The organism is Corallococcus exiguus, from assembly GCF_009909105.1.
GTDB lineage: Bacteria > Myxococcota > Myxococcia > Myxococcales > Myxococcaceae > Corallococcus > Corallococcus exiguus.
The window spans coordinates 1,024,029-1,081,699 of record NZ_JAAAPK010000001.1 but is presented as its reverse complement, the minus strand read 5'-3'; the positions used below and the strand labels follow the sequence as shown (position 1 = coordinate 1,081,699).

Sequence of the window (57,671 nt, the reverse complement as noted above, 5' to 3'; positions counted from 1 at the left end):
CGCGTACCAGACCAGGTGGGGCAGCTCCGTGCGCCGCGCGCGCGTCACCACGCGGTCCCAGTCGAGCCGGGGGTTCGCCCGCGCCAGCAGCTTCAGGTCGAACAGCCAGGCCAGCCGCTGCAGCAGGTGGTTGCTCGCGTGCAGGGCCAGGTAGACGGCCTCGTCCTCCGGGCACAGGTAGCGCACGGGGTGGCCGTCCAGCGTCGCGTCCAGCGCCCGCGACACCATGGCGTCGCCCTCCAGCGACAGGCCGTAGCCCGTGAGCGCGCGGTAGTGCAGCTCCACCAAGCCATCCGGCCCGGTGAGCTCCACGTGGTGCGCGTCGTCCCGGTCCACGTCTCCGGCCTGGGTGGTGAGCCCCATCCCCTCCAGCGCGTGCACGGCGCACAGCACCCGGGCGCGCGGCACCAGCAGGTCCACGTCGTTCGTCGCGCGCTGGAGCGGCTCCGGGTAGAGCCTGCGCGCCAGCCCGTAGCCCTTGAGCAGCACCGGCGTCAGGCCCAGCGCCGCCAGCGCCGTCAGGCTCCGCGATAAGAGCGACCGCACGCGCATGCCCCGCGCCGCGCTCAGCCGGGCCTCGCGGGTGAGCAGCGCGGCGGAGTCCGGGGTCAGCGTCCAGTCCGCCTTCGCGAGCGCGTGCTCGACGAAGCCCGCCAGTCCGTGGCGCACGGCGGCCTTCACCAGCGCGTCACCGTCGCCTTCGTTCGAAGGCCCGGGAGCGTCCGGCACTTCCGGCCACGCATGGAGCAGGGTCAGCAGGGCCGGAGAGGAGCTCATGGGCTCACCGCCGCAGCGCGATGATGCGCTCGGGCTCCGCGGCCTCCAGCGCCACCAGCTGCCCCACGCGTTCGGCCACCGCGTCCGCGACCACCTCCAGCGCCAGCTCCTCGTCCCGGTCGATGGCGGCCCGGCCATCGCGCCAGACCAGGCGCAGCGCGCCGAGCAGGGACTCCTCCTCCTTCACGTCCAGGCGGACCTCCAGCGCGGCCTCGGCGCCAGCGTCCGGGTGCTGGGACTCAAAGACGACGCCCGCGTTCACGCCCTCGTGCGGGCGGCGCAGGCGCAGCTCCAGCGAGGACAGGCTCAGCCCCTGGGACAGCGGACGGACGGCGTTCCACACCGCCTGGAACGAACCGGCCGCGCGCACCGCGGCGGTGACGGAGCGCACCAGCGAGCGCAGCTCCAGGTTGCGCTGGCGCGTCTGCTGGACGGCGTCCATGTGGCGCACGTCCAGGTAACCCAGCTTGCGCATCAGCACCATGATGACCACGCCGATGCCGCTGAGCAGCAGCGCGCTCTGGATGCTGTTGGCGAAGCTGAGCCCCAGCGCGGTGAGCATGAACAGCGTGCACAGCGCGTAGAGCACCAGCACGGTGGTGCGGTGGGACAACAGCAGGCGGCTCATCAGCCGGTGGTGGATGTGCTCCTTGTCCGCGCTGAACATGGGTCTGCCCAGCAGCGAGCGGCGCACCATGGCCAGCAGCGTGTCCATGATGGGCAGGCCCAGCGCCATCACCGGCACGAGCAGCGCCACCGCGGTGCCGCTCTTCGACGACGTCTTGATGGACACGGCCGCGAGCACGAAGCCCAGGAACATGCTGCCCGTGTCCCCCATGAAGATGGAGGCCGGGTTGAAGTTGAACACCAGGAACCCGAGGATGGCGCCCGCGAGCGCCACCATCAGCAGGCACAGCAGCACGTCCCCGCGCACCAGCGCGAGCAGGAAGTGGGTGCCCACGCCGAAGAACGCGACGCCGCCCGCCAGCCCGTCCAACCCGTCGATGAGGTTGAGCGCGTTGATGACGCCCACCACCCACAGCACCGTCAGCGGCAGGCTCAAGAGCCCCAGCGTCAGCTCCGCGCCAAAGGGGTTGGCCAGCACCTCGATGCGGAAGCCCAACGCGTACAGGCCCAGCGCCACCGCGAACTGCACGGAGAACTTCAGCTTCGCGCCCGCGCCCTTGAGGTCGTCGTAGAAGCCCAGCGCCGCGATGATGGCGCCGCCCACGAAGAGGCCGACGATGAGCGACGTCTGCGCGAGGAACTGGTCCCCCACGCCCGAGTCCACGATGAACAGCGCGCACAGCGGCGCGAAGAAGCCCCCCACGATGCCAATGCCGCCCAGCCGGGGGACGGGCCGCACGTGCACCTTGCGGCTGGAGTTCGCCTGATCCAACCAGCCCCACGCCAGCGCACGCTCACGCACGCGCCACGTGAGCACCAGCGCCACGAGGAGCGACACGAGGAAGGCGACGAAGAAGGTGACCATGCGAGAGGAGCGTCCACCCGCATCGTGACGGTCACCGAAGCAGCGCGTCAACGTCCTGACGTCGCAGGTGCGTCACGACTCGCCTGCCTACCTACTGTCAGCCCTGATTCGCGGGACTTCTGCGTCAAACGCATCGGGAGAGGACGGGTGGCGATGTCGGGCCAGGTGAGTCCTCACATCCGCGGGCCCGCGAGCAGCGCCGCGCCGATGGCGCCGGACAGGTCCCCCAGTTCGGCGATGCGCATCACGGGCTTGCGCTCCGTGATGAACAGGTGCGGGTGCATGGCGTCCTGGATGTGGCCCATGTACATGGGGCCCAGCCGGGACCCCAGCCCGCCTCCGATGACGACGGCCTCCAGGTCCAGCAGGTTGATGACGGAGGCGATGGCCACGCCCAGCATGTCGATGGCCCGCTCGATGAGCCGCGTCGCCAGCGGATCCTTCTGCTTCAGCGCGCTCGCCCAGACGCTGCTGGACAGGCGCGTGCGATTCTTGTCGCGCATGATGTCGAAGAGGATGGTTTTTTCCCCCTTCCTCGCCGCCGAGCGCGCCTTGCTCTCCATGCACGCGCGCCCCGCGTAGGCCTCCAGGCAGCCACGCCGGCCGCAGCCACAGCGCGCGCCGTTGGGCTTCACCACCATGTGGCCAATCTCGCCGGCGGAGCCCTGCCCGCGCCACGGCACGCCGTTGAGCACCAGGCCCCCGCCCACGCCCGTGCCCCACCACACGCCCAGCACGGAGCGGTGGCCGCGGCCCGCGCCCAGCTTGTACTCGGCCGCGACCGCCACCTGGACGTCGTTGCCCAGCATCACCTTGCCGCCGCCCACCAGGTCGCCCAGGTCCGACGCCAGCGGATAGGGCGCATCCCAGCCGCCCGCGACGTTGGCCGTGTGCGAGAGCGTGCCGTTGTTCGCATCCACCGAGCCCGGCACGCCCACACCCACGCCCACGAGCTTCGCGGGCTCGATGCCCACGGCATGCGCGGCCTCGCCCAGCGTGCCGTAGAGCTCCTTCACCACCTCGCCCGGGCCGCCCGTCGCGGGGGTCACGTGGCGGGCCCGGCCCAGCACGTCGCCGCGCGCATCCACGATGACGGCCTCGATTTTCGTGCCGCCCAGGTCGATGCCTCCCCAGACGCGGCCCTTGCCGTTGCGCGCTCCGTTCCCCGCGCGGTGCCCGTTCTTCGCTGACGCGTCGGCCATGTGATGCCCCCGTGACTCGCGGCACCGGCGGCCGCTCGCGGCACAATCTGCGCAGCGCGGTCGCGGCCAGGGCCGCCGTGCCGGGCACGCCCGTGTCCGCCCGCCCGCCCCACGGGGCTGCATGCGGGCCCTCCTTCCGGGGCACGGGGACGCCCTGCCTCCTCGTGCCCCTGTTCGCCGGAGGCGGGGGCGCATATAGGCTCCGTCGGAGTTCCTTTCGTGGAGCGCCCCGTTTCCCCCATGAGCAGCCGTTCCCCTCCCGCGCCGGACGCCGCTGACGCTCCGCCCCTGGGCGTGTCGGACGTGAAGGTCCGCGCGCAGCGCTCCATCATCGCACTGCTCCTGCGGACGGTCGGCTCGCTGGGGCTGCGCGTGGTGAGCTCGCTCACCCTGTCGCATCTGCTGTTCCCCGGGGACTATGGCGTGTTCGCCATCGTCGCCTTCACCTCCGCGATGGGCGCGTTCCTGGGGGACCTGGGGCTCAGCGCCTCGCTGGTGCGCCAGCAGCACGAACCCACGCAGGACGAAATCACCTCCGCCTTCTGGAGCCACCAGGCGTTCACCGTCTTCATCGTGGGCGCCATCGTGCTGCTCGCGCCGTGGCTGTCGAGCACCTACGAGTTGGGGCCTTCGGGCGCGGCCATGGTGGGCACGATGGCGATCGGCCTGTTCTTCCACTCGCTGCGCGTCATCCCCGTCATGATGCTGGAGCGGCAGCTGCGCTTCCCGACGCTCGCGCGCATCGAGCTCATCGAGAGCGTGGCGCAGACGGCGGGCAGCATCCTGCTGGCCTCGATGCACTTCGGGGCGTGGTCGCTCATTGGCGGCGGGCTGGTGCGGGGCGCGGTGGGCATGGTGCTGTTCTGGGCGGCGGCGGGCTGGAAGCCCCAGGGCACGTTCCGCTGGGACATCGTCAAGCGGCTCTTGTCCTTCGGCATCTGGTTCCAGCTCACGGGCATCATCCCCGCGGCGCTCCAGGGATGGATTCCGCTCGTGGTGGGGCGCATGGAGGGCAAGGACGGGGTGGGCCTGGTGAACTGGGCGACCGCGCTGGCCTCCGTGCCGCTGGCGGTGAGTAGCGTCCTCACCCGCGTCGCATATCCGGCGTACAGCCGCATGCAGGAGGACTCGGCCGCGCTGGCGGACTACCTGCGCACGTCCATCCGGCGAGTGAGCGCGGTCCTGTGTCTGGCCATCCCGTTCGGCGTCATCGCGCTGCCGCCCTTCATCCCGGTGGTCTTCGGTGAGCGCTGGAGCCTCGCGTCCACGCTGGTGCAGTGGTTCACCATCGAGGCATCGATGCTGGCGGTGCAGGGCCTGCTGGCCTCGCAGCAGAACGCCAGCGGTCACGCACGGGAGCGGATGTACGTGGCCATTACCGGGAGCCTGCTGCGCTTCGGCCTGGGAGTGCTGGCGGTGATGCACTGGGGCATCGTGGGCGTCGGCGTGAGCGCGACGGCCGTGACGCTCACGGAGCTGTGGTTCACGGCGAGGCTGGTGTCCCGCCGAAACCCGCACCTGTCGCGGCTCGAGTTCGAGGTCATGGAGCCGTTCCTCACGGTGGGCGCGCTGCTCGCGCTCGCGGTGGGCTGTTCGCGGCTCGCGATGGGACAGGATGGGCTGCTGGTACAGGCGCTGGTGGCGGCGGGGCTGTTGACCGCGCTGGTGCTCGCGCGTGAGGCCACGCGGCGAGGCCTGTCGTTGCTGGGAGAGCTGCGCGCCCTGGTCCAGCACCTGCGCGCGAGGCGGGCGCCTCCGTGAGCCGCGCGTGGCATCTGTTGACGGGGGAGTATCCGCCGGCCCCCGGTGGCGTCTCCGACCATTCGCGGAGCATCGCCCACGCGCTCTTGAAGGCAGGGGAGACGGTGCACGTCTGGACGCCTGGGGCCGACGGGCTCACGGATGATCAGGGCGTGACCGTGCACCGGTGGCCCGGCCTCTTCACGCCGCCGGGTCTGGTGCGCCTGACGCGCGAGCTGGATGCGATGCCAGGTCCCCGGAGGCTGTTCCTCCAGTACGTGCCGCACGCATTCGGATTGAAGGCGATGAACGTGCCGTTCTGCGCCTGGTTCGCGGCGAGGCGGCGGGACGAACGCGAGCTGTTCCTCCATGAGGCAGTGTACCCGTGGAGTCCGGGCGCGCCTTGGAAGCACCAGGTGCTCGCGGGAGTCACCCGGGTGATGCTGCGCACGCTGGCGCTTGGCGTGGAGCGCGCCTACGTGTCCATCCCCACCTGGGCGGAGCACCTGCCGGAGCCACTGCGGTCCCAGGCCCGGTGGTGTCCCATTCCCAGTCCCCTGCCCCTGGACGTGCCAGGGGACGAAGTGTGCGCGGTGCGGGATGCGCTTGGCGGCCCCACGGTGGCGCATTTCGGGACGTATGGCGGGGCCATCGCGGGACCGCTGGAGGCCGTGCTCGTGCCGTTGTTGCAGCGGGATGAACGGCGGCAAGCACTACTGCTGGGCCGGGGCAGTCAGGGCTGGTGTGAGGCCCTGGGACGGAAGCATCCCGCGCTGGCCCGCAGACTTCATGCGAGGGACGGACTGGCACCAGAGGCCGTGGCCGTGCACCTGCGCGCGGCGGAGCTGCTGGTGCAGCCGTATCCCGACGGCGTCAGCGCCCGGCGAAGCAGCGCGATGGGCGGATTGGGACTGGGCCTGCCCATCGTCACCAACACCGGGCACCTGAGCGAAACGCTGTGGCGCGAACTGCGGCCAGTGGCGCTCGCGGATGATGCTTCACCCACCGCGCTGCTTGCGCTCGCGGAGCACCTGTTGGAGCACGAGGAAGAGCGCCGGACCCTGGGTGAGCGCGCGGCGCGCGTGTACCGTGAGCACTTCGCGCTGGAGCACACGGTGGCGCACCTGCTGCGCCGCGGAGTCACCGCGTGAGCACCTTGAAGTTGAAGGTCCTGATGGATCCGCGCGAGGAGGGCTGGCCCAGCATGGACCTGGTGGGCGAAGCGCTCGTCGAGGGACTGGCTGCGTTTCCCGCCGAGGTCGGCGTCACTCCCGTGCGTCCATCCATTCCCCACGCCGTGCGCGCCCTACCCCGCGTGGGCAGCCGCAAGGCCGCCTTCAACGCGGACCGTCTGCTCACCCGCTTCGGCCTCTATCCCGCGCGATTGCTGCGTGAGCGAGTCGGCCACGATGCGTTCCACGTCGTGGACCACACCTACGCGCAGCTCATTCACGCGCTGCCCGCGGAGCGCACCGGCGTCTTCTGCCATGACCTGGATGCCTTCCGTTCCGTCCTGGAGCCCCACCGCGAACCACGCCCCACGTGGTTCCGCCTGATGGCGAGAGCCACGCTCAAGGGCCTGGAGCGCGCGGCCATCGTCTTCCACAGCACTCAGCAGGTCCGCGACGAACTGCTCGCGCACGGCGTGGTGCCTCCCGAGCGATTGGTGTGGGCGCCCTACGGAGTCTCGCCGGAGTACCGGCTCGACCCCGTTCCCGGAGACGCCAGCGAAGCCGTGCTCGCACCGCTGAAGGGCCGGCCGTACCTGCTGCACGTGGGCAGTGCCATCCGTCGCAAGCGGCTGGACGTGCTCTTCGACGTCTTCGCCGCGCTGCGCGCCCGGCATCCGGACCTCATGCTGGTGCAGCAGGGCGGCGAACTGGACGCGACCCAACAGGCACAGGTGGCGCGGCTCGGCTTGAAGGACGCGCTGCTGCAACCTCCCCGGCAGGAGCGGGCCACGCTCGCGGGCCTGTACCGGCGTGCCCGCGCTGTGCTGGTGCCCAGCGACGCGGAGGGCTTCGGCCTGCCCGTCATCGAAGCGCTGGCATGTGGTGTCCCCGTGGTGGCCAGCGACCTGCCGGTGCTGCGCGAAGTGGGCGCCGACGCCTGCACGTACTGCCCGGTGGGCGACGTGGCCGCATGGTCGGAGACGGTAGACGCCCTGCTCACGGGTCGCGTGCCCGCGCCATCCGCGGAGACGCGGCATGCACGGGCCGCACGCTTCACGTGGAGCGCCCATGCGCGCACCGTGTTGGACGCGTATCTGCATCGCCTTGACCGCCCCGGGCGGGTCTGATTCGGTCGCGTCCGCGTGCGGATCCTGTTCCTCAATCCCGTGGGAATCCTGGGCGGTGCCGAGCGCGCGCTCGTGGATCTCCTCGCGTGCCTGCGCACGCTGGAGCCTGGCCTGTCGCTGCACCTCATCGCGGGCACGGACGGGCCTCTCGTAGAGACAGCCCGAGGGCTCGGCGTGGAGACCCAGGTGCTCGCCCTGCCCGACCGTTTGTCCGCCCTCGGGGACAGCGGTCTGCGGGAGCAGGGCCGCGCGGGTCTCTTTCGCTTCGCGCGTGAGATTGCCCCGACGCCCCTGCTGCTGACCCGCTACGGCCTCGACCTGCGGCGCGCGGTGCGTGACGCGGCGCCGGACCTGCTGCACTCCAATGGCATCAAGACCCACCTGCTGAGCGCGGCCACCACCGGACTTCCGATTCCGCGCGTGTGGCACGTGCACGACTTCCTCGGCGAGCGACCGCTGGTTCGACGCGCGCTCTCCGGCCTGCATCCGCTGGCCTCGGCCGCCATCGCGAACTCGCAGGCCGTCGGCGACGACGCGCGCACGGTGCTCGGGAAGGTGCCCGTGCACGTCGTGCCCAACGGCGTGGATGTGGAGCGGTTCTCTCCGGCCGCTGGTGACGGCGCGCACCTGGATGCACTGGCCGGACTTCCTCCCGCTCCTCCGGACACGTTGCGCGTGGGGCTCGTGGCCACGTACGCGCGTTGGAAGGGACACGACGTCTTCCTGGCGGCCGCGGCTCTGCTGACGCGTCAGGCACCGGCCCTGCCCGTGCGATTCTACCTCGTGGGCGCTCCGCTCTACCGCACGGCCGGCTCGCAGTTCACCGACGCGGAGCTGCGCGAACAGGTGGAGCGCCACGGCCTCACGGGTCGCGTGGGCTTCGTGCCCTTCCAGCCGGAACCCGCCCGCGTCTACCGGGCCCTGGACGTCTTCGTGCACGCGAGCACCCGCCGCGAGCCCTTCGGCCTCACCATCGCGGAGGCGCTCGCCTGCGGCCGGGCCGCCGTCATCTCGAAGTCGAGCGGCGCCGCCGAAGCGCTGCGGGATGGCGAGGACGTGCTGGCCATCGAACCCGGCGACGCGAACACGCTCGCGGCGGCCCTGCGCCGGCTGCTGGAGGACGAAGCCTTGCGAGACACCCTGGCCCGCGCGGCCCGCCACACCGCCGTACGCCGCTTCTCCCGTGAGCGCTACGCCCGGGACATCCTCGCCGTGTATCGGAGCCTCGTCCCCACGCGAGGGCATTCATGATGCGTCCCCGGAAGCTCGTCACCGTCTCGCACTCCTACGTCGTCACCCTCAACCGGCGGCTGGCCAACGAGATGGCCCGCGTGGGCGCCGGCCGCTGGGACGTCACCGCCGTGGCGCCGAAGTCCTTTCACGGGGACCTGAGCCCGCTGGTGCTCCAACGCGACCCTCAGGAGGCCGTGAACCTGGAGGGCGTGCCCGCGTACTTCAGCCGCTCGCTGCACGGCTTCGTCTACGGGCCGGAGGTGCACGCGCACCTGTCGCGAGGCGCGGACCTGGTGCACTTGTGGGAAGAGCCCTACGTCCTCTCCGGCCTGGAGGTGGCGTTGATGACGCCCGCCCACGTGCCGCTCGTCTTCTGCACGTTCCAGAACCTGGCCAAGCGCTATCCCCCACCCTTCGCGCAGGCCGAGCGCTTCGTCCTGCGCCGGGCCGCGGGATGGATCGCCTGGGGCCAGACGGTGCACGACAACCTCCTCGCGCGGCCCGGCTATGAACAGCGCCCCTCGCGCTTCATCCCCGTGGGCGTGGACGTGGAGCACTTCCGTCCGGATCCGGAGGCGGGCCGCGCCTTCCGCGAGCGCCTGGGCTGGACGTCCGAAGGGCCGCCCGTGGTGGGCTATCTGGGCCGCTTCGTGCCGGAGAAGGGCCTGCGCCTCCTGATGGATGCGCTCAACCGGATGACCACACCCTGGCGAGCCCTCTTCGTCGGCGGAGGCCCGCTGGAAGTGGACCTGCGCGCCTGGGCCGCACGCCACGGAGACCGCGTGCGCATCGTCACCGGCGTGAAGCACGCGGAGGTGCCTCGCGCGCTCAACGCCATGGACGTGCTCTGCGCGCCCAGCCAGACGACGCCCGCGTGGAAGGAACAGTTTGGCCGCATGCTCGCGGAGGCCTTCGCGTGTGGCGTGCCCGTGTTCGCCAGCGACTCCGGAGAGATTCCGCACACCGTGGGCGATGCCGGGCGCATCCTGCCGGAGTCGTACGGCGGTGCCTGGATCACCGCGCTAGAGGAGCTGCTGGAGAGCCCCGCTCAACGTCAGGAACTGTCCACACGAGGCCGCGAGCGAGCCGTGTCCCGCTTCGCCTGGCCGGTGGTCGCGAAGGCGCACCTCGACTTCTTCGAGCAGGTGCTCGAGCGCAAGGCCTGAAGCTTCACGCCTCCAGCCGAGCCACCACCGCCGCCGCCATCGCGTCCCACGTCCAGGCCCGCAGCTCCGACGACAGCGCGGCCACTGCGGGCATCCAATCCCCGCCCCGGGCCCGCCATTCCTCCAGGCGCCGCACCAGTTCGCCAGAGTCCTCGGGGTCATCCAACAGCAACCCCTGGAGCGACGACGGGAAGCGCTCCGCCACGCCCGCCGAGCGGCTCACCAGCGCGGGGATGCCCACGCACAGCGCTTCGTGCACGCCCAGGCCATAGGACTCGTAGCGCGTGGGGGACACCAGCAGGTCCGCGGCCGCCATCAGGCGGGGCACGTCGTCGCGGAAGCCCAGGAAGCGGATCCGCTCGCCCAGGCCCTGCTCACGCGCCGCGCGCTCCCATGATTCCCGCTGCGCCCCCGTCCCCACGACGCACAGGTCCATGTCCCACTCGCGTCTCGCGCACAGCCGCGCCCACGCATGGAAGAGCGTGTCGAAGCCCTTGCGCCGGTCCCCCAGTGCGCCCACGAACAGCGCCACCCGCCGTTCTTGAGACCAGCCCAGCGACGTCCGCGCCTCACGACGAAGCACAGGCGTCGTGGACGGGAAGCGCGTCGGATCACCGCCCAGGTACACGACATGGACGCGGGATGCCTCCACGCCCGTGGCGGCCAGCAGGTCCTGCCGCGTGCGCTCCGAGTTCGCCAGGATGATCCGCGCCCGGCGCAACGCGCGTTGCTCGCTGCGCAGGTGCATCCGGTGGCTCACGTGACCCTTCAGCGTGCGCAGCGGACTGCCGACGGGCTCGGGGGCGTGCGCGGCGTGGACGTAGTGGACCCAGTTGGCGGCGGGCACCTCGCAGTTGCCGCCGTTGGCCACCACCTGGCCCCCCTGGGCCAGCGTGCGCGCCGCCCAGAAGCGCCCTACGGCGTCGAGCAACGGCTCGCCCAGCAGGTACGCGTTCGCGGGCTTGGGCACGCGGACGAAGTGCACGTTGGGGTAGCGCAGGAGCGAATCCTCCACCCGGTGCGCCACCAGCCGCACGGGGCCACCCTGGCGCGCGAGCCAGTCCGCCAGCGCGAGGTTCGCGCGGTCCATGCCACCGGTGGAGACGAAGTCACCGGCGATGAGGGTGTAGGGCCGCATTCCGGTTCCAGTACGCACTGAAGAAGGCCGCGTTGAGCAGCCAGAACTCCATGCCCATCTGGCTCATGAAGAACTGGTAGCTGAAGGTCTGCGCGAGCGCGCCCAGGTCATACGCGAAGAGCAGGCTGCCCCAGAGCCAGAACTCGCCCGCCGAGTCATCGCGGCGCCGCGCCACCTGGAAGCCCCACCCCAGCGTCACCAGCAACGCGAGCGGATAGCAGACGAGCCCCAGCCATCCTCCGTCGTACGCCCACGCCGTCCACTGGATTTCGGCCCACAGCGGAGGACTCTCGCGGTCGAGGTTGTCGCCGAAGTAGGCGTTGGCCATGCCGTAGCGGCCCAGGCCCGCGCCCAGGGGGAACTCCGGGAGCACCTGGTCGAAGGTCTCGTCGAGGAAGCGGCCGCGGTTGGATTGATACACCTGCGAGGGGTCGGAGGCCGTGAGCGTGCTCCAGCGCGAGAGCACCGCGTCGCCACCGACCGCGACGGCCCAGCCGAAGGCCACCACCGCGAAGCCACCCACGACCGCGGCCAATGCCACGAGCCGCACCCACCGGCCGCTCACGGTGAGCACCAGCGCCATGGCCGCCATGCAGACAATCAGCGTCACCGCCGCGACGCGCACCTGTCCCAGGTAGAGGCAGATGAGCCCGATGCCGATACCCGCCGCGCCCAGCACCTTCCGGGACATGCCCTGACGGCTGAGCAGGAACGCGCCGCCCAGCAGCACCGAATAGAAGGCGCCGGTGGCGGCTCCGCCCGGGACATCCGTCAGCCCCATGGGACGGAACACGCGCGCGCCGCTCGCGGTCTCGAACTGGAGGCTGCGCACATAGCCCTCGCCCTGGCTTTCGACCATGGCGGACAGGGCGGGCTGGAAGCGTCCGGGGAAGGTCACCTGCAGGACGCCCAACGAGGCGCTCGCCATGTTGAACAGGAAGAGCAGCAGGACGACGCGTCCGAACATCTTCGCGTCGATGCGCAGGCGGCTCGCCCAGAACAGAGGCGCGAACACGGAGATCTGGATGCCCAGTTGCGCGGCCGCCGCCAGCGGGGTGTTGGTGCCGGGGTGGAAGAAGTTCAGCGCGGTGAGCCCCGCCGAGGCGAGCAGGAAGGGCATCGCCGGGTGCTTGAGGCGCGGGCCCTTCACCAGCACCAGCAGCGCCAGGCTCGTGCCGAACGACAGGATGCGGAACACCACGCGCGCCGGAGCCAGCGCCTCCATCAGCAGCGCGAGCTGGCAGATGAAGAGCAGGACGATGAACGCCACCACCACGTGACCCGAACCGAGCAGCCCCGGAGACGCCGCCACAGGAGTCGGCACGGCCTGCGTTGTCGCGGGTTGGGGCGCGCGGCGCACGTAACGCCGATGCAGCACACCGGGCCCCTGGAGCTGGGGACGAGGACTCGCGCCACTCATGCAGCGGCCTTCCGGGCCACGGAGCGCACTGCATCCTCCAGCGCCGTCAGGAAGGCATCCGGTGCGCTCAGCGCCTTCGCGCGAGCGGGGCCACCACTGCCCAGCTTCCGTCGAGCCGCTTCAGCTTCGATGAGTCCGCGCAGCGCCTGGGCCAGGACCTCCGGCTTCGGCTGCACGAGCACGCCGCAAGAGCCATCGACGATCTCCAGCGGTCCGCCCAGCGCGGTGGTGACCACGGGAAGCCCGGCATAGAGCGCCTCCACGAACGCCAGGCCAAACGGCTCCGGCCCGGTGTTGGGCTGACAGTGCACCTCCGCCGCGCGCAGCAGGCGAGGCACATCCGAGCGCTGTCCCAGGAACCGCACACGGTCCCCCAGGCCCAGGGCCAAGGCCTGGGCCTTCAAGCCCGCTTCGTAGGCAATCTCCTCCGGGCGCTGCGCACCACCAGCGAACCACGCCTTCCAGCGAGGCATCTGGCGCAACCGGCCCAGCGCTTCGAGCAGCAGCCGCTGCCCCTTCCACTCCTGCATGCGGCTGGCATGAACGATGACGACATCCGCCGCGTCCGCGCCCAGCTCGCCGCGGAGCGACGTGCGCTCGGAAGCCACGAGGTCCGGGCCACCGTCGCGGACGGGAGGATGAAGCACGCGCCACGGCGTGCGCGGATACACGCTCGGAAGCGTGCTCGCGGTGTATCGGCTGTTGCACAGCGCCAGGTCCGGAGAGGTGACACGAGCCCACCGCTCCACCCAGTGCGAGCCCGACAGTGCGTCGTGCTGGAAGAAGATCAGCGGGACACCGGCCGTGCGCACCACTGGCCCGAAGATGGCTTGAGGCCACGCCGCGTGACACACCACCGCGTCGAACGCCTCCCGCTGGAGCAGCGACATCAGCGCGCGTCGAGCCTCCCAGACCCGCCAGGGACGACTCACCTTCGCCGGCCCCAGCAACGTCAGCGGCGCGCCCGCAGCGCGAAGCTCCTCCGCGATGCGTCCCTCGAAGCAGAGCGCGAACGCATGCACCGCGCCGCCCGCCCGGTCCGCGCTCGCGAGCGCCAGCGTGCGCAGCAACGTCTCGACGCCGCCGTAGAGGTTGCCGCTGGAGACATGCAGCACGCGCAGCGGCGCACCACCTGACGCATGCGAGGAGCGACCTCCGCCCTCCGCGGGACCGTCACGATGAGACGCGCGCGTTCCGTGCATGCGCGGACCTTCAGCGCCCGCCCGCGACGTGCCGGACAGAGGCATCGCTCCGCTCCTCCGCCACCGGCTGCCGTCCGAGCGCCTCCGCGTACAGCTCCAGGCTGCGCGACGCCATCACGTCATGGGCGAACTCCGCCCGCGCACGCTCCTGCGCCCCACGCGACAGCCGCTCCCGCAGGCCCGGCTCCTCCACCAACCTGCGCGCCGCCGCCGCCAGCGCCCGCGCATCACCGACGGGCACCGTGAGCCCGGTGTGCTCATGCAGGCTTACCCACGCCACACCGGAGTCCGGCACAGCGGTGTTGAGCACGGGCAATCCACTCGCCAGCGCCTCCACCTGCGACAGGCCATACGCCTCGCTGCGCGCGTTGCTAGGAAACCACAGCGCCGTCGCGGCCCGGTACGCGCCCGTCAGCGCCTCTGGCGACAGGTAGCCCGCCCACGTCACCCGGTCCTCGATGCCCAACGCCTTCGCCCGCGCGCGGCCTTCTTCCGCCAGCGGCCCCTCGCCCACGATGACCAGCCGCCCCGGCGCGTGCACCAGCGCCTCCAGCGCCGTGAACAACCCCTTGTAGTAGACGAGCCGCCCCACCATCAGCCACAGCGGCCCGCCCGCCGCCTCCGCCGTCCATCGCGCCTGTGCCTCGCGCGCTTCCGCGGAAGGAGGCCGCAGGTATGACTCCAGCTCGATGCCCAGCGGCAGCACCCGCACCTTCGACTTGAACGTCGACAGCAGCGACGAGCCGCGCACGTACGCGTCACTCGTGGCCAAGAGCCGCGCCGCGCGCGAGTACAGCATCCACTCGAAGGGACGGAACAGCGCGCCCGCGACCTTCTGCCGGATGATGTCGCTCTGGTGCGTCACCACCACCGCCGGCAGACGTGGCACCGCGTCCAGCGCCAGCACCATGCTCGGGTTGGGCACGTGCAGGTGCACCACATCCACGCCCCGCGCCAGCGCCCGCCTGAGCACGAACGGCAGCGACGGCATCACGTCCATGCGCGCCACGGACGCGAGCCGCCCCAGGCGAATCACGCGCACCGGACCGTCCCACTCCTCACGCGTGGGACTGCGCCCGTGGAACTCGTGGCTCGTCCCGGTGCCGTCCACGGAATGGTTCGCGCACAGCACCTCCACCTGCGCGCCCAGCGACGCCTGCGCGCGCGCCAGCGTGCGCACGTGCGCCTCCATGCCGCCGGAGGCCGGAGGGTAGAACTTCCCCAGGTGCAGCACCCGCAGGCCCGCGCCCCTCACGACGGCGCCACCCCTCCCTTGGGCTCGTCCTGCGTCGGGCCATAGCCCTGGTAGCCCAGGTACGTGTCGCCGTAGCGCGGCTGCCGCAGGTCCACGTCGTTGAGGATGGCGCCGAACATCCGCGCCTGCACGTCCGCCAACGAGCGCAGCGCGCGCTTCGCGGCGCTCCGGTCCGTCCGGCCCGCCTTGAGCACCATCACCACGCCGTCCGCCTGCGTGGCCAGCACCGCCGCGTCCACCACCGCGTTGAGCGGCGGGCTGTCCAGGATGATGCGGTCGAACTTCTCCCCCGCGGTGCGCAGCAGTTCCTTGAAGGCACGCGTGTGCAGCAGCTCCGCGGGGTTCGGCGGCAACGGGCCACACGGCAGCACGAAGAGGTTGGGCACCTCCGTGCTCTTCACCGCCTTGTCCAGCGAACCCTCGCCCACCACCAGCGAGCTGATGCCCAGGTCGTTGGGCACGCCGAACGCGCGGTGCAGCCGGGGCCGGCGCATGTCCGTGTCCAACAGCAGCACGCGGTTGCCGCTCTGGGCCATGGCCACGCCCAGGTTGATGCACGTGGTGGACTTGCCCTCCTGCGGGCCGCTGGACGTCACCACCAGCGTCTTGCAGGGATGATCCGGCGACATGAACAGCAGATTGGTGCGCACCGCGCGGCAGCACTCCGCCACCGCCGAGCGCGGCGCCCGGTGCACGTACAGGTCGCGGTCGCCCGGCGCCTTCGTGGCCTCCATGCGCGGCACCACGCCCAGGAACGCCAGGCCCAGCACGTCCTCCACGTCCGCCTGCGACGCGACGCTGTTCTCCAACATCTCCAGGAACAGCGCCACGCCCAGCCCCAGGAGCAGCCCCATCACCCAGCCGACCATCAGGTTGCGCCGCGTGTGCGGCCGCACCGGCACCATCGCCGGCTGCGCGGGGTCCAGCACGCGCACGTTGCTCGTGCGCAGCAAGCCCGACAGCTCGATGTCCTTCAGCCGCTTGAGCACCAGCTCATAGAGCCGCTGGTTGTTGTCCGACTCGCGCTGCAGCCGTCCGTACTCGATGGCCTTCTTGTTCACCTGGAAGGCCTCGGCCTTCGTCTCGTCCAGGAGCTTGTTGAGGTTCTTCTCCTCGCCCTGCGCCTCCGCCAGCTGCGTCTCCGCCGAGCGCACCACGTTGCTCAGGCTCTTGAGCAGGTCCGCGCGCACGACGTCCAGCTTGCGGTTGCACTCCAGCAGCTTCGGGTGCTCCGGCAGGTAGCGCTCGGTCAGCTCCGCGCACGCGGCCTTCTGTTCGCCGTAGCGCGATTTGAGGTCCTGGATGGGACCGTCCTTCGCGCCGGGCACCGCCTCCGCCCACGTCTCGTCGTTGCCCGCGTCCCTGCGCAGCCGGTGGATGGCGTCCACGCGCGCCTGCTGCGCCGCGATGCGCGTGCGCACCTCGGTGAGCTTCAGGTTGTAGGAGTTGATCCGCTCGCTGACGATGGACAGCCGCGACTCCAGCGACGTGGACAGCATGTCCGCGTCCTTCTTCAGGTCGTAGACGGCCATCTCGCCGGCCTTGGACTGACGGCCCAGCTCGTCCAGGCGCCCCTCCAGCCACGTGCGCGCCTCCTCCGTGGTGCGCAGCTTCAGCGCCAGGTTCTCCGCCATGTACGCGGCGGCCACCTCGTTGGAGAGCAGCGCCGCGCGCGCGGGATCCACGTCCTCCACGCCAATGTTCATCACCCGCGAGTCCTTGCCGGGCACCACCTGGATGCGCGAGCGCAACAACCCCACCGGGTCCGCGTCCTCCAGCGCCTTCGCGCGCTCCGCCGGATCCTGGTTCGCCGGCAGCCCCAGGAAGGACGCGTCCTTCGACAGCCCCAGCCGGTCCACCACACGGCTGGCCACCGCGCGCGAGGTGATGATCTCGCTCTGCGTGGCGTAGTACTCCTTGTTGAACCAGTAGTTGCTGCGCTCCTCCCCCATCACCTCCTTCACCTCGCCGTCGAGGATGCGCGGCGCGGTGACGTCGATGATGAGCGAGGTGCTGGACGCGTAGATGCGCGGCTGCCGCAGCGTCCACGCCGCGGTGAGCGCGGTGACGCCCAACGCCACCCCGAGCATCACCCACCGCCGGCGCCACACGCCCCGCACCCGGTGCATCACGCTCGCGGACGCCGCGCCGGGCGCCCCACCGGCCGGGTCCAACACCGTTCCTTCCACGTCGCGTCTCTCCGGAAGTGGCTGCCGCGGGCGGTCTCCACCGGCCCGAATTCGTCCGGACCCGACCTGCACCCACATCGCGCTGGGGGAATAACGTCCGGAGCGTGCAACGGGCGGGGCGGGTTGTCCATCCAACCGACGTCGCCTGGATGCCCCCCATCCATCCGCGCCGGTCCGCGAACGCGCACCCCGGGGGGTCCTGTGGTAGTGAGCGGCGCAATGGTTCCTGCGCTTTCCGTCGTCCTGCCCTTCAACCCCGCCACCGCCGCCGCCGCCGCCCGGTTCGCCCACGCGCTGGCCGGCCAGGCCCAGGTCGTGCTCGCGGGTGAAGGGCCGGTGGACGTCACGCCCGGTCCCAACGTCCACGTCCTCGCGGCCCAGGGCGGCAAGGGAGCGGCCATCCGCGCCGCGCTGCCCCACGTCACCGGCGCCCACACGGTGCTCCAGGACCCGGACGCCGCCTACTCGCCCGACACCTACGACGCCCTGGTGCAGCCCCTGCGTGACGACACCGCGGACGGCGTCTTCGGCCGGCGCCCCGGCATGTCGCCGGAGATGGTGGCCGAGCGCGCGCTGGGCGGCATCACCCGCTTCGTCACCGACGTGGCGCTGACGGATCCGCTCACCGGCCTGCGCGCCTTCCGCACGGAGGCGCTGCGCTCCATCCAGCTCACCAGCGACGACGACGCGGTGGACGCGGAGCTGGTGGTGAAGCTGGCCGCGCAGCTCTTCCGCCTCACGGAAGTGTCCCTGCCGCCGCTGCAGGCCGTGCCGCGCCGCTCGGCCTCCGCGCACCTGGCCCGTCTGCGCACGCTGGTGCGCTACGCCACCGTGCGCGACGACGCGGACAACCAGCACGAGGGCTACTCCACCCTGGAGCGCATGGACGGCGCCACCCACTACAACCAGTGGCTGGGCCGCCGCTTCCGCGAACACATGGGCCGGCGCGTGCTGGAGATTGGGGCCGGCATCGGCACCATCACCCGCGAGCTGGAGGCCGGCGCGGAGCACCTGGTCGCGCTGGAGGTGGAGCGCTTCTACGTGGACCGCCTGAAGAACCTCTTCCGCGGCAAGCCCCACGTGCGCCCCTACCTGTCCGACGTGGCGCTCGCGGACTGGGAGTCGCTGAAGGCGGAGAACCTGGACACCATCGTGCTGTCCAACGTGCTGGAGCACATCCCGGACGACGCGTCCGCGGTGCGCCGCTTCCGCCAGATTCTCCAGCCGGACGGCCGCGTGCTCATCCTCGTGCCGGCGCTGCCGCAGCTGTTCGGCGCCATCGACGAGGCCGTGGGCCACTACCGCCGCTACACGCCGGAGACCCTGCGCGCGGTGCTGCAAGAGAACGGCTTCCGCGTGGACACGCTGGAGTGGATGAACCTCGTCGGCCTGCCGGGCTGGTTCGTCAACAGCCGCCTCCTGCGCCGCCGCGCGGTGCCCAAGCTCCAGCTCAAACTCTACGACACGCTGGCGCCCCTGCTCGCCCAGGCCGAGCAACAGGTGAGGCTGCCCGTGGGCATGAGCCTGTTCGCCGTCGCCCGCGCCGTCTGATGCCCGCGTGAGCGCCGAAGCCCACCCCACCTCCCCGCCGCCCCCCGACGCGGCACCGGCGTCTCCTACCGAGGCGCCCGCGCCCCGCGCCACGGGATTGCCAAGAGCGGTGTGGGCCGCGGTCGCGGCGCTCTACGTGGTCCTCTTCCCGTACCACCCGGGCCTGCGCTCGCCCAACGAGCTGTGCCGCCTGTGGCAGACGCGCGCCCTGGTGGAGGACGGGACGCTGGAGATCAACCGCGCCCTGCGCGACTACGGCCCGGTGGGCGACCTGTCCGTGATGGACGGGCGCTACTACCCGTCCAAGGCGCCGCTCTTGTCCTTCGCCGCGGTGCCCGTGTACGCGGGCCTGAGGATGCTGGGCGGCAGTCACCGCTACGCCGTGCCGGAGGTGCCGCTCGTCTTCTTCAGCCGCCTCTTCCTCACGGTGCTGCCCACGCTGGGACTGCTGTGGCTGGTCCGCCGCTTCCTGCGCGCGTTCCTGTCGCCCGTCGTCGCGGACGGCGTCACGGTGACGTACGCGCTGGGCTCGCTCGCGTTCAGCTACTCGCTGCTCTTCATGAGCCACCAGACGACGGCGGTGCTGCTCTTCGCGGGCTTCTACGCGCTCTGGAAGCTGTCGCGCGGCGAGTGGCGCGAGCGTGGCTACGCCGTGGCCGGCGCGTGCGCGGGCGCCACCGTCGCCGCTGAGTACACCGGCGCGCTGGGCGTGCTGGGCCTCATCCTCTACGCCGTCCTCACCGTGCTGGGCACGCCGGAGCCGTGGGCCGCGCGGCTGAAGAAGCTGGGCCGGGCCACGGGGCTCGCCGTGCTGGGCGCGCTGCCCTTCATCGTGGCGCTGGGGCTCTACCACCAGGCCACCTTCGGGCACCCGCTGGAGACGGGCTACAAGCACCTCAACGACGCGGCCTACCAGCCGTGGCACCTGGGCGGCTTCCTGGGCATCCGCACGCCGGATCCGCGCGCCTTCGCGCTGTCGTTCTTCTCTCCGCTCCGGGGCCTCTTCACCCTGTCGCCGTTCCTGCTGCTCGCGCTGCCCGGGCTCGTGCTGCTCAAGCGCCTGGGCCGGACCTCCGCGGAAGGACGCGCCCTCTTCTGGATGTCCGCGGCCACGCTCGCCGGCTACACGTACTTCACCTCGTCGTTCACCTACGACTCGTGGGGCTGGACGACGGGCCCCCGGCACCTCACGGGGCTGGTGCCCTTCCTGCTGCTGCCCGCGGGTCTGGTGCTGGAGCGGCTGCGCGGCGCCGGCAGGCCGGTGCTGTCCGGCATCGCAGCCATGCTGTGCGCGGCGTCCGTGCTCATCACGGGCCTGGCCACCTTCGTCAACTACATCCCCGACGACGTCTCCACCCCCGTGCTCGCGCTGGCCCGGCCGCTCATGCTGGACGGCTACCACCCGCCCAACCTGCTCGCCTGGCTGGGCCTGCCCACGTCCCTGGCCGGCGCGGTGCTGTTCGCGGCGCTCGTCACCGTGGCGGCGTCCGTCTTCGGGGCGCTGGGCCGGGACGCGGCCGGACGCGCGCCTCCGCCGGCGGTCTGGGTGGCGGGGCTCGCCACACTGGCGGTGCTCGCGAGCGCGCAGGCGGTGTTCACCCGGAACGACCGGGCGGATCAGAACGCGGTGCGCTTCCTGGAGTCCGTCTGGCTCCAGCCCCCCGGCCGCCCCACCGCGCCCTTCTGGCCCCAAGCCGGCTCCTGAGCGCGTGGCTATACTGGCCTCCCCCTCGCTCGGAGACCGTGCATGACCTCGCGGTGGTTCCTGCTGTCCACCCTCCTGCTGCTGTGCGCCCCGGCCCTCGCCCACGCCGAGGACGCCGCCGCCCTCTGGGACAAGAGCTGCAAGAACTGCCACGGCCCGGACGGCCGCGCCCAGACGCGCATGGGCCAGAAGGAGTCCATCCCCGACATGAGCCGGGCCTCCTGGCAGAAGAGGGAGTCGGACGCCGAACTGCGCAAGGTCATCGCCAACGGCTCGTCCCACAACCCCAAGATGAAGGCCTACAAGGACCGGCTCACCCCGGAGCAGATGGACGCCCTGGTGGGATACATCCGCACCTTCAAGGCCGAGGCGAAGGAGTAGCGCTCGTGAATAACCCTTCGCGTCCGGGCGTCGTGGGGATTGGGAGAATTGGAGCCGCCATGAAGACCCTCACCGTCGCCATCGTGTTCTGCCTGTCCATGGTCAGCCTCTTCACGTCGGTGCGCGCCGACGCCAATGCCTTCCCCCGCCTGGAGCCGGGCATCTCCCAGCCGGTCGCGCTGATGCCCAAGGGCGGAGACGGCAAGGGCGGTGGCAAGGGCGGCAGCGACGGTGGCAAGGGCGGCGGCGAGGAGGATGAAGAGGAGTACCGCCGGCAGACCCGCGCCCTCTCCCAGAAGGCCGCCCTGGAACTGGTGGATCCCGGCGTCCTGGACGACATGCTCCGCCTGCGCGCCGCCGTGCGCGGCGGCCACCGCTGACGCCGGGCTACCTCGCAAGAATGAGGGGGCTCGCAAAGTTTGCGCAGCCCCCTGACGTCACACGGCACCCCCCCGGATCGCGGACATCCCTTATTCCGGCCGGTTGAGTGTTGGAATTCCCGGCACGAAGCTTGCTGTTCTGAGGCTCCCAAGCCGTACCTCCCCCCAGAGGTGCGTGAAGGAGCCTCCGATGGTGCGTCGCCCAACCCCCCGCCGTCAGTCCCGTGGCTTCACGCTCCTGCTCGCACTGGGCGTGGTCACGCTGGTGACGATGGCGGTGATGCTCAGCTACAGCGTGGTGGGCCGCGAGGCCGACAGCCAGGCCGACACCCGCCGCCAGAAGCAGGCGTTCTTCGCCGCCGAGGCGGGCCTCGCGGAAGGCCGTGAGACGGTGCGCCTCATCATGGCCAACGCCAAGAACCTCGGCCAGCTCACCATCGACCTGCGCGCGACCCTGGGCGCGCCGGTCAACGACATCCCGGGCCTGGGCTCTCCGGCCCACCCCTACTTCGAGCTGCTCCCGCCCGGCGGTGGCGAGGTGTGGAACCGCTACGAGCTGCTCACGAGCACCCTGGAGACCACCGAGCTCCCCGCCAACGTCGACTACCCGGAGCAGCGCAACGTGCGCTACCGCGTCTTCGTGCGGGACGACGACGACAGTGAGGCCAGCCCGGAGGTCGACGGCAACCAGCAGGTGTGGGTCGTCTCCATCGCCGAGGTGGCGAATCCCCGGGGCCGCCCGACGCGCTCCGTCGTCCAGGCGCTCGTGACCAACGTGAGCACCCAGTCGATCGTCGGCCCCGGCAACCCCGCCGGGAACTCCAACCTCAACAACTAGTGCCCGCGACCGGTGGCACCGCCGCGTCCCTTTTTCCAGAACTCCTGCCTCCCCCCGAGCCCTCCATGAAACGCCTGACTCCCCTGCTGCTTCTGCTCCCGGCGCTCGCCAGCGCCCAGGACCGCGGCGAACTGGCCTTCAACAAGGCCTGCGCCAAATGCCATCCGGCCGAGGTGCAGAAGCGCTCCTTCGGCGACCGCGCACCTGCCGGTCCCCCCATGGCCACGGTGCTCCGCAAGAAGAACCTGGAGGAGATCCGCACGTGGACCGTGGCACCGCACCGGATCAACCCGAAGACCAACTGCGACACGCGGCTGCTGGCCCCTGACGACATGGACGCGCTCGTGAGCTTCCTGGCAACGGTGACGGTGGCCACGCCTCCTTCGCGCCGGGAGCTGCTGCGGCAGCAACTGGAGCAGGGCGGCAGGCAGAAGGTTCGTGAACAGCCCGAAGCCGAAGAGCAGCCGAAGTCCCAGCCCAAGAACCAGGGGAAGAAGTGATGCGGACCTTCTACAAGGGGCTCTTGGCCCTGACGCTGACGATTTCGTCGCCGGCCCTGACGGCCACCACGCCCACCCAGCTCTGCCGGAACGACCTGGACGACGACGCCCAGGGTGACTTCAAGATTGGCCCGGACGGCCTCACCGTCCAGAACGACACCATCATCCTGCGCGATGACGGCCGCCTCCAGCTCAACACCAATCTCAAGAAGCTGGACTCGGAGAACATCACCTTCCCGTTCGACCAGCGCGTCACCATCAGCTACGTGTACGAGTCCGCCGGTGCGTCGCACGCGCTCGGCTACATGTACCTGCAGGACGTGAAGGACCGCGGCTACGCGGACGACAACGGCAACCTCGTCGACCTCAACAACAACGGCATCCTCGACCTGCACGAGGCCCTCTACAACCTCACGCCGGCGGACGACACCAAGCTGACCCACAAGTACATCGGCGTGCTGCCGCGCCGCTGTGACAAGACCTTCACGTCCGGTGGCATCAAGTACAACCATCCCGAACTGGCGATGGACAAGGACTGCAAGGAGAAGTTCGAGTCCCAGCTCGACACCACGGACGCGCGGCCAGGACGCACGTCGGGCGCCTACAACATCAAGGCGGACTGGGTGGGGCTGCAGATGCCCCTGAACAACAACAACTTCGACAGCCCCAAGGACCTCTCGGACAACGACGCGTCCGACAAGGGGTTGTTCCCCCACATCCCCAACCTGCTGGAGCCGAGCGCCGCAGCCAACGGCTATCTGGGCCTGGGGCGCATGGTCTTCCTGCTCGCGGATGACGACAGCGACAAGACCGTCTTCCGCAAGCTGGGCCCCGTGCAGGATGCCACCACCGACAACGACGGCATCCCGGACTACGACGTCTCCAAGTACGACTACCGCGGCCTCGAGCAGTCGGTGAACCCCGACCCCGGCATCACCGCCCGTGACCGCACGGTGGACCTGGGCCTCATCGAGGGCGGCAAGGAGATCGTCTTCTTCGCCATCGTCTACTACGACGCCCGCCACAACCTGGACAACGACACGGTCGCGCCCTGCCTCAAGCGCAAGAATTACTCGGACAACGCCGCCGAGGACGGCAAGTGCCTGCTGCACCTGCGCACGTCCATCTCCGTGTTCTTCTCCAAGGCCACCTGGAACATGGACCAGAACTTCCTGGCCCCCGCGGACAACAAGGTGGCCGAGCGCAACATCGGTTGTGAATACTCCGACCAGTGCAACCCGCCCGGCTACAAGGACGCCTGCACCATCGTCAACACGAACAATAAGGCCTGCGGCTGGCTGGACGAGGCCACCCTCCAGCGCCTGAACACGAACACCTACAACAACCTGCTCATGCCCAAGGAGGGTGTGACGGTGATGCGCCCTGGCACGGAGCCGGGGAACCTGAAGAAGGAAATCGACCGGATGAACTACATGCCCCACGTCATCGTGGGCGCACCCACCACCGACCCCTTCCGGTGGATCCTCGGCTTCGAGGACCTCAACGGCGGTGGTGACCGTGACTTCAACGACATCGTGTTCCTCATCAACAAGGAGAATGGCGGTGGCGCCAAGTCCACCACCATCACCTCCAAGGTGCTGAGCCCGGAGGGCGATACGCCCGGCCAGAACTTCACCATCACCAAGGTGCGCTTCCGCCGTCAGGACGACGTGGCGCCCTACGCGAAGCCCGGCCCGCCCCCCACGGATATCCGCAAGGGCTGCACCTCGGCGCCCTGCTGGACCGAGGAGGCCAAGAATGCCTGCACGTCGACCGGCATCCTGCCCACCATCACCTATTCCATCGCGGTGGACTGCCGCACCTTCGACCCGGTCAACATCAAGTACAACGACAACCCGAACCCCACGTGGGTGCCCGTGGTCTTCCCGGCCCAGACGCCCGCCGCCCAGGAGGTGGAGATCGACATCCTGGCGCTGGGCCTGACCGGTTCGCAGCTGTGCTGGAAGGTGGACATCAGCAGCCCCAACGAGCAGTGCCGTCCCATCATCGACGACGTCGACATCGGCTATCAGGCCGTGCGCGCGGGTGCCTATTCGCGCGCCACCCCCACCACGGTGGGCAACGTGCTCATGTGGGGCGTGAACGAGACGCCGGGACAGAACTGGGGCACGGGTTGGCCCTCCGTGGAGGGCAGCCTGCCCGCTCCCGGTATCCGGGCCTATGACGGCGCCAAGGACTACACCCTGCGAGGCCGGTTGTACCTCCAGTCCATCTACGACCCTGAGAACCCGGAGACGACCACCAACCAGCTGCAGTGGGAGGGCGGCCGCGTGATGGCCGTGTCCATGGCCTCCGGTGAGCCGCGCAACCGCAAGCTCTACTCGATGAACGCCGCGGGCGAGCGCAAGGAGGTCAAGCAGTTGGCCAGCGCCGCCGACAGCACGCTGTTCCCGGACGTGCTCTGCAACGACTACAGCGAGATCGACAGGCGCTATCCGTATGACCTGAACAAGGACGGCATCTGCGGCACGCCCACCATCACGCTCCCCGTGGGGACGGACAAGCACATCCCCGGCGACCACAACGACCGCGACTTCCTGGTGGACTGGCTGTACGGCTACGAGAACCGGCACGCGGCGGGGGCCAACAACGCGCGCCGGCCCTGGCCCATGGGTGGCGTCAACCAGTCCACCGTGGGCGTGGCCGTCCCGCCGTATCAGGACTCCTGGTACCAGGCCGCGAAGGCCAGCGAGCGCGACGTGTACTTCAAGAACTTCATGACGCCCCTGAAGGAGCGGAGCAGCATCGCCTATGTGGGGACGATGACCGGTGTGCTCCACGCCTTCGACACGGGCGAGTACCGCGCGGCCCTGAGCGACGAGTGCGTCTCTGGCAGCCAGTACCGGGGCTTCTTCGTTCCGGAGAAGTGCGGCACGAAGGAGAAGCCCGCCAAGCGCATGTACGGCAATGGCACCGAGGTCTTCGCCTACATGCCCAGGTTGATGCTGGGTCAGTACCGCAACCAGTACGTGCGCTTCCGCAACTCCGGCACCCTCGTGCGTCCCCAGATGGACGCCACGCCGGCCATCGCCAACGTGGACCTGGGTGACAAGAACGGCTGGGACGCCGGCATCAAGTTCGACTGGACCCCGCTGAAGACGGAGAACAAGAAGCAGGGCGCCAAGACGGTGCTCGTCTCCGCGACGGGCAAGACCTCCCCCGTGGTCTTCTCGCTCGACATCACGAATCCGAAGGATGCGTGGTACCCGTCGCCCATGTGGGAGTTCAGCTTCATGGACACCGCCATGGCCTCGTACTTCAGCGCGGCGCAGGTCCTGAACAGCGCCGTGCTGCTGCCGGACAACAGCGGTTCGCGGCACGTCCCCAACGTCGCCCGCATCTCCTGGGGCTCGGCGGATGAGAAGGACCGGCGTTGGGTGTCGGTGGTGGGCACGGACTACCAGCCGGCGGACAAGCGCGCGGGCACCGTCTACGTGCTCGACATGAAGACGGGCCAGCCGCTCGAATCCGGCACGGGCCCGGCGGGCAAGTACGCGGGCGTCATCACGCTGGAGAAGGGCTCCGGCGTCGCGGCGGCGACGCCGATGGTGGACCTGGACCGGGACGGCAGCTACGACGTGATGTACGTCCCCACCACGTCCGGCAGCGTCTGGCGCGTCAACTTCAAGTCGGTGAAGACGACCGAGCGGGCGGGCAACCAGGTCCAGAAGTGCATGGTGGCGCATGCCGCCACGGCCCTGACGGACCATAAGGACGCCGCCAGCCAGACGGCGCTGGAGCTCCAGCAGCTCTACTCCAGCATGGCGGTGCAGATGGTCACCACCAAGACGGGGCCGGCGGTGCGGTTCTACTTCGGCACCAGCGACAATCCGGATGAGTACTCGGACGGATTCCCCGAGGTGGATCCCAAGAAGCCCACCTACCAGTACCACCTGCTCGCCTTCGAGGACACGGACCCTGCCGGCAGCAAGCCGTGCGCGGAGCTCAAGCCCCTGTGGGTGCAGAAGATGGATGCAGGCCAGAAGCTGTGGGGCGGCGTGGCGATCAGCGCGGACAATGTCTTCGCCGCCACCGCGGCGGGCACGGCCGCGGACATCTGCAACCTGAGCGACACGCTCAAGGGTCAGTCGTACGTCAACAACAAGGGGACGGGCGCCCTGGTCTCCAAGAAGGACAACAGCTTCCACGCCATCGTCGCGCCCATCATCCACGACGGCTTCGTCCTGCAGGGCACGGTGACCGGAGATGTCGCGCCGACGCCCGCGCCTGAGAACCCGACCGGGAAGCACAACAACCCGACCGCCAACGGTGGCGTTCCCCGTTCGCAGATCATGATGTGGGAGCCGCTGCCCGACGGGAGACTGCCGCAATGAAGCAGCGTGCCTCACGAGGCGTCACCCTGTTGGAGGTCATGGCCACGATGACGGTCATGCTGCTGGGCGTCATGGCGGCCATGACCGTCGTGACCCAGACGAGCGCCTCCAACCGGCGAACGCTGACCGCCAACCAGGCCCAGGTGATCGCGGAGCAGGCCCTGGAGCGGGTCATGACGCTGGGCTGCCTGAACCCGACCTGCAACAACCTGCGGGATGAGAACTACTCCGTCTGGCAGACGGCTTCAGGGGCGCTGCGGACCGTCGCGCCCACGGAGCCGGGCCTGGTGGCGAGGGAGTACAGGGTGAACATCGACGTGGACAACCCGAGGGAGCCCGTCACCATGGAAGGGGCCAAGGTGGGCTGGCCCCCGCTGGACCGCATCGTCGTGGCGGGAGCGCCCGGCACCGTCGTGAACGTGCGGGTGTCCGTGAGCTGGGATGAGCCGGGGTTTCGCTCGGACCGGCAGATGGTGGTCCTCCAGACGCGGATGGCGCCATGAAGACCTCCTCGCTCCACGGCCGGGGGTTCACGCTCCTTGAGATGATGATCGCCAGTGCCCTGGGTGTCATCGTCATCACCACCGGGCTGGTGGTGGGCACCCAGATGCAGAAGCGCGCCCTCTTCGAAGAGCAGACGATGACGGCGCAGGTGACGGGCCGGACCGTGAAGGACGTGCTCGTCGCCGACGTGTGGCGGGCGGGCGTGGGCATGGGCAACACGCCCATCGCCTTCGACGTCGACGATGAGCGGTCCGCCATCACGGTGTGGCACAGGGCCGACCTGACCGCGGGGGTGCTGCCCGCCATGCCCGCGGACGCGACCTTCGCGCAGGCCCCCACGGCGGCGCTGGCCTCGGACGCCCTCCAGCTCTACTGGGGTGAGACGAACGGAGCCATCACGCTGGCGTCATGCCTGGGGGGACCCTTCCGGAACGGCAATACCTTCTGCGCGCTCCCCGAGGCCCCCACGGCCCTGGTCACACCCAGTGGCCCGACGCTCGCGGTCATGGCGAGCGGTGGCCGCCGGATGGCGTGCCCCGTGAACATCACCGCCGTGGCGCCTGGCGCGCCCGGCAGCATGTCCACCATCACCACCGACGGCGCCGATAAGAACCCTGCCTGCATCGACGGCGCTGCCGCCTGGAGCGCGCCCACAGGGCTGGCCATTGACGTGGTGAACTGGATGGCCATGCGGCTGGGGGGCGTGGCCTACCGGGTGAACTGGGCGAACAACATCCCCACGCTGGAGTACCGGCCCGTGGGTGAGGCCAACTGGTTGGCGCTGAGCCGTGACGTGGAGCAGCTCACCGTGCGGGAGGGGCTCATCGACTTCAACACCCCCGACAACGCCCTGCAGTGGTTCCCCAATGAAGGCATGCTCCCCGTCCCCGCGCAGGCACACCCGGCCATCTCCGAGTGCACGCTGGCGAAGTACGACACCAACGAATGCTCCCTGGGTCTGCTGGAGGCGGATGGCTCCGCGGTGGTGAAGCCCCCCACGGACCTGGACCTGCGCAAGAGGCTCCGCCAGCGGGTCCGCCAGCTGGAGGTGACCCTGGTCATCCGGACCCGTCGTTCCAACCAGGAAGCGATCCAGCCCGGGCTGGATGAGGAAGGCTTCGTGCGAGACGGGTACAGCCGCCGACGGTTCACCTTCACGGTCGAGCCCCGCAACTTCATGAGCGTGGGAATGGTCCGGGTGGCCGGAGCGGGGGCAGCGCCGTGAAGAACACGCGAGGAATGACGCTGCTGGAGATGATGACGGCCGTCGCGGTGTTGGGGGTGCTCGCCACCCTCGCCATTGCCGGCATGCAGGGCAACATCAGCGCCCAGCGCGAAAACACCGCGACGCGTGAGTTGTGGTCGTCCGCGCTGAGGGCACGCCAGCTCGCCATCAGCACGAACCAGCCCGTGCGCATCGTGGTGGAGAACAACGTCGCCCAGCCAGACGGCTCGCAGGCCACCGTGGCCCGCTGGGAGCGCCTGAAGTGTGGCACCGACCTCAGCACCCCGGATGAATGGACCCTGGACAACTGTCCCAGCCCCGCCTGTGTGGACGAGACCTGCCGCGCCTCGCCCGACTGCTGCACGGACACGGGGCAGGACATCATCATCCCCGCCACGATGAACGCCGCGGACATCAACAACCTGTGCTTCCTGCCGGGTTCCGGCCGGCCAGCGCTCAACAGGATGGACTGCCTGCAGGGGCAGCTCGGTCAGCCCGCCACCATCGCGGGGGCGGCGCCCCTGGATGAATCCATCCAGTTCCGGTTCACCTCCGACCGCGCCAGGAGCGTGCTGATGGTGGAGCCGCTGACGGGCATGTCCAACGTGATGGATTGCGATTCGATGTCCGCCACCACCACGGACACCGCCAAGCGGGACATCCGGCTGGCGAACGCCTGCAACAAGCCCTGAGCGGGCCTGCCGCGCGCCCGGGGACCTTCCCATGTCCCGGGCGCGCGTGGGCCTCCCCGCCCAGCCGCCGTCCCGCTGTCCCCATGGACACGACAGGTGTCCGCATCCAGCGTTGATTTGGGAGAGGCCTCACCCTAATTAGCCGAGGGCCCCACACGGGCCCCCGAATGGATACCTCTCTTCCTCCGAAGTCCGATGGCACGCCCTGGCCCGGCGGCGCCCCCCCTTCCTCCGGTGATGCCTTCGCCCGGCTCCTCGCCGCCCTGCGCGTGGGGCATCGTGCGCGGACCCAGGGGGTGAAGGGCGCGGCGCGCGGCCACCTGCTCGCCCGCCTGCACCGCGAGCTGCGCGCGCCCCTGGTGTGCGTGGCCGTGGATGAAGAAGCGGCGGACGCGCTCGCGCACGACCTGGCCTTCTTCCTGGGAGGCACCGGCAGCCTGCTGGAGCCCCGCGTGCTGCGGCTGCCCGCGGACGAGGTGCTCCCGTACGACGAGCTGTCGCCGGAGGCAGGCCCCATCACGGAGCGCCTGGGCGCGCTGTTCCACCTGGCGCGCGGCACGCCGTTCCCCGCGCTGGTGCTGTCCCTGCGCGCGCTGCACCGCCGCGTGCTGCCGCTGGGGGTGATGGAGGGGCTGGCCCAGCGCGTGGTGGTGGGCCAGGACTTCGACCGCGACTCGCTGGCGCGGAAGCTGGCGCTGATGGGCTACCAGAACAGCCCGCTGGTGGAGGACAAGGGCACCTTCAGCGTGCGCGGCGGCCTGCTGGACGTCTTCAGCCCGCTGTACGAGCGGCCGGTGCGCCTGGAGTTCTTCGGGGACACCATCGAGTCCATCCGCGTCTTCGACCCGGAGTCGCAGCGCACCGTGGACGCGCTCAAGACGGTGGACCTGGTGCCCGCGCGCGAGCTGCTGCTCACCGACGACACCCGCCCGCGCGCGGAGGCCGCCGCCCGCGCGGTGGCGGACCGCATCAACCTGCCCACCATCAAGCTGCGCGAGCGGCTGGACGCGCTCCGCGAAGGACTGCCCGGCTTCGGGCTGGAGGGGCTCTTGCCCGGCTTCTTCGAGGGCGGGCTGGCCTCCGTGTTCGACTACCTGCGCGCGTGGGCGAAGGAGCCCGTCGTCTACCTGGACGACCCGATGGGCCTGGACCGCGCGCTGGAGGAACTGACCGCGGAGCTGGCGAAGGGCGTGGAGGAGGCGGACGCGCGCCAGGACCTCACCTATCCACCGGAGCACCACTTCCTCACGCGCGAGGGCGTGGCGGAGGGCCTCAAGGCCCTGCGCGTGGTGGAGGGCGGAGGCCTGTCGCTCACGCAGTCCGAAGCGCCCGTGGCCTTCACCTTCGGCACGACGCAGGACCTGCGCGAGGCCATCCTCGCGCACCACGGTGAGGAGGGCGCGCTCACCCCGCTGGTGGAGCGGCTCCAGCGCTGGCGCGACACCGGCGTGGCGTGCGCGGTGGCGTGCGGCACGCTCAGCCAGGCGGACAGGCTGAAGCGGCTGCTGTTGGACCGCTCCGTGATGGTGAAGGTGCACACGGAAGCGCTGCAGGAACCGGCGAAGCTCTACGAGCCGGCCATCTGGGCGCACCTGTTCACCGGCGAGGTGAGCCACGGCTTCATCGACCCGGAAGGCCGGCTGGCGGTGCTCGCGGACGAGGAGATTTTCGGCGTCCGCTCCCGCCGCCGCGTCAAGCGCAGCAAGAAGCTGGACGCGTTCGCCGCGGGCTTCAAGGACCTGAAGGAAGGCGACCTCATCGTCCACACCGACTTCGGCATCGGGCGCTACGCGGGCCTGACGAAGATGGAGGTGCAGGGCGTGCCTGGGGACTTCCTCGTCCTGGAGTACGCGGGGCGGGACAAAATCTATCTGCCGGTGGGCCGCATGCGGCTCATCCAGAAGTTCACCGGCGGCGACCCGGAGAAGGTCCAGCTGGACAAGCTGGGCACGACGAGCTGGGAGAAGACGAAGAAGCGCGTCAAGGAGCAGCTGCTCAAGATGGCGGCGGAGCTCCTGCAGATGGCCGCCGCGCGCAAGGCGCACCCGGGCTATGCGTTCGCGCCGCCGGACCGCTACTTCGCCCAGTTCGAGGCGGACTTCGAGTTCGACGAGACGCCGGACCAGGCGAAGGCCATCGAGGACGTGCTCGCGGACATGCAGAAGGCGCAGCCGATGGACCGGCTCGTCTGCGGCGACGTGGGCTACGGCAAGACGGAGGTGGCGATGCGCGCCGCCTTCAAGGCCACGTTGGACCGCAAGCAGGTGGCGGTGCTGGTACCCACCACGGTGCTGGCGCAGCAGCACTTCCACTCGTTCAAGAAGCGCTTCAAGGACTACCCCGTCACGGTGGAAGTGATTTCCGGCATCCGCAAGCCGCCGGAGATCCGCGACATCCTGCGCCGCGCGAAGGAGGGCAAGGTCGACATCGTCATCGGCACGCACAAGCTGCTGGCGGGCGAAGTGGCCTTCAAGGACCTGGGGCTGCTGGTGGTGGACGAGGAGCAGCGCTTCGGCGTGAAGCAGAAGGAGGCGCTCAAGCGGCTGCGCACGCAGGTGGACGTGCTGACGCTGACGGCGACGCCCATCCCCCGCACGCTGCACATGAGCATGTCCGGCGTGCGCGACATGAGCATCATCGCCACGCCGCCGCAGGACCGCCGGGCCATCCGCACCTTCGTGATGAAGTACGACGAGGGTGCCATCAAGGAGGCCGTGGAGCGGGAGATTGCCCGCGGTGGCCAGGTCTTCTTCGTGCACAACCGCGTGGAGTCCCTGCCGTCCATGGAGCAGGAGCTGAAGAAGCTCCTGCCCAACATCTCCATCGGTGTAGCGCACGGCCAGATGGGCGAGGGTCAGCTGGAGCAGGTGATGCTCCAGTTCACGGAGCACAAGTTCCAGGTGCTGCTGTGCACCAGCATCATCGAGAGCGGCATCGACATCTCCAGCGCCAACACGATGATCGTCAACCGCGCGGACCAGTTCGGTCTGGCGCAGCTCTACCAGCTGCGCGGCCGCGTGGGCCGCAGCAAGGAGCGCGCGTACGCGTACCTGATGGTGCCCACCCGCCGTCCGGTGACGAAGGACGCGCAGCGGCGCCTGGAGGTGCTCCAGAACTTCACGGAGCTGGGCGCGGGCTTCTCCATCGCCAGCCACGACCTGGAGATTCGCGGCGCGGGCAACCTGCTGGGCGAGAAGCAGTCCGGCGCCATCGCTGAAATCGGCTTCGACCTGTACGCGCAGCTGATGGAAGAGGCGGTGGCGGAGCTGCAGGGCCAACCGCCCAAGGTGCACGTGGAGCCGGACATCAACCTGCCCATGCCGGCGCTCATCCCCGACGACTACGTGGCGGACGTTCACCAGCGGCTGGTGTTCTACAAGCGCTTCAGCCAGGCCAGCCACCCGGACGAGGTGACCGACCTGCGCGCGGAGCTGGTGGACCGCTACGGCGAGGCCCCCGACGAGGTGGACGCCCTCTCCGAGGTGACGCTCCTCAAGATCGACATGCGCGAGCTGCGGCTGCGCGCGCTGGAGGGGGGCCCGGCCCGGCTGTCGCTGGCGCTGGGCGGCGACGCGCTCCTGGACGGCGCGAAGGTGGCGGGGCTGGTGCAGCGCTCCAAGGGCTTCTACCGGCTGACGCCGGACATGAAGCTCATCGCCCGCGTGCCCCTGGAGGTGAAGGGGCACGCCCTGCTGGCGGAGGCGCACAAGCTGCTGCGCGACGTGGGCACCTGCGCGCTGCCCCGGCACTGACGCACGCCCGGGGACTTAAGATAGGCTGGCCGCCGAATGGCGATTGAGAAGGCGTTGTTGCTCATCGCGGACATCGGCGGCTACACCCGCTTCATGCGGCAGCACCGCTTCGGTCTCGCGCACGCGCAGGACACGGTGGCCCAGCTGCTGGAAGCCGTCATCGACGCGTCCGGGCGGTTCAAGCTGGCGAAGCTGGAAGGCGACGCGGCCTTCTTCTACGCCGTGGGCGAGGACACCTCGCCGGTCGCGAAGCAGGTGGCGGCCATCCGCCGCGCGTTCCTGGAGCGCCGGGAGCAGCTGGCCATCGACCGCATGTGCAACTGCGACGGGTGCACGCAGGTGGGCAACCTGACGCTCAAGTTCGTGGCCCACGCCGGAGAGGTCGCCTTCCAGAAGGTGAAGCACCTCACGGAGCTGGCGGGGGTGGACGTCATCCTCCTGCACCGGATGCTGAAGAACGACGTGCCCATCTCCGAGTACGTCCTGATGACGGACGCAGTGCACCAGCACCTGGGGCCGGAGCTGCGCCAGCTCAGCCAGGGGCTGGAGCACGACTTCGAGGGCATGGGCCGCACGTCGACGCACTACATCGAGCTGAGCTCGCTGGTGACGAGCGTGCCCGCGCCGCGCCCCAACCTGCTGCGCAAGTTGTGGAACAAGCTGACGATGGAGCTGCGCTCGCTGAAGTACGTGCTCGGCTTCAAGGAGGCGTGCGAGGGCTTCCGCAACGTCGAGGTCGTCGACGCCGTACCCGAGAAGCCCTGAGCCGCGCCTTCAGCCTCCCGTGCAGAAGCGCGCGACGGCCTGCGTGAGCGCGGCCTCGCAGCGCACCAGGTCCTCCATGGGGACGAACTCTCCCGTCTGGTGCGCGACGCGGATGTCGCCGGGGCCGAACACCACGGCCTCCGCGCCCAGCTCCGTGAGCTGCGGGGCCTCCGTGCCGAAGGACACCGTTTCGGACGCGTTGCCGCTGACCTGCTCCAGGAAGCGCACCACGTCCGCGTCGCCGCGCGTGTGGACGCCGCGGTCCATGCGCAGGACCTTGATGCGCGCCTCGTAGGCGGGCTCGTCGCGGGTGAGCTCCTGGCGGATGTGCTCCAGCATCTCCGGGACGCGCTCCGCGGCCTGGCCGGGGATGGGGCGCCATTCGACGGTGAAGCGGCAGGAGCCGGGCAGGACGTTCTTCGCCTTGCCGCCCTGGATGAGGCCCACGTTCACGGTGGTGAAGGGCGGCTGGAAGCCCTCGTCGCGGTCCTCGCGCAGGACGGTGTTCGCCAGCGTCTCCAGCCGGTGCAGGAAGCGGCCGGCTCGGAAGATGGCGGACGCGCCCAGCTCCGGGTACGCGCTGTGCCCTTCCTTGCCCAGCACCTCCACCTCCGCCAGGCAGTAGCCCTTGTTGGCGCGCACGGGGATGAGGCGCGTGGGCTCGCCGACGATGGCGTGCCTGGCGCGGCCCAGGCCGGCGGACACCAGCTTCTTCGCGCCCACCAGGCCGACCTCTTCATCGGCGGTGAGGATGACGAGCAGGGGTGCGTCCAGCTTCGGCAGGTCCTTGCGGGTGGCGGTGTGCAGCGCGCAGGCGATGAAGCCCTTGGTGTCGCAGGCGCCTCGGCCGTACAGCTTGCCGTCGCGTTCGGTGAGGCGCAGCGCGTCCGTCCAGGCGGCGTCATAGGGCACGCAGTCGGAGTGGCCCACCAGGGCCAGCGCGGCGCGGTCGGCGTCGCCCTTGCGCGCGACGAGGTTCACCTTCGCCACGCCCGCTTCGTCGGTGTAGTGCTGGCGCTCGGCGGTGAAGCCCGCGGCCTCTAGCCGCGCCTGGGCGTAGTCGATGAGGGGCGCGTTGGGGCGCGAGGACGTGGTGTCCAGTGCCACCAGTTCCGCCAGGGTGGCCCGCAGCGCGGGCAGCGTGTCGCTCATGGGACGGCCTCCAGTCAGGCCACCTCCATGCCACCGCCCGCGCCGCGACGCCAGTGGGCCCGTGCCCCCAGCGTCGCGAGGAGGCCCCCTGCTTGTTACAGGCTGGACGCCGGCTCTTGCGCGGGCGCCGCGTCGGGGTTCCCCAGCCCCTTGAGGATGGCCGGTTCGGAGGCCGTCACGTGCCCCACGTAGAAGACCCCGTGGTAGCCCTCCTTGTTGGTTGAGCTCCACGTGTGCATGAAGAAGCGGTCGCCGTTGTCCTTCCCCTTCGCCTCCTTCACGCCGCAGTCCAGCTTGCTGCTTTGCTTGTTCGCCGCGCAGATCCACGCCGTGCCGGTGTCGTAGGCCATGTCCAGCGCCGTGACGTCCTCGAGCTGGTCCTTCAGCAGGTAGCCCATGGGCGTGTACTGCGTGTCCCACGGCAACCCCTTCGCCGTGCGCGAGTGGATGTTGCCGCTCACCACCAGGTGGAAACGCCGTGGCGTCGCCTTCACCTGCGCCAACACCGTCCGCGCCAGGGCGTCCTCACGCTTCTGTCTGGAGAGCTTCGGGTGGTCATAGACGAACACCGCCACGTCCAGCCCCTGCGCTCGCAACTGCCGCAGCTGCTCCAGCATGTTCGCCACCGCTTCACTGCCCCGGCCGTCCGGATACGGGCTGCGCCAGAACGGGGCCTCCATCAGCTTGAGCCAGTCCACTTCGCCACCCTGGCTCTGGAGGAAGGTGGTGATGCGCTCCTCGTTCTCCACCGGCAGCTCCAGGCCCACCGTCACCGGCATGCCGGACGTGACGAGCTGGCACACGGACTGCGCGATGAAGCGTGGCACCTCCTGCGTGCCGTGCAGCTCCCCCAGCAGCATCACCCTGCCCGCCTTCGCATGCTTCTTCAGGCCCAGGATGGACTGGCCGCACTCGGTGAAGGCCGGTGCTGCCTTCGCCACCGGCTGCTCCGCGCTCACCACCTGCTTCTTCGCGATCTTGGGCATGATGCCCCGGAACACGCGCCACTCCATCGTCAGGTCGCGCGTGCCCTGACCCGACTCCATGTAGAAGGCGTTCTCTCCCACGGGGAAGGCCAGCCGGGCCGCTTCGTCCTCCACGCTCAGGCCTCCGCTGCCCCGGGAGACGCCCCAGTCCAGCTCCTTGCCGGGCTGCGACAGCGCCTTGTTCACCGACTTGGTGATGCGGATGATCCACAGCTTGCTCTTCGTGGGCGTCTCCCGCTTGCCGATGACCATGTAGCGGTGCCAGTAGCCGGCGATCTTCGAGCCACCGAACTCCTGCTTCCATTCGGTCTGTAGCACCAGGCTGCCCCGGTCTTCGCGGTAGGGCAGGCGCGCGTCCGTGAAGTACTCGCGCACGGACGGCCACATCTCCTCCAGTGGCATGTCGTAGATGGCCTCGTGGTCCGGGGCCTCCAGGTCCTGACGTCCGGCGCAGCCCACCGCCAGGAGCAAAGCCAGCCATCCCACTTTCAGCATCGAGCGCATCCGCACTGACTCCCTCTCCGTCCGCGATGCACTGACAACGTTGCGTGAGCGGTGGGCATATCGTGGCCCCGCGAAAAGACAGAGGCCGCGCGGGCCACTGTCTCGGGGGGCTCGCACGGCCCCTGTCTTCCCTTTGGATGTCTGACTACATGCCGGACGTGGACTCCGGCGCGGGCGCCGCGTCCGGGTTCCCCAGGCCCTTGGAGATGGCCGGCGCGGACGCCGTCACCCGGCCTACGTAGAAGACGCCGTGGTAGCCGTCCTTGTTGGGCGAGTCCCAGACGTGCACGAAGAAGCGGTCCCCGTTGTCCTTGCCCTTCGCTGCCTTCACGCCGCAGTCCAGCATGCGGCCGCGCTCGGCCGGCGCGCAGATCCACGCCGAGCCGCTGTCATAGGCCACGTCCAGCGCCACCACGTGCTTCAGGCGGGCGGACAGGAGCCTCCCCATGGGCTGGTACTGTTTGTCCCACGGCAGGCCCTTCGCCGTGCGGGGATGGATGTTGCCGCTCACCACCAGATGGAAGCGTGCGGGGCCGGCATCCACCTCCTTCAACACCGTGGTGGCCAGGGCCTGCTCGCGCTGTTGTCCCGTCAGCTTCGGGTGGTCATAGACGAACACCGCCACGTCCAGGCCTCGCGCGCGCAGCTGCCGCAACTGCTCCAGCATGTTGGCCACCGCCTCGCTGCCACGGCCGTCGGGATACGGGCTGCGCCAGAACGAGGCCTCCATCAGCTTGAGCCAGTCTTCTTCCCTGCCCTGGCTCTGGAGGAACGTGGTGATGCGCGCCTGGTTCTCCACGGGCAGCTCCAGGCCCACCGACACGGGCGTGCCCACCACGGTGAGCTGGCAGGCGGCTTGCGCGATGAAGCGCGGGACTTCCTGCGTGCCGTGCAGTTCCCCCAGCAACAGCACCCCGCCCGCCTTTGCCTGGGCCTTCAGGCCGATGATGGGCGCGCCGCACTCGGTGAACGCAGGCGCGGACTCCGCCTCGGGTGCCTTCGCCACCGGTTGCATGGACGTGCGCGGGGGGCTCCCGTCCTTCGCCTCCAGGCCCGGCGCGATGGCGTTGAACACCCGCCACTCCATGGTCAGGTCGCGCGTGCCATGCGCGGACTCCGCGACGATGGCGTTCTCTCCGCGCGGCATCGAGAACCGGTCCTCGTCATCTTCCACGCTGAGGCCGAGGCCTCCTTCGAGCGTCTCCGGCCCCCCGGGCGCAGGACTGAGTCCCTGGCTGATATCGTCCAGCCGCCGGCGGTCCATGCCCATGTTGCGGCTCGAGCCCCACTCCAGCTCCTTGCCGGGCGCGGAGAGCGTCTTGTTCGCGCTGCGGGTGACGCGGATGATCCACAGCTTGCTCTTCGTGGGCGTCTCCCGCTTGCCCAGCACGAGATAGCGGTGCCAGTAACCGGAGATCTTCGAGCCACCGAACTCCTCCTTCCATTCGGTCTGCAGCACCGGGCTGTCCGGGGCCTCGCGAAAGCTCAGCTTCGCGTCCACGAAGTACTGGCGCACGGAGGGCCACACCTCCTCCAGGGGCCGGTCGTAGATGGCCTCCCGCCCCGTCAGGTCCCAGTCCATGGGCCGTGCGGCACAGCCCACTGACAACAACAACGCCAGACATCCCACGTTCAGCAGCGAGCGCATTCGCAGTGCCTCCATCGCGACCTCCGATGCGGTACGGTTACAGACCCGACGCGGGCGACGGCGCGGGCGCCGCGTCCGGGTTCCCCAGGCCCTTGTTGATGGCGGGTTCGGACGCCGTCACGTGGCCCACGTAGAAGACTCCGTGGTAGCCCTCCTTGTTGGTTGAGCTCCACGTGTGCATGAAGAAGCGGTCGCCGTTGTCCTTCCCCTTCGCTTCCTTCACACCGCAGTCCAGCTTGCTGGTTTGCTTGTTCGCCGCGCAGATCCATGCCGTGCCGCTGTCGTAGGCCATGTCGAGTGCGGTGACGTCCTCGACCTGGTCCTTCAGCAGGTAGCCCATGGGCTTGTACTGCTTGTCCCAGGGCAGGCCCTTCGCCGTGCGCGGATGGATGTTGCCGCTCATCACCAGGTGGAAGCGCTCCGGCTTTGCCTTCACTCGCGCCAGCACCGTCTTCGTCAACGCATCCTCACGCTGCTGGCCGGAGAGCTTCGGGTGGTCATAGACGAACACCGCCACATCCAGGCCCTGCGCTCGCAACTGCCGCAGCTGCTCCAGCATGTTCGCCACCGCTTCGCTGCCTCGGCCGTCCGGATACGGGCTGCGCCAGAACGGGGCTTCCATCAGCTTGAGCCAGTCCACGTCACCGCCCTGGCTCTGGAGGAACGCGGAGATGCGGTCCTCGTTCTCCACCGGCAGCTCCAGGCCCACCGTCACCGGCATCCCGGACGTGACGAGCTGACACACGGACTGCGCGATGAAGCGCGGCACCTCCTGCGTGCCGTGCAGCTCGCCCAGCAGCATCACCCCACCCACCTTCGCCAGCTTCTTCAGGCCCAGGATGGACTGGCCGCACTCGGTGAACGTCGACGCGGCCTTCGCTGCGGGCTGCTCCGTCTTCGTCGGCTGCTGCTTCGCGAGCTTCGGCATGACGCCCCGGAAGACCCGCCACTCCATGGTCAGGTCACGCGTGCCCTGCCCCGACTCCATGTAGAAGGCATTCTCTCCCACCGGGAAGGCCAGCCGGTCCTCATCGTCTTCCACGCTCAGGACAAGCGGATCACCGCCCCTGAAAACCATCCGGGACATGCTCCAATCGAGCTCCTTGCCGGGCTGCGACAGCGTCTTGTTCACCGACTTGGTAATGCGGGTGATCCACAGCTTGCTCTTGGTCGGCGTCTCCCTCTTGCCGATGACCATGTAGCGGTGCCAGTAGCCCGCGATCTTCGAGCCGCCGAACTCCTGCTTCCACTCGGTCTCCAGCACCAGGCTGCCCCGGTCCTCCCGGTAGGGCAGGTTCGCGTCCTTGAAGTACTCACGCACCGACGGCCACATCTCCTCCAGTGGCATGTCGTAGATGGCTTCGTAGTCCGGCGTCTCCAGGTCCTGCCGCCCCGCGCAACCCACCGCCAGGAGCAACGCCAGCCATCCCACTTTCACCGTCGAGCGCATCCGCAGTGTCCCCTCTCGTTCCGCGATGCACTGAATAACGACGTGGGAGCAGCGGACATATCGGGGCCCGTGAAAAGCCAGAGGCCGCGCGGGCCACCGGCTCCGGTGACTCGCACGGCCCCTGTGCTTCCGCCTCTGGTGCGGGTTACGGAGCGGACGCGGGCGCCGCGTCCGGATTCCCCAGGCCCTTGTTGATGGCGGGCTCGGAGGCCGTCACGTGGCCCACGTAGAAGACCCCGTGGTAGCCCTCCTTGTTGGCCGAGTTCCACCGGTGCACGAAGAAGCGGTCGCCGTTGTCCTTCCCCTTCGCTTCCTTCACACCGCAGTCCAGCTTGCGTCCCTGCGCATCCGCCGCGCAGATCCACGCCGTGCCGCTGTCGTAGGCCATGTCGAGTGCGGTGACGTCCTCGACCTGGTCCTTCAGCAGGTAGCCCATGGGCTTGTACTGCTTGTCCCAGGGCAGGCCCTTCGCCGTGCGCGGATGGACGTTGCCACTCACCACCAGGTGGAAGCGCTTGGGGGTCGCCTTCACCTGTGCCAGCACCGTCTTCGTCAGCGCATCCTCACGCTGCTGGCCGGACAGCTTCGGGTGGTCATAGACGAACACCGCCACGTCCAGGCCCTGCGCTCGCAACTGCCGCAGCTGCTCCAGCATGTTCGCCACCGCTTCGCTGCCTCGGCCGTCCGGATACGGGCTGCGCCAGAACGGGGCCTCCATCAGCTTGAGCCAGTCCACCTCGCCGCCCTGGCTCTGGAGGAAGGTGGAGATTCGCTCCTCGTTCTCCACCGGCAGCTCCAGGCCCACCGTCACCGGCATGCCCGCCGTGACGAGCTGGCACACGGACTGCGCGATGAAACGCGGCACCTCCTGCGTGCCGTGCAGCTCACCCAGCAGCAGCACCCCGCCCTCCTGCGCCAGCTTCTTCAGGCCCAGGATGGACTGGCCGCACTCGGTGAAGGCCGGTGCGTCCTTCGCGCCCGGCGCCTTCGCCACCTGCTGCTCCGCGCGCACCGCCTGCTGCTTCGCGAACTTCGGCATGATGCCCCGGAAGACCCGCCACTCCATGGTCAGGTCTCGCGTGCCCTGTCCCGAGTCCACGTAGAAGGCGTTCTCTCCCACCGGGAAGGCGAGCCGGTCCGCATCGTCCTCCACGGAGATGCCATACGCCTCGCTCGCGGACGCATCCCCCGGGGCCCCCGTACCGCGATCACCGGGAGGTCCGCCGAGCCCGCGGCCAGCGCCCCAATCCAGCTGCCGGCCGGGCTGGGCCAGCGCCTTGTTCACCGTCTTGGTGATGCGGATGATCCACAGCTTGCTCTTGGTCGGCGTCTCCCGCTTGCCGATGACCATGTACCGGTGCCAGTAGCCCGCGATCTTCGAGCCGCCGAACTCCTGCTTCCACTCGGTCTCCAGCACCAGGCTGCCCCGGTCCTCCCGGTAGGGCAGATTCGCGTCCGTGAAGTACTCACGGACCGACGGCCACATCTCCTCCAGCGGCATGTCGTAGATGGCTTCGTAGTCCGGCGTCTCCAGGTCCTGCCGCCCGGCACAGCCCCCCACCACCAGTCCCATCAGCATCACCAGCGACAACCAGATTCCTGAACGCATCCACATCCTCCCGCACCCCCAACGCGCCGACGGCGCCCTCCATATCGAACCGGGTCCCCTCCCCTACGGGTAGAGGCGCCGGGCGAGCTGCTGGAAGGCCCTGCCACTCTCCTCCGTCAGCGGATGGCGGCCGTCCCGGACCACGAGCCGCCCCGCCACCGCCACCTCGCGCACCGCGCCTCCCGCCGCGCCGAAGACGACGCCCGGCAGGAGCGACGCGGAGCTCGCGCCCACCAGCGACGGGTGATGCACGTCCACCGTGAAGAAGTCCGCGGGCGACCCCGGCGACAGCGTGCCCGTGCCCATCCCCAGGCTTCGCGCGCCCTGCGCCGTGGCCATGTCGAAGAGCCGCGCCGCCAGTCCATCCAGCGTCCCCGTCCCCGGGTCCAGCACCGCGCGGCGCAGCCGCACCAGCCGCAGGTGCTGCTCCAGCTGCCGGGCCTCGTCCAGCAGGTCCACCACCGTCTGGCTGTCCGAGCCGAAGCTCACGCGCGCCCCGGCCTTCACCAGCGCGTCCGCCGGCACGATGCCGTCGCCCAGGTTGCGCTCCGTGGACGGGCACGCGCACACCGTGGCCTCCGCGCGGCCCAGCAGCGCCACTTCGTCCTCCGTCAGGTGCACGCCGTGCACGGCCGTGAAGCGCGGCCCCAGCAGGCCCACGTCCGACACCAGCTCCACCGGACGGCGGCCGTGCTCCGCGAGGCACGCCTCAATCTCCTTCGGCTGCTCCGCCACGTGCATGTGGATGGGCATGCCGGCGGGCGCGGAGCGGGCCACCTGCGTCAGCCAGTCCCGCGACACCGCGCGCACGCTGTGCGGCGCGAGCCCCACGTTCACCCGCGCGTCACCGCGTGTCGCGTGGGCCAGCGCCTCCGTGGTGGACAGGAACGTGTCCACGTCCGCGTCGATGAAGCGGCGCTGGCGCGGGTTCGCTTGCACGTTGAAGCCCGCGCGCCCGTAGCCCACCCGCAGCAGGCAGATGCGCAGCCCCACGTCCGTGGCCGCGCGGATGACCGCGTGCGCCAGCGCGTTGCGGTCCGCGTAGGGCGTCCCGTCCGGCTGGTGGTGCAGGTAGTGGAACTCGCCCACCGTGGTGATGCCCGCGAGCACCATCTCCAGGAACACCTGCCGGGAGGCGATGTGGATCTCGTCCGGCGTGAGCGCCTCCGCGGCGCGGTACATCGCCTCGCGCCAGGACCAGAAGTCGTCCTGGCCTCCGGCGGACGCCACGTATTCGGTGCGCCCGCGGATGAGCCGCTGGAACGCGTGCGAGTGGCCGTTGACGAGCCCCGGCAACAGCGCCCGCCCCGCGAGCCGCTCCACACGCGCGCCTTCGGGCACCGCGGCGAGGACCCGGCCATCCGCGCCCACCGCCAGCGCTCGGCCTTCGTGGAAACGCCCTTCCGTGAAGAGGAAGTCGGGTTGGTAGACAGTGATGTCGCTCACGCGCGGCAGCGTATGCCAGTTCGCCGCGACGCGCGGTAGCGGCTTCAGGCGCCCATTTCGGCGGTGTCCATGAAGGGCAATCGGCTGTCCGCCCAGGGCCGGGTGCGCACCGCGTCGCGGATCCACGTGCCGTGGCGCCGTTCGTCCTCACGGTGGCGCCGGATGAGGGCCTTCACTTCGGGGGACCACTCGAACTGGAGCGCCAGCTCATAGGCCCGGTCGAACAGCTCCTCGTTGCCCAACATGGCCCACAGCGTGGCCTCCGTCCCCATCAGCCCCGTCATGGCCGTCAGGCCCTTCATCGCGGAGCCCTTCAGGTCCGGGCGCAGCGTCACCGGCCCGCCCCCGAAGTGCTGGATGAGCGCGTTGAGGTCCTGCACGTGGCGCAGGTGGTCCGCGCGGAAGCTGTTGAGTCGCTCGCGCACCAGGGCGGGCCCGATGCGGGCGATGGCCACGTCATACGCGCCCACCGCATCGGCATCGAGCTGGGCCAGGCTGTGCAGGCGATCCACTTCGGACTTGTTGGCCATGGGTGCCTCCTCCAACCGGGTGCCGAGAATGCTTGGGCCCGAACAACGTGGGGCCTCCTCCGCGCGGAACCAACGGCCCTCCCCGGTACCCATCCCTCCTCCGCACCCAGGGCAGGCGGGCAGCCTGCGTTTCACTCGGGGGTGTGGCCGAAAAGCGGGTCCCGGGTCCGCATGGAGCGCCTGCCCTCCTGGTCGCCCACCAGGCCATGTAAGGAATTGCGCGCCCGCCCTCCTGTGCAGAGCGTTGGAGGGTGAAGACCTCCGAGACCCAGAAGCGGCTGCGGCGCTACCAGACGAAGCGCGACTTCCAGCTCACCCCCGAGCCGTCCCCGGACGTGGTGGCGCCGAGGACGTCCGCGCCCGTCTTCGTCATCCACAAACATGACGCCACGCGCCTGCACTACGACCTGCGCCTGGAGATTGGCGGCGTCCTGGTGAGCTGGGCCATTCCCAAGGGCCCCAGCCATGACCCCTCCGTGAAGCGGCTCGCGGTCCAGACGGAGGACCACCCGCGCTCCTACGCGGACTTCGAGGGCCACATCCCGGACGACCAGTACGGCGGCGGTGATTCGCTGCTCTGGGAGTCCGGCACCTTCGAGGTCGTGCCTCCCGGCGACGCCGAGGCGCAGCTGAAGCGCGGGCACCTGGAGGTCCTTCTGCACGGCGCGAAGCTCAAGGGACGCTGGCACCTCATCCGCACGCGACCGCGCGGCGGCAAGGCGCAGTGGCTCTTCTTCAAGGCGAAGGACGCATACGCCAAGGCTGGCTACGACGTCACCCTGGAGCGCCCCGAGTCCGTGAAGAGCGGCCAGGTGGAGACACAAGGGCCTCGCAAGCCCGGCGTGCTGCGCGACAAGAAGCCCGCGGCGCGCCTCCAGAAGGTCGTGCGCAAGTCCGCGAAGGCGGCGCGTCCCCCGAAGACGCCAGAGCAACTGCTGGAGCGCGTGTGGCCGCCCATGCTTGCGCGGCTGGCGGTGTCCGACGAAGTGCACGACGAGACGCACTCCTACGAGGTGAAGTACGACGGCTTCCGCGCCGTGTGCGCCATCACGAAGGGGAAGCTCGCCTTCCAGAGCCGCCGGGGCAACGACCTGACGAGCCGCTTCGGCCGGCTCGCCGCTTCGCTGCGCGAGCTGCCCGTGCGGGACGTGGTGGTGGACGGAGAGGTGATCGCGCTCGACGAGAAGGGGCGCTCGCGCTTCCAGCTCCTGCAGCACACGGAGGAAGGCGCGGAGCAGCGCTTCATGGTGTTCGACCTGTTGTGGCTGGACGGCGAGGACCTGCGCGAGCTCCCCTACGAGGAGCGCCGCGCGCGGTTGGAGCAACTGATGGCCGACGTGAAGTCTCCGCTGCAGCTCTCCGAGAAGCTGGACCTGCCGCTGTCGCGCGCCCTGCTGGAGGCGCGGCGCAAGGGGTGGGAGGGCATCATCGCCAAGCGCAAGGACGCGCCCTACACGGGCACGCGCTCCGGGGACTGGCTGAAGCTGAAGGTGGTGGCGGGCCAGGAGGTCGTCATCCTGGGGTACCTGCCCATCAAGAACGCGCGGGCGAAGTCGGAGATTGGCGCGCTGCGCGTGGGCGTGCACGGCAAGAACGGCTTCCACGACGTGGGCAAGGTGGGCACGGGCTACACCTCCGCGGACCGTCGCGAGCTGCGCTGGCTGCTGGACGCCTCGCGCGTGAAGAAGCCCGCCGCCGTGGATGCGCCCACGAATACGGACACCGTCTGGGTGAAGCCGAAGTACGTGGCCCAGGTGAACTTCACCGAATGGACGAAGGACGGCCGCCTGCGCCATCCCGTGTTCCAGGGCCTGCGCAGTGACAAGGTCCCGAAGGAGGTCGTGCGCGAACACCCCGCCCCCATCGAAGGTGCCGCACGCCGGGGCTCGAGGCGCGCGCCCATGCAGGCCGCCGCCCGCACCGCGAAGGCGCCCGCCGTGAAGACGCCGCGAGGGAAGCAACGCGCGCCGGAGGTGGCCCTCACGCACGGCGAACGCGTGCTGTTCCCTGAGTCCGGCCTGACGAAGGCGGACGTGTTCGCGTACTACGAGCAAGTGGCGCCGCTGCTGTTGCCCGTGCTCGCGGACCGGCCCCTGGCCCACCAGCAGTGGCCCGCGGGCATCCAGGCCGCGGGCTTCTTCCGGCACGAGCTGTCCGGCATCCCCTCGTGGATGCCCACGCTGCGCGTGCGCCATGAGGACAAGACGCTGCGCCACGTGAACGTGAAGGACGCGTCCGCGCTCCTGTGGCTCGCCAACCAGTCCGCGCTCACGCTGCACATGTGGCTGTCCCACGCGCCACGGCTGGCGCAGCCGGACTTCGTGGTGTTCGACCTGGACCCTGGCGAGGGTGGCTGGAAGGACGTGGTGAAGGTGGCCACCCTGCTGCACGCGCGCCTGGACGAGTTGGGGCTCAAGGGCTTCCCGAAGACGTCCGGCAAGCGCGGCCTGCACGTGCTGGTGCCCCTGGCGCCGGGCCACACCTACGCGCGCACCCAGGCGTTCGCGAACGCGCGGGCGCTCGAGCTGGAGGAGGAGCTGGGCGACATCGCCACCACGGAGCGCTCCATCCGCGCGCGCGGCGGGCGGCTCTACATCGACGCGGGACAGAACGCGCGCGGCAAGACGGTGGTGTCGCCCTACTCCCTGCGCGCCGTGGAGGGTGCGCCCTTCTCCGCGCCGCTCGACTGGAGCGAGGTGAACGGCCGCCTGGACCCGTACCGCTTCCGCCTGAAGACGTTGAAGAAGCGCCTGGACGCCGTGGGGGACCTGTTCGCGCCCGTGCTCCGGGTGAAGCAGGTGCTGCCAGACGGGTGAGCTTGCGGCTGACGCGCCGCGCCCTGAACGGATGTTTCCCGAAGGGGCGGCGCGTGCTAGTGCGGCGCCGCCATGTCGTCCGTGACCGTCGTGCCCCCGGCCGTGAAGCCCGCGCCGCGGTGGAAGGTGTCCCTCGCCTACGCCACCTGCTTCATCCTCTGGGGCTCCACGTGGGCCGCCGTGAAGGTGGGGCTGGAGGACCTGCCGCCCCTGCGCTTCGTGGGCACGCGCATGCTCGTGGCCGGGGTGGCGCTGTTGCCCTTCGCGCGCTCGCGCGGGACGGCGCTGGGGGGCGGCACCGGGTGGCGCATCGCGGGGCTGGGCGTGCTCCAGCTGGCGGTGCCCTTCGGGCTGCTCTTCGTGGCGCAACAGTGGATTCCCTCCAGCTGGTCCGCGCTCCTCTTCTCCACCTTCCCGGTGTGGCTGCTGATGGTGGGCCGCTTCGTGTTTCCGGACCAACCGCTCACCGGGAGCAAGCTCTTCGCCGCGGCGCTGGGCCTGACGGGCGTGGTGGCGCTCCAGTACAAGGAGCTGGTGTCACTCAGCTTCTCCGGGCAGGTGCTGCTGGGCTGCGCGATGACGCTGTTCGCGGCGTCGGTGGTGGCGGTGGCCAACGTGCTGGTGCGCCGGCACATGACGCACGTACCGCCGCACCTGCTGACGTTGGTGCAGACGTTGAGCAGCGCGGTGCTGCTGCTCTCCGCGTCCGCGATGCTGGAGTGGAACCAGCCGGCGCACTGGACACCGAAGGCGATTGGGGCGCTCCTGTACCTGGCGCTGGGCGGGACGGTGCTCACCTACCAGTGCCTGTACTGGCTGCTGCCGCGCATCTCGCTGGCGGCGCTGGGCGCCATGGCGCTCCTGGACACGCTGGTGGCGGTGACGCTGGGCGTGGCGCTGCTGGGCGAGCCGCTCACGCCGTCGCTGCTCGCGGGCGGCGCGCTCATCCTCACTGCGGCGGCGCTCGCCAACCGCGACGAGGCTCCGGAGGCGAAGGTGCCTCCGGAAGCCCCACCCGCGGGCTGAATCAGAACGGCAGGGGCAGCGCGTACGCCGTGCCGTTCTGCGTGCCGGTGCGGTAGCTCCTCGGCGCGCCGATGACGACCGACGGCGGCGAGCCTCCGGAGCCCGGGACGACGGCGATGGACTGGCCCAGGTAGGAGCGCTCCGCGCCGTCGCCTACCACCAGCAGGAAGGGCGACAGCGCTCCCGTGGACTTCGCGCCACCGGCGAAGAGGAACGCCGCGCCGTCGCCGTCCGAGGCCACCGACGCGTTGGGCGCGCCCACCCACAGGTCCGGCACGCCGTCACCGTTCAGGTCCCTGCCACCCGACAGCGACGTGCCGAAGCTCACCGCGCGGGCGCGGTACGTCACGGGGATGGGGGTCAGCCCGTCGTTGATGGCGCCCACCACGGTCTCGCCATTGGCCGGGCGCTTCGCGTTGATGGCGGCGACGTCGTAGAGCAGCACCGTGGGCTGGTTCACGCCCTCGAACAGGTAGTTGTTGGCCGACACCGCGATGAAGTCGCGCGAGTCCCCCAGGAACTTCCCCGCGCGCGTGGTGGCAATGCCCAGGTTCATCAGCGCGATCTTCTTCTCCAGATCCCCCGCGATGCGCACCATGGACGCCACCGTGCGGCCACCACACTTCGTGCCGCCCGCGTCGAAGCCGTAGGCAATCACGATGCCCGAGTGCGTGTTGTCCGAGTAGCGCCACGCCACCTCCTCACAGCCGTCCCCATTGAGGTCGCCCACCGTGGCGATGGAGGCGGTCGCCGGCATCGTGGTGTCCGCCCACCCTCCATCAATGACAGGGGGGTTGGGGGGCATGGCGGCGGTCGGCCACGAATAAGCCGGGTCGCAGGCCAGCGTCATCTTCGCGAGCGACGCGTCCTCGGGCGCGCGGCCCAGGAACACGTCGATGCCGCGGTCACGCAGCACGGCCAGGTCCTGCTTGCCGTCGCCGTTGAAGTCGAAGCCGCCCACCACGCCCCGGCCAATGGTGGTGCGCTTGCAGCGGGTGTTCGCCGGGTCGTGGCAGCCGGTAACCACGGACGGCGCGAACACGCGGTAGGCCTGCTTGAAGGTGCCGTCCGCCTGGCCCAGCGACACCAGCAACCCGCCCAGCGACTGCGTGGCCGTCGTCATGCAGGCGTTCGCCACATAGGGGTCCCGCTCCGTCGCGGCGGAGTTCGTCGCCGGGATGATGAGCCCCGTGGCGCCGGCCACCATGTCCGGCCGGCCGTCGCCGTTGAAGTCCGTGAACGCCACGTCCACGCCCACGTTGCGGCCTCCGTGCCACGGAGAGCTGGCGCCCTCCCCTGACACGATGGCCTTGCCCGGCTCCGCGGTGTCGAAGGTGTACGCGCGGCCCACGGTCATGTCCGCGCCGTCGCCGTTGGGGCCCGGACCGGAGAAGCCCGGCGAGCCCACCAGCGCCATCACCTTGCTGTTGAGGCGCGCGACGGCCACGGTCTCACCGAAGCGCTCCACGCTGGCCTTGGCCGTGACATCCATGCCGCTGCGCGACCACTCCGCGATCGTCGCACCCGCCTTGGAGAAGACATCCACGCGACCGGTGAAGGCGCCCGCCGTGGAAGATGCGCGGCCAGAGAAGCCCGCCAGCACCGGACCGGACGGCAGGTTCCACGCCGCGAGCCCCGCGCCCAGCACCTCCGACTTCGCCGCGCCACCCAACGCCGCGAGCGGCTTGTTCATCACCGTGTCCTTCGACAGGCCGGTGAGCGGGAACACCAGCACCTTGCCCGCGTTGCCCAGCGTCGCCGTGCCCGCCGTCACCGCCGCGTACGGCGCGCCCAGGAGCAGCTCCGGGCCCGCAGTGCCGTCCACGTCCATCACCGCCCAGCTGCGCGTCGCGGTGATGCTTCGCGCGTCTCCGTAGAAGCGCGCGTAGGCGTTCGCCAGCGGCACCGTCGCAGGCTTCACCGTGGCCGGATCCGCCGCCAGCGTCGCGCCCCGAAGGTCGAACAGGTACGCGCCGCCCGCGTCCTGCGCCGCCGCCACGCCACCCGACGTGCGCAGGTCCGGCGCGTCCGCCTTGTCCGCCATCACCAGGAGGAACGGGGGCCGGTTGCCCTCGCCGGGGAGGGTCCCCAGGCGGAAGGTGCCCTCGTTGGCCATCGTCTCCACGGCGGTGTTGGACACCAGCACATACTGGTCCGGCACGGAGCGATAGCGCGGCGCCGTGTCGCGCGCGAAGTACACCGCCACGGCCATCTGCTGCCCGTTGGTGCTGCCGTCCGCATTGAAGCGGGTCAGCCGGTTCAGCGCCGCCAGGTCCGGACGGCCGTCGTCATTGAGGTCCGCCACGACGAGGGCGCGGCCCAGCTCCGTGGTGCTCTTCAACGTGAGCGTGCCGTCCGCCAGCAGGTCCTGTCCTCCCAGGCGCACCACCGGCAGGTCCGGAACGGCCTGTCCCTTGGTGAGGATGAAGATGTCGATGACGCCGCGCCGGCTGATGCCGGAGAGGGTGGACAGGTCCGCGCCGGGCGAGCCCACGAACAGGTCCATGTCCCCGTCGCCATCCGCGTCCGCGATGGCCAGGCCCGTGCCGAACCCGCCGCGGCCCAGACCGGTGAGCGCGGGCCTCATCAGCGCGGGCGCCTGTCCCGGCTTGAACGTGTAGAGGTACACCGCGCCCGAGTCACCGATGGTGACGTCCGCGGCCGGCGAGGACACCGCCAGGTCCGCGATGCCGTCGCCGTCCAGGTCACCCGCGGCCAGCATGTCGCCGAAGAGCGCGCCCTCGGTCTCACCCGTCAGCACCCAGGTGGGCTTCGCGGGCAGGCCGGACGCGCTGCCCTTGTAGATGAACACCGCGCCGCCCGTGGGGCGCGACAGCTCGCTCTCGCGCTGGCCCACCGCCAGGTCCTGGATGCCGTCACCGTCGAAGTCCGCGGTCACCAGCGTGGCCACGTCCGACAGCTTGCCGTGCGCCAGCAGGGGCCGCGTCAGCTCGTCCAGCACGCGCACCGACACCGGGGCCACGTCGCCGGTGAAGGCGTCCTTCGCCTCCAGCACGACGGTGCCGGTCGCACCCGCCTCCACCACGACGCGGCCGTTCACCACGGAGCCGGGGCCGGACTTCTTCGTCCACGTCACGCGGTCCGAGCCGCCCGTCGTGCCCAGCGGCGCGGACGAGCCCGACGGCACGCCCAGGTACTGCGGGTCACCCACCAGCTTCGCGGCCTTGCTCACGGTGTACTGGAGCGACTCCGTGTCACCGGACTTCGTGTCGCGCACCGTGATGACGTCCTGCGCCTCCACCTGGCCCGCCGTGTAGAGGCCCGTGTCGGTGAGCGTGGCGCCAGAGCCGTTGCTGGTGAGCGTGAAGGTCGCCGTGCCCACCAGGCCTTCCAGGGCGATTTGGAAGGACGTGCCCGGCCGCAGCATCGCGCGCGCGGGCGCGACGCCGAACCTGGAGATCACCTTCACCCGCACGCTGGTGGCGCCGCCGCACTGCTCATCCACCACCGTCAGCGTGGCCTCGCCGGCCGTACCGCCCGCGACGAAGCGGTTGCCGCGCATGTCGCCGGAGGAGCCGCCTGCCTCCGCGCGGAAGGAGTAGTGCCCGCTGCCACCGCCGGCCGTCAGCGTGGCCACGTCGCCGGAGCGCACCGTCGTGGGTTCCGCCGACAGCGACAGCGGGGCAAGCCCCTCGCAGGGGCCCACGTAGGGGAGCTGCTCGGCGGGCTTGAGCTCACCGTCACAGGCCAGGGTCAGCAGCGCGGCGAGGGGGGTCGCGCGGAGGAGACGTTTCATGGGGGTGCCTCGGAAGGGGGCGCCCGTCCTCCCCCGGGACGAAAGGAAGACGGGCGCATGCACTGACGAAGAAGCAGTCTTGAAGCAGGGACTTCAGGGCAGCGCGCCGGAAGACACCCAACGCTGGATGAGGGCGATGCCCTGCGGATCCAACGGCCCATCCGCGGGCATGCGCAGGTCGCGCACCGCCGCGTTGATGAGCTGGGCGTTGGACTTCCACAACTCGTAGGTGTTCAGCGGCCGGCCAGGGCTGGTGATGTGGCACTTGGCGCAGCGGGCCTCGTGCACGGGCCGGATGTCGCGCGCCCAGCTGGGGACCGTGGTGAGCGGCTGGTAGAGGAAGGGCATCTGCCGGCGCGCCTCCGAGCCGTCCTCGAAGCGGGACACGACGTTCAGCGTGTGGCCGCCCGGCGCCAGGGTGGAGAAGGAGAACGCCTTGAGCGTCTCGCCGTCCGCCTCCAGACCGCCCATGCTGAACGCGGGCCCGGTGGCTTCGACATCCTGGTTCTCCAGCTGGAAGTGGACGCTCTTCGGCGCGGTGCCCGGCGGCAGGCGGGCCTGGACCACCAGCCCGTCCTCCACCACCAGCATGCCCTGGTGCATGCCCGTCACGCGCGGCGCCGGCGTCTGGCTGATGGACAGGGCCTGCTCGCCCACGCGCGCCCACGCACAGCCGCTCTCGTCCGCGGCCAGCAGCACCACGGAGCCGGACGGCAGCCCCTCCGCGGAGCCCCAGACCTTCGCGTCCGCGTCGTAGGTGAAGAGCCGGTCCCCGGCGCGGGCCCAGAGGTAGCGCCCCGCGCTCAAGAGCTGCTCGGGCAGCGCCGGCAGCGACACCGTGCTCCAGCCGTCCGTGTTCCGGCGCAGCAGGCGGGTGCTGGTGAGCACCCAGACCTCACCCGGCGCGCCCGTGCCCGCGCTCAGCCCCGCGAGCGCGCGCACCGTCTCACCGCCCGCGAGCGGCGCGTCCGTGCCGCGCACCTGGTAGACGCCCGGCGCGGACGCCACCACCACGTTCAGCTTGCCCTCGCGCGCGAACCACAGGCCCGCGAGGCCGTCCTCCGCGGGCGCGGCCGTCATGGTGGTGATGCCGGAGAGCGGCTGCCCGGACAGCTTCAGCGACGCGAGCACGCCGCCCTGGATCTGGAACAGGCCCTTGGGGTGGGCAATCCAGGCCGCGCCGTCCGCGGTCTGCGCGGTGGCGACGATGCCGGTGCCCAGCACCTCCTGCCACAGCGGTTCGATGAGCCAGCCCTGGTCCGCGAGGAACAGGCCGCGGTCGGTCTCCACCAGGGCGCTGTGCGGCCCCAGGCGGAAGGTGGCGCGCACGGAGCCTGGCGCCGCCGTGTTCTTCGGGTGGGCGGCGAGCGCGGCCTTGGTGCCATCCAGCCGCAGGCGCACGGCCTCGCCTGTCGCGGTGGCGAAGATTCCGCCGCCGGACTGGTCCGCGAAGCCGGGCACCGCGGACAGGGACTGCGCCGTGGTGACCTGGTGGGCCGTGAAGACCGCGGGCTTCGCCGGGTCGCTGCCCGGGGGTGCGTCCTCGCCGCACGCGGTGGACAGCACCGCGGACATCAGCAGGAGCGAGGTGGGGAGGAAGCGCGCCACGGTGGGGGAACCGTGGCGCGGACGGGGACGCATGAGGGGAGTGCTCATCAAGACTCAGGCAAGGATGAACCGCAGCGGGTCCACCCGCGTGATGCTGTAGTCCAGCTTCGCCGAGGCCAGCACCGTCGCGATGATGTGCTCGGGGAAGATGTTGGAGCCGTTCGGATCATTGGCGCCCGTGCGCAGGTCCACCAGACCCGGCGACATGCCGATGTCACCGCTGCGGCCCACCACGGTGTTGTGCTTGATGCCCGCGCCCATCAACAGGCAGCTGTTGGACAGGTGGTGATCGCGGCCGCCCGTGGCGTTGATGGTGGGCGTGCGAGCGAACTCGCTGAACACCAGGATGGTGGTGTGGTCCATGAAGTTGCCGCCGCCCGGGTGCTGGGTGGCGCGCAGGTCCGTCACCAGCAGGTTCAGCGCGTTGAAGCCCGCGCGCTGGTTGGTCGCGTGCGTCTGCTGCGTACCGAAGTGGGTGTCCAGGCCGCCGGCCAGGTTGATGGACACGCACTGGCTGATGCCCTTCTTCAGGGCGGTGGCCACCATGGCGGCGCGGCCCGCGGCGCTGTTGTACGGGTAGGCCTGACCGTTGAGCCCGTAGAAGTCGCGCACGGACTGGTTGGCCGCCAGCTGGAAGCGGAACGAGTCCGACAGCTTGTTCTCCATCACGGTCTGCATCTGACCGCGGCTGCTCTCATAGGCGGTGCCCACGCCCCGCGCGGTCAGCGCCTGCTCCTCGCAGGTAATGGGCATGCCGTTGAGGTCGATGAGGCTCTTCTCGATTTCGCTGTCCAGCTGGCGCGCGGCGACAGGCGGATCCAGCGTGAGCACCAGGTCCGCCAGGCCGCTCACGCGCAGCGCGTTGGCGTAGCCACCGTAGCGGTCGTTGTAGGACTCCACGCCCTGGGCGATGGACGGGATGGGCACCGTGGGCTTCATCTGGCCCACGATCTCCGTGGCGGTGGAGGAGCCGCGCGCCGCGCTGCCGATGGGCATCTTCCCGGTGAGGAAGTAGCGGTAGCCCACCTCGTGGGTGAGCGTGCTCATGTTGATGCCGCGCACCACCGTCATCAGGTCGTAGTGGTCCGACAGGTTGGGCACGCGCGGGTCGCCGATGGCCGGCCCGAACGCGATGTTCGACGGGGCCGCCCCTGCCCGGTCCTTGGGGATGACGGGGATCTGCGCGTAGGCCGCGTCGGTGAGCAGGCTGTAGCCCGGCATGATGCGCGTGTCGCTGACCTTGTCAGCGGTGAACACCGCCGGGTCACGCGGGTCGAACGCGAGCAACTGGTCCCACCCTCCGCTGAAATACACGAACACGAAGCAGCGGTCGGGCGGCGCCATGTTCGTCGCCTGGGCCACGGCCTTGAAGGGGATGCCTCCCAGGAGGAGGGAGCCCATGAAGCCGGCTCCGGCCTTGAGGAAGTTGCGGCGCTCGGGGGAGCTGAGGTCGTCTTGGCGTGTCTTCTTCATCGCAGGCACCGTCAAGGTCAGTAGGTGATGAAGCGCGAGTCCGTCAGCATGGCGATGCAGACCACCGCCAGCGCCTGGTCGCGCTTCTTGAGGGTTTCGGCCCGGGCGGAGGCCTTGCGGAAGAACGTCGCGTAGCGCGTGAGTTCCTCACCGGAGAGGGGCGCGCCCCAGAACCGGGTGGAGAGGTACACGAGCGTCTCGTTCACCTGCGCGTCCGTGAGCTTGGTCAGGTCGCTCATGGGCGAAGGCAGCGTGCGCCCCAGGGTGCGCAGGGCGACGTCCGCCTGCGCGATGTCCTTCTGCGCCTGGGCGATGCAGACCTTGCGCGCGCCGTCGTCCAGGAAGCGGGCGAAGACGAGGTTGGGCTCCGTGTTCTCGGAGGTGATGAGCGCGTAGTCGGCGCGGCCCAGCGACTGGGCGCGTGCCTCCAGCTCATCCCACTCCATGCCCACCGCGATGCGGATGGACTCCTTGAGCTGCGCGACGGTGAGGCGGCGGGGCGCGCGGCCCACGCTGCCACCCTGGGCCTCCGGGTCCGGCAACGGGTCGATTTGATCCGTGTTCCCGTGCGGGTTGGGCACGGGGTCCAGCTGGGCGTCCAGCGGGACGGGCTTGGCGGGGACGTCCACGGAGCCCTGGGTGCAGCCCGTGGCGAGCGCGAGCAGCGCGGTCAGCAGAAGGCGGCGCATCAGTCGATCCTCCGGTACGCGTCGGACATCACCACCTGCTCGATGAGGCCCTTGAGGCTGTGGTTGTTCTTGGCGAAGTCCTGCGACAGCGTCTGGAGGTACATGCGCTGCTCCTCGACCGTCATGGCGCGGCCCAGGAACTCGTTCCAGACGCGCTTGACGGTGCAGCGCTCCAGGTCGCCCGTCTCCATCATCCGCTTCACCAGCGTCTGCGGACCGCCCTCGATGTTCTTCTCCTCATCCGCGCTGCGGTAGAGGTAGGTCTTCAGGAGGCCCAGCGAGTTGGCGCCGTCGCCGTCGAAGGCCTGCATCACGTACTGGCTGCACTCGCCGCCGCAGTTGGTGTCACCGTTGATGGCGCAGTCGCGGCACTTCACGTCCAGCTTGGGGAACTGATCCGGGGACAGGAACAGCGCGGAGCGCTCCGCGTAGCGGCCCCAGTGCGCGCCCGTGGGCTCGATGGTGGCGTGGCAGTAGTTGCAGCCGCAGCGCGTGGCCAGGTTGTTACTCCGGTTGCAGATGTCGTCCGGGGACGGCAGGTTCGCGTCTGCGGCCGGGGCGAAGTGCTTGCAGAGGAACGCCTCGTAGAACTCGTTCACGCGGGCGCGCTGCGTGGGGAAGCGGTAGAGGAACGCGGGCGTGGTGAGCACGCCGGAGTGGGTGCTCTCGCGGATGTACTCGCTCCACTGGGTGGCGTTCGCGTACGTCACGGCGGGCAGCGTGGCCACATCCGCGGGGGACTTGATGCTGAAGACGCCCGCGCCCTGGCGCTGCCGGTAGAACTCCGACAGCGGGCCGTTCACGAAGGAGCGGCGGGTGGTGAGGATGTTGAAGTAGGGCTCGTCGTTCCGCACCACGGCGTCCGTGATGTAGAGCGGCTCCTCGTTGAAGGCGGCGACGCGCGCGGTGTGCACGTCGGTGATTTCGCAGCGGCGCATCTTGTCGCCGCAGCCGCAGCTGCGGTCGCTGTTGAAGCGCGACGTCTCACAGGACGCACCCGAGTGGGGGTTCGTCGCGCGATCCTGCGCCTCCACGGCGCACACCTTCACGGTCTCCGTGGTGGTGGACCAGTAGGGCTGCACCGTGGTGGTGACGTAGCCCTCGCGCTGCACGCAGCCGCGCTGCGGAGTCCAGGTGCCGGCCGAGTTCGTCCTGCCGCTGGTGTCCTTCGACATGTCGAACCCGCAGCGCTCCAGCCTCATGCTGGTCGTCGGGGTGGTGGGATGCTCCCAGGCGGTGATGACGCCCGTGGCCGGAAACGGCACCAGGATGTTGGTGGTGTTCTTGTTCGGGTCCGGAAGGCAGAGGTAGCCCACGGACTTGCTCTCGGAGGCCAGGTAGCGGTTGTCGCAGAAGTTCACGTACTTGCCGTACGTCGCGTCAGCCTTCAGCGCGTTGCAGTCCGCGAACTTCAGCTCCGGCGACGTGGAGGCCACGTCCAGTTGGCGGCACTGGTAGAAGTTCGTGTCGTAGTCGTAGCTGACCGGCAGCGGGATGCCCTGCGCGTCGCGGCAGGCGGGGGCCGTGGAGTCGCTCTGGTGGGGGTCCTGCGGGTTCGCCTTGCAGCTGTCCTGCGCAATCTCCCCATCACAGCGCTGGCTCTGGCCACCGCGCAGATTGTTGGAGTTGTTGCCCGCGAAGCTCAGCGGCGTGCCGGACACGCGGTAGTCGCCGTTGCCCTGCACGCTCGAGTTGATGTTCGAGCGCAGCAGTGCGCGGTGGTAGTTGCGCATCCGGGCGTAGAAGGACTCGTCCTTCATCATCGCGCGGACGTCATCCGCGGTGACGGAGCCCTTGGCCTGGAACGCCTTGTACTCCTCCATGGTCGGAGGACGTCCCAGCAAATCGAGAGAAAGCTGACGGAGATGCCGCTCCAAGGGAACTTTCGCCACAGGCGCGCACACCGCTTCTTCAGCGGCTGCGGGCAGAGCGAGCAGGAGGGCGGCGCTCGCCAGGGGGGCAAGGCAACGCACGCTGAACACGGGGAACCTCCGAGAGGGGGGGTCGGGGGTGACGCAGTCAACAGAAGTATGAAGGAATTTCCGGTTTGATATCCAGTTGACCTAACCGATTCCATTCAACCGACATGTAGGCATTAGCAGGATTCCACTTGGAGACCCTGTTGCAAGCCGTCCGGACGCGGTCCACAAGGGGGACATGTCCAACGCTGCTTCCGGGCTCACCCCGTCGTCCTCGTCCGCCAACGACCGCTCCTTCTTCATCGCGATCGGCGTGGTGTCCGCTGGCGCGCTGGCGCTGCTGGCGTGGCTGCTGCTCATCCGGCGCGGAGGCGCGGGCATGGGCGTGGACCTGCGCTTCATGCCGGCGGTGAACGCGGGGCTCAACGCGACGGCGGCGGCGCTGCTGCTGGGCGGCTGGGTGGCCATCAAGCGCGGCGCGCGGAAGGTGCACCAGAATCTGATGGTGAGCGCGTTCGCCGCGTCCGCGCTGTTCCTGGTGGGCTACCTCGCCTACCACTTCGTGCACGGCGACACGCGTTACGTGGGCGACTTCCGCGGGCTGTACCTGACGCTGCTGGCCAGCCACGTCATCCTGTCCATGCCGGTGCTGCCCATGGCGCTGGTGGCCTTCTACTTCTCCTGGCGGCAGCAGTTCGCCCGGCACCGCAAGGTGACCCGGTGGCTGGCGCCCATCTGGCTCTACGTGTCGGTGACGGGCGTGGTGGTGTTCTTCATGCTGCGCGGCGGAGTGCCCGCCGTCTCCTGAAGCGCCGCGCTACTGCGCGGGGTGCTCGGACGTGGACCGCGCGGGCCCCGCGCTGACCGTGATGCCCCGGGGCAGGCGCACGGTGAAGGTGGAGCCCTGCCCCTCCACGCTGCGCACGGCGAGCGTCCCCCCGTGCAGCTCCACCATGCGGCGCGCGCTGGCCAGGCCCACGCCGCTGCCGGACACGTCCCGAGACACGTTGCGTCCGCGGTGGAAGCGCTCGAAGACGAAGGGCAGGTCCGCCGCCGGGATGCCGATGCCCTGGTCCGTCACGGCGAGCAGCACGAACTGCTGCGTCTCCGCTTCCTCCACCATCAGGTGCACGGTGACGGTGGAGCCCGCGGCGCTGTACTTCACCGCGTTGCCCATCAGGTTCTCCAGCACGCGCTCCAGGGCGTGCGCATCCCATTCGCCGGTGAAGTCGCGCCCCTCCGGCACCTCCAGGACGAAGTGGCGTGACGCGTTGGCCTCCAGCTCGCGCACCTTGCC

At 70.0% G+C, this 57,671-nt stretch carries 40 protein-coding genes and 1 pseudogene (2 of these 41 cut by a window edge); 20 read left to right on the top strand and 21 right to left on the bottom strand.

Annotated features, from left to right (window positions below; genetic code table 11):
* The 3 genes from GTZ93_RS04405 to GTZ93_RS04395 form a co-directional block, all read right to left on the bottom strand.
* Positions 1-777 carry the 5' portion of a nucleotidyltransferase domain-containing protein gene (locus GTZ93_RS04405; RefSeq protein ID WP_180946062.1) on the bottom strand. The gene continues 300 nt to the left of window position 1, outside the view, so only the first 777 of its 1,077 coding nucleotides appear in the window; its start codon is at positions 775-777; its stop codon lies beyond the left edge, outside the window.
* Positions 778-781: 4 nt separating this feature from the next.
* A complete protein-coding gene (locus GTZ93_RS04400) occupies positions 782-2,269 on the bottom strand; it encodes an MraY family glycosyltransferase (RefSeq protein WP_139918383.1) in 1,488 nt (495 codons plus the stop codon).
* 173 nt (positions 2,270-2,442) lie between these two features.
* Positions 2,443-3,471, bottom strand: coding sequence for an ROK family protein (locus GTZ93_RS04395; protein ID WP_139918385.1), 1,029 nt, complete (start codon positions 3,469-3,471; stop codon positions 2,443-2,445).
* 240 nt (positions 3,472-3,711) lie between these two features.
* On the opposite strand from GTZ93_RS04395, the gene GTZ93_RS04390 reads away from it, so the two are divergent.
* Genes GTZ93_RS04390 through GTZ93_RS04370 form a run of 5 tightly spaced genes read left to right on the top strand, consistent with a single transcriptional unit; the run spans position 3,712 to position 9,909 of the window.
* Positions 3,712-5,232 (top strand): oligosaccharide flippase family protein, encoded by a 1,521-nt coding sequence (locus GTZ93_RS04390; protein WP_120576819.1) that lies wholly within the window; start codon positions 3,712-3,714, stop codon positions 5,230-5,232.
* Complete coding sequence (locus tag GTZ93_RS04385; protein WP_139918387.1) at positions 5,229-6,362, top strand: glycosyltransferase family protein; 1,134 nt, start codon at positions 5,229-5,231, stop codon at positions 6,360-6,362. The genes GTZ93_RS04390 and GTZ93_RS04385 overlap by 4 nt, the downstream gene beginning before the upstream one ends.
* 23 nt (positions 6,363-6,385) lie before the next feature.
* The gene (locus tag GTZ93_RS04380) at positions 6,386-7,510 is read left to right on the top strand and encodes a glycosyltransferase family 4 protein (protein WP_139918397.1); all 1,125 of its coding nucleotides are present in this window, start codon (positions 6,386-6,388) and stop codon (positions 7,508-7,510) included.
* 15 nt (positions 7,511-7,525) lie between these two features.
* Positions 7,526-8,761 (top strand): glycosyltransferase family 4 protein, encoded by a 1,236-nt coding sequence (locus GTZ93_RS04375; protein ID WP_139918388.1) that lies wholly within the window; start codon positions 7,526-7,528, stop codon positions 8,759-8,761.
* The gene (locus tag GTZ93_RS04370; protein WP_139918389.1) at positions 8,758-9,909 is read left to right on the top strand and encodes a glycosyltransferase family 4 protein; all 1,152 of its coding nucleotides are present in this window, start codon (positions 8,758-8,760) and stop codon (positions 9,907-9,909) included. The genes GTZ93_RS04375 and GTZ93_RS04370 overlap by 4 nt, the downstream gene beginning before the upstream one ends.
* A gap of 4 nt (positions 9,910-9,913) precedes the next feature.
* On the opposite strand, the gene GTZ93_RS04365 is transcribed toward GTZ93_RS04370, so the two are convergent.
* From GTZ93_RS04365 to GTZ93_RS04345, 5 genes are read right to left on the bottom strand one after another with little or no spacing between them, the layout of a single operon-like run.
* A complete protein-coding gene (locus GTZ93_RS04365) occupies positions 9,914-10,999 on the bottom strand; it encodes a glycosyltransferase family 4 protein (RefSeq protein WP_139918399.1) in 1,086 nt (361 codons plus the stop codon).
* A 19-nt stretch (positions 11,000-11,018) separates the two neighbouring features.
* Complete coding sequence (locus GTZ93_RS04360) at positions 11,019-12,467, bottom strand: O-antigen ligase family protein (RefSeq protein ID WP_139918391.1); 1,449 nt, start codon at positions 12,465-12,467, stop codon at positions 11,019-11,021.
* Positions 12,464-13,669, bottom strand: coding sequence for a glycosyltransferase family 4 protein (locus GTZ93_RS04355; RefSeq protein ID WP_257979167.1), 1,206 nt, complete (start codon positions 13,667-13,669; stop codon positions 12,464-12,466). Before GTZ93_RS04355 ends, GTZ93_RS04360 begins: the two co-directional genes overlap by 4 nt.
* A gap of 10 nt (positions 13,670-13,679) precedes the next feature.
* Positions 13,680-14,924 carry a glycosyltransferase gene (locus GTZ93_RS04350; RefSeq protein ID WP_139918393.1) on the bottom strand — a complete coding sequence of 415 codons (1,245 nt, stop codon included), beginning with the start codon at positions 14,922-14,924 and terminating at the stop codon, positions 13,680-13,682.
* Positions 14,921-17,113: a GumC family protein gene (locus GTZ93_RS04345; RefSeq protein ID WP_120576812.1), complete on the bottom strand. Its 2,193-nt coding sequence runs from the start codon at positions 17,111-17,113 to the stop codon at positions 14,921-14,923. Before GTZ93_RS04345 ends, GTZ93_RS04350 begins: the two co-directional genes overlap by 4 nt.
* Before the next feature lie 219 nt (positions 17,114-17,332).
* Here GTZ93_RS04345 and GTZ93_RS04340 point away from each other — a divergent pair, with 219 nt between their 5' ends.
* From GTZ93_RS04340 to GTZ93_RS04285, 12 genes and pseudogenes are all read left to right on the top strand, one after another.
* On the top strand, positions 17,333-18,664 hold the full coding sequence (locus tag GTZ93_RS04340; RefSeq protein ID WP_121752315.1) for a bifunctional glycosyltransferase/class I SAM-dependent methyltransferase: 1,332 nt from the start codon (positions 17,333-17,335) through the stop codon (positions 18,662-18,664).
* A gap of 7 nt (positions 18,665-18,671) precedes the next feature.
* Positions 18,672-20,369 (top strand): hypothetical protein, encoded by a 1,698-nt coding sequence (locus GTZ93_RS04335; RefSeq protein ID WP_390624848.1) that lies wholly within the window; start codon positions 18,672-18,674, stop codon positions 20,367-20,369.
* A gap of 42 nt (positions 20,370-20,411) precedes the next feature.
* Positions 20,412-20,750 (top strand): c-type cytochrome, encoded by a 339-nt coding sequence (locus GTZ93_RS04330; protein ID WP_139914871.1) that lies wholly within the window; start codon positions 20,412-20,414, stop codon positions 20,748-20,750.
* Between the two features lie 59 nt (positions 20,751-20,809).
* Positions 20,810-21,130, top strand: a complete 321-nt coding sequence (locus tag GTZ93_RS04325; protein WP_120574424.1) for a hypothetical protein — start codon at positions 20,810-20,812, stop codon at positions 21,128-21,130.
* 190 nt (positions 21,131-21,320) lie between these two features.
* Positions 21,321-21,968, top strand: coding sequence for a hypothetical protein (locus GTZ93_RS04320; protein ID WP_139914870.1), 648 nt, complete (start codon positions 21,321-21,323; stop codon positions 21,966-21,968).
* A 65-nt stretch (positions 21,969-22,033) separates the two neighbouring features.
* Positions 22,034-22,468 (top strand): c-type cytochrome, encoded by a 435-nt coding sequence (locus tag GTZ93_RS04315; RefSeq protein WP_139914869.1) that lies wholly within the window; start codon positions 22,034-22,036, stop codon positions 22,466-22,468.
* Positions 22,468-24,009 (top strand): annotated as a pseudogene (locus GTZ93_RS43385) (DUF4114 domain-containing protein); the annotation flags it as partial. The gene GTZ93_RS04315 and the pseudogene GTZ93_RS43385, both read left to right, overlap by 1 nt.
* Before the next feature lie 2,810 nt (positions 24,010-26,819).
* Positions 26,820-27,326 carry a type IV pilus modification PilV family protein gene (locus GTZ93_RS04305; protein WP_139914867.1) on the top strand — a complete coding sequence of 169 codons (507 nt, stop codon included), beginning with the start codon at positions 26,820-26,822 and terminating at the stop codon, positions 27,324-27,326.
* Positions 27,323-28,552: a PilW family protein gene (locus GTZ93_RS04300; RefSeq protein ID WP_139914866.1), complete on the top strand. Its 1,230-nt coding sequence runs from the start codon at positions 27,323-27,325 to the stop codon at positions 28,550-28,552. The genes GTZ93_RS04305 and GTZ93_RS04300 overlap by 4 nt, the downstream gene beginning before the upstream one ends.
* Entirely contained in the window at positions 28,549-29,244 is a 696-nt protein-coding gene (locus GTZ93_RS04295; protein WP_139914865.1) for a pilus assembly FimT family protein, read from the top strand. Before GTZ93_RS04300 ends, GTZ93_RS04295 begins: the two co-directional genes overlap by 4 nt.
* Before the next feature lie 167 nt (positions 29,245-29,411).
* Positions 29,412-32,996, top strand: coding sequence for a transcription-repair coupling factor (gene mfd, locus GTZ93_RS04290; protein ID WP_139914864.1), 3,585 nt, complete (start codon positions 29,412-29,414; stop codon positions 32,994-32,996).
* Between the two features lie 36 nt (positions 32,997-33,032).
* Positions 33,033-33,761, top strand: coding sequence for a DUF2652 domain-containing protein (locus tag GTZ93_RS04285; protein WP_139914863.1), 729 nt, complete (start codon positions 33,033-33,035; stop codon positions 33,759-33,761).
* Positions 33,762-33,770: 9 nt separating this feature from the next.
* On the opposite strand, the gene argE is transcribed toward GTZ93_RS04285, so the two are convergent.
* From argE to GTZ93_RS04250, 7 genes are all read right to left on the bottom strand, one after another.
* Positions 33,771-34,913 (bottom strand): acetylornithine deacetylase, encoded by a 1,143-nt coding sequence (argE, locus tag GTZ93_RS04280; RefSeq protein WP_139914862.1) that lies wholly within the window; start codon positions 34,911-34,913, stop codon positions 33,771-33,773.
* Positions 34,914-35,008: 95 nt separating this feature from the next.
* Positions 35,009-36,403, bottom strand: coding sequence for a hypothetical protein (locus GTZ93_RS04275; RefSeq protein WP_139914861.1), 1,395 nt, complete (start codon positions 36,401-36,403; stop codon positions 35,009-35,011).
* 145 nt (positions 36,404-36,548) lie between these two features.
* A complete protein-coding gene (locus tag GTZ93_RS04270) occupies positions 36,549-38,051 on the bottom strand; it encodes a ChaN family lipoprotein (protein WP_139914860.1) in 1,503 nt (500 codons plus the stop codon).
* 37 nt (positions 38,052-38,088) lie between these two features.
* Positions 38,089-39,501: a hypothetical protein gene (locus tag GTZ93_RS04265; protein ID WP_139914859.1), complete on the bottom strand. Its 1,413-nt coding sequence runs from the start codon at positions 39,499-39,501 to the stop codon at positions 38,089-38,091.
* 145 nt (positions 39,502-39,646) lie between these two features.
* Positions 39,647-41,110: a hypothetical protein gene (locus GTZ93_RS04260; RefSeq protein ID WP_139914858.1), complete on the bottom strand. Its 1,464-nt coding sequence runs from the start codon at positions 41,108-41,110 to the stop codon at positions 39,647-39,649.
* A gap of 63 nt (positions 41,111-41,173) precedes the next feature.
* Positions 41,174-42,556: a formimidoylglutamate deiminase gene (hutF, locus tag GTZ93_RS04255; RefSeq protein ID WP_139914857.1), complete on the bottom strand. Its 1,383-nt coding sequence runs from the start codon at positions 42,554-42,556 to the stop codon at positions 41,174-41,176.
* A 44-nt stretch (positions 42,557-42,600) separates the two neighbouring features.
* Positions 42,601-43,086, bottom strand: a complete 486-nt coding sequence (locus GTZ93_RS04250) for a ferritin family protein (protein ID WP_139914856.1) — start codon at positions 43,084-43,086, stop codon at positions 42,601-42,603.
* A 251-nt stretch (positions 43,087-43,337) separates the two neighbouring features.
* Between GTZ93_RS04250 and ligD the strand changes: the two genes are divergently transcribed.
* The gene (gene ligD, locus GTZ93_RS04245) at positions 43,338-45,902 is read left to right on the top strand and encodes a DNA ligase D (protein ID WP_139914855.1); all 2,565 of its coding nucleotides are present in this window, start codon (positions 43,338-43,340) and stop codon (positions 45,900-45,902) included.
* A gap of 72 nt (positions 45,903-45,974) precedes the next feature.
* Positions 45,975-46,928: a DMT family transporter gene (locus tag GTZ93_RS04240; RefSeq protein WP_139914854.1), complete on the top strand. Its 954-nt coding sequence runs from the start codon at positions 45,975-45,977 to the stop codon at positions 46,926-46,928.
* Between the two features lies 1 nt (position 46,929).
* Here the strand turns inward: GTZ93_RS04240 and GTZ93_RS04235 are convergent, their stop codons facing one another.
* From GTZ93_RS04235 to GTZ93_RS04215, 5 genes are all read right to left on the bottom strand, one after another.
* Positions 46,930-50,685, bottom strand: a complete 3,756-nt coding sequence (locus GTZ93_RS04235; RefSeq protein WP_139914853.1) for a VCBS repeat-containing protein — start codon at positions 50,683-50,685, stop codon at positions 46,930-46,932.
* 93 nt (positions 50,686-50,778) lie between these two features.
* Positions 50,779-52,326 carry a hypothetical protein gene (locus tag GTZ93_RS04230; protein WP_139914852.1) on the bottom strand — a complete coding sequence of 516 codons (1,548 nt, stop codon included), beginning with the start codon at positions 52,324-52,326 and terminating at the stop codon, positions 50,779-50,781.
* A gap of 21 nt (positions 52,327-52,347) precedes the next feature.
* The gene (locus tag GTZ93_RS04225) at positions 52,348-53,766 is read right to left on the bottom strand and encodes a DUF1501 domain-containing protein (protein WP_139914851.1); all 1,419 of its coding nucleotides are present in this window, start codon (positions 53,764-53,766) and stop codon (positions 52,348-52,350) included.
* 17 nt (positions 53,767-53,783) lie between these two features.
* Complete coding sequence (locus GTZ93_RS04220; RefSeq protein WP_139914850.1) at positions 53,784-54,455, bottom strand: hypothetical protein; 672 nt, start codon at positions 54,453-54,455, stop codon at positions 53,784-53,786.
* Positions 54,455-56,278 (bottom strand): DUF1585 domain-containing protein, encoded by a 1,824-nt coding sequence (locus tag GTZ93_RS04215; protein WP_257978889.1) that lies wholly within the window; start codon positions 56,276-56,278, stop codon positions 54,455-54,457. The genes GTZ93_RS04220 and GTZ93_RS04215 overlap by 1 nt, the downstream gene beginning before the upstream one ends.
* 334 nt (positions 56,279-56,612) lie before the next feature.
* Between GTZ93_RS04215 and GTZ93_RS04210 the strand changes: the two genes are divergently transcribed.
* Complete coding sequence (locus GTZ93_RS04210; RefSeq protein ID WP_120574403.1) at positions 56,613-57,182, top strand: DUF420 domain-containing protein; 570 nt, start codon at positions 56,613-56,615, stop codon at positions 57,180-57,182.
* Between the two features lie 9 nt (positions 57,183-57,191).
* On the opposite strand, the gene GTZ93_RS04205 is transcribed toward GTZ93_RS04210, so the two are convergent.
* Positions 57,192-57,671 carry the end of a hybrid sensor histidine kinase/response regulator gene (locus GTZ93_RS04205; RefSeq protein WP_139914848.1) on the bottom strand. It continues 708 nt past the right edge of the window, so 480 of the gene's 1,188 nt are visible here — the last part of the coding sequence; its start codon lies off the right edge, out of view; it ends in the stop codon at positions 57,192-57,194.

What these genes read in the sequence shown, in the direction of transcription:
- GTZ93_RS04400 (WP_139918383.1), bottom strand. Translation starts at nt 2,269, where the DNA reads ATGGTCACCTTCTTCGTCGCCTTCCTCGTGTCGCTCCTCGTGGCGCTG.
- GTZ93_RS04395 (WP_139918385.1), bottom strand. Translation starts at nt 3,471, where the DNA reads ATGGCCGACGCGTCAGCGAAGAACGGGCACCGCGCGGGGAACGGAGCG.
- GTZ93_RS04390 (WP_120576819.1), top strand. Translation starts at nt 3,712, where the DNA reads ATGAGCAGCCGTTCCCCTCCCGCGCCGGACGCCGCTGACGCTCCGCCC.
- GTZ93_RS04380 (WP_139918397.1), top strand. Translation starts at nt 6,386, where the DNA reads ATGGATCCGCGCGAGGAGGGCTGGCCCAGCATGGACCTGGTGGGCGAA.
- GTZ93_RS04370 (WP_139918389.1), top strand. Translation starts at nt 8,758, where the DNA reads ATGATGCGTCCCCGGAAGCTCGTCACCGTCTCGCACTCCTACGTCGTC.
- GTZ93_RS04365 (WP_139918399.1), bottom strand. Translation starts at nt 10,999, where the DNA reads ATGGACCGCGCGAACCTCGCGCTGGCGGACTGGCTCGCGCGCCAGGGT.
- GTZ93_RS04360 (WP_139918391.1), bottom strand. Translation starts at nt 12,467, where the DNA reads ATGAGTGGCGCGAGTCCTCGTCCCCAGCTCCAGGGGCCCGGTGTGCTG.
- GTZ93_RS04355 (WP_257979167.1), bottom strand. Translation starts at nt 13,669, where the DNA reads ATGCACGGAACGCGCGCGTCTCATCGTGACGGTCCCGCGGAGGGCGGA.
- GTZ93_RS04340 (WP_121752315.1), top strand. Translation starts at nt 17,333, where the DNA reads ATGGTTCCTGCGCTTTCCGTCGTCCTGCCCTTCAACCCCGCCACCGCC.
- GTZ93_RS04330 (WP_139914871.1), top strand. Translation starts at nt 20,412, where the DNA reads ATGACCTCGCGGTGGTTCCTGCTGTCCACCCTCCTGCTGCTGTGCGCC.
- GTZ93_RS04325 (WP_120574424.1), top strand. Translation starts at nt 20,810, where the DNA reads ATGAAGACCCTCACCGTCGCCATCGTGTTCTGCCTGTCCATGGTCAGC.
- GTZ93_RS04320 (WP_139914870.1), top strand. Translation starts at nt 21,321, where the DNA reads ATGGTGCGTCGCCCAACCCCCCGCCGTCAGTCCCGTGGCTTCACGCTC.
- GTZ93_RS04315 (WP_139914869.1), top strand. Translation starts at nt 22,034, where the DNA reads ATGAAACGCCTGACTCCCCTGCTGCTTCTGCTCCCGGCGCTCGCCAGC.
- GTZ93_RS04305 (WP_139914867.1), top strand. Translation starts at nt 26,820, where the DNA reads ATGAAGCAGCGTGCCTCACGAGGCGTCACCCTGTTGGAGGTCATGGCC.
- GTZ93_RS04300 (WP_139914866.1), top strand. Translation starts at nt 27,323, where the DNA reads ATGAAGACCTCCTCGCTCCACGGCCGGGGGTTCACGCTCCTTGAGATG.
- mfd (WP_139914864.1), top strand. Translation starts at nt 29,412, where the DNA reads ATGGATACCTCTCTTCCTCCGAAGTCCGATGGCACGCCCTGGCCCGGC.
- GTZ93_RS04285 (WP_139914863.1), top strand. Translation starts at nt 33,033, where the DNA reads ATGGCGATTGAGAAGGCGTTGTTGCTCATCGCGGACATCGGCGGCTAC.
- argE (WP_139914862.1), bottom strand. Translation starts at nt 34,913, where the DNA reads ATGAGCGACACGCTGCCCGCGCTGCGGGCCACCCTGGCGGAACTGGTG.
- GTZ93_RS04275 (WP_139914861.1), bottom strand. Translation starts at nt 36,403, where the DNA reads ATGCGCTCGATGCTGAAAGTGGGATGGCTGGCTTTGCTCCTGGCGGTG.
- GTZ93_RS04270 (WP_139914860.1), bottom strand. Translation starts at nt 38,051, where the DNA reads ATGCGCTCGCTGCTGAACGTGGGATGTCTGGCGTTGTTGTTGTCAGTG.
- GTZ93_RS04265 (WP_139914859.1), bottom strand. Translation starts at nt 39,501, where the DNA reads ATGCGCTCGACGGTGAAAGTGGGATGGCTGGCGTTGCTCCTGGCGGTG.
- GTZ93_RS04260 (WP_139914858.1), bottom strand. Translation starts at nt 41,110, where the DNA reads ATGCGTTCAGGAATCTGGTTGTCGCTGGTGATGCTGATGGGACTGGTG.
- GTZ93_RS04250 (WP_139914856.1), bottom strand. Translation starts at nt 43,086, where the DNA reads ATGGCCAACAAGTCCGAAGTGGATCGCCTGCACAGCCTGGCCCAGCTC.
- GTZ93_RS04240 (WP_139914854.1), top strand. Translation starts at nt 45,975, where the DNA reads ATGTCGTCCGTGACCGTCGTGCCCCCGGCCGTGAAGCCCGCGCCGCGG.
- GTZ93_RS04235 (WP_139914853.1), bottom strand. Translation starts at nt 50,685, where the DNA reads ATGAAACGTCTCCTCCGCGCGACCCCCCTCGCCGCGCTGCTGACCCTG.
- GTZ93_RS04230 (WP_139914852.1), bottom strand. Translation starts at nt 52,326, where the DNA reads ATGCGTCCCCGTCCGCGCCACGGTTCCCCCACCGTGGCGCGCTTCCTC.
- GTZ93_RS04225 (WP_139914851.1), bottom strand. Translation starts at nt 53,766, where the DNA reads ATGAAGAAGACACGCCAAGACGACCTCAGCTCCCCCGAGCGCCGCAAC.
- GTZ93_RS04220 (WP_139914850.1), bottom strand. Translation starts at nt 54,455, where the DNA reads ATGCGCCGCCTTCTGCTGACCGCGCTGCTCGCGCTCGCCACGGGCTGC.
- GTZ93_RS04215 (WP_257978889.1), bottom strand. Translation starts at nt 56,278, where the DNA reads ATGGAGGAGTACAAGGCGTTCCAGGCCAAGGGCTCCGTCACCGCGGAT.
- GTZ93_RS04210 (WP_120574403.1), top strand. Translation starts at nt 56,613, where the DNA reads ATGTCCAACGCTGCTTCCGGGCTCACCCCGTCGTCCTCGTCCGCCAAC.